The sequence below is a fragment of the Ewingella sp. AOP8-B2-18 genome, assembly GCF_052376015.1.
In the GTDB taxonomy this organism is placed as follows: domain Bacteria; phylum Pseudomonadota; class Gammaproteobacteria; order Enterobacterales; family Enterobacteriaceae; genus Ewingella; species Ewingella allii.
Genome location: NZ_JBQSVB010000008.1, coordinates 165,572 through 223,242 on the forward strand (window position 1 = coordinate 165,572; position 57,671 = coordinate 223,242).

Annotated in this window: 51 protein-coding genes and 1 pseudogene (2 of these 52 running past the window's edge); 28 read left to right on the forward strand and 24 right to left on the reverse strand. The window is 54.3% G+C overall.

Annotation, left to right across the window (positions count from 1 at the left end; translation table 11 throughout):
• The 5 genes from ACT3RR_RS16665 to lldD all read left to right on the forward strand — a co-directional run.
• Positions 1-135, forward strand: the final stretch of a protein-coding gene (locus ACT3RR_RS16665; protein ID WP_485903429.1) for an amidohydrolase family protein. Its footprint begins 717 nt before the window's first position; only the last 135 of its 852 coding nucleotides appear in the window; its start codon lies off the left edge, out of view; the stop codon is at positions 133-135.
• A gap of 2 nt (positions 136-137) precedes the next feature.
• Positions 138-914, forward strand: coding sequence for an L-fucose dehydrogenase (locus tag ACT3RR_RS16670; RefSeq protein ID WP_353504060.1), 777 nt, complete (start codon positions 138-140; stop codon positions 912-914).
• The gene (locus ACT3RR_RS16675) at positions 911-1,255 is read left to right on the forward strand and encodes an L-rhamnose mutarotase (RefSeq protein ID WP_486032312.1); all 345 of its coding nucleotides are present in this window, start codon (positions 911-913) and stop codon (positions 1,253-1,255) included. Before ACT3RR_RS16670 ends, ACT3RR_RS16675 begins: the two co-directional genes overlap by 4 nt.
• Positions 1,256-1,350: 95 nt before the next feature.
• A complete protein-coding gene (gene fucP, locus ACT3RR_RS16680) occupies positions 1,351-2,586 on the forward strand; it encodes an L-fucose:H+ symporter permease (protein WP_496200764.1) in 1,236 nt (411 codons plus the stop codon).
• A gap of 43 nt (positions 2,587-2,629) precedes the next feature.
• The gene (gene lldD, locus ACT3RR_RS16685) at positions 2,630-3,775 is read left to right on the forward strand and encodes an FMN-dependent L-lactate dehydrogenase LldD (protein ID WP_353504057.1); all 1,146 of its coding nucleotides are present in this window, start codon (positions 2,630-2,632) and stop codon (positions 3,773-3,775) included.
• Positions 3,776-3,793: 18 nt separating this feature from the next.
• Here lldD and ACT3RR_RS16690 read toward each other — a convergent pair whose 3' ends face one another.
• The 7 genes from ACT3RR_RS16690 to ACT3RR_RS16720 form a co-directional block, all read right to left on the reverse strand.
• Positions 3,794-4,015 (reverse strand): hypothetical protein, encoded by a 222-nt coding sequence (locus tag ACT3RR_RS16690; RefSeq protein WP_496200765.1) that lies wholly within the window; start codon positions 4,013-4,015, stop codon positions 3,794-3,796.
• Positions 4,016-4,147: 132 nt separating this feature from the next.
• Positions 4,148-4,369 (reverse strand): putative periplasmic lipoprotein, encoded by a 222-nt coding sequence (locus tag ACT3RR_RS16695; protein ID WP_034796191.1) that lies wholly within the window; start codon positions 4,367-4,369, stop codon positions 4,148-4,150.
• Between the two features lie 157 nt (positions 4,370-4,526).
• Positions 4,527-5,825 (reverse strand): NtaA/DmoA family FMN-dependent monooxygenase, encoded by a 1,299-nt coding sequence (locus tag ACT3RR_RS16700; RefSeq protein ID WP_496200766.1) that lies wholly within the window; start codon positions 5,823-5,825, stop codon positions 4,527-4,529.
• 108 nt (positions 5,826-5,933) lie between these two features.
• Entirely contained in the window at positions 5,934-6,887 is a 954-nt protein-coding gene (locus tag ACT3RR_RS16705; protein WP_496200767.1) for a hypothetical protein, read from the reverse strand.
• 87 nt (positions 6,888-6,974) lie between these two features.
• Entirely contained in the window at positions 6,975-7,805 is an 831-nt protein-coding gene (locus ACT3RR_RS16710) for a DUF2861 family protein (RefSeq protein WP_496200768.1), read from the reverse strand.
• A complete protein-coding gene (locus tag ACT3RR_RS16715; RefSeq protein WP_496200769.1) occupies positions 7,802-8,464 on the reverse strand; it encodes a response regulator transcription factor in 663 nt (220 codons plus the stop codon). Before ACT3RR_RS16715 ends, ACT3RR_RS16710 begins: the two co-directional genes overlap by 4 nt.
• The gene (locus ACT3RR_RS16720) at positions 8,454-9,854 is read right to left on the reverse strand and encodes a DUF3404 domain-containing protein (protein ID WP_496200770.1); all 1,401 of its coding nucleotides are present in this window, start codon (positions 9,852-9,854) and stop codon (positions 8,454-8,456) included. Before ACT3RR_RS16720 ends, ACT3RR_RS16715 begins: the two co-directional genes overlap by 11 nt.
• Before the next feature lie 365 nt (positions 9,855-10,219).
• Here ACT3RR_RS16720 and ACT3RR_RS16725 point away from each other — a divergent pair, with 365 nt between their 5' ends.
• A complete protein-coding gene (locus ACT3RR_RS16725; protein ID WP_353504267.1) occupies positions 10,220-11,245 on the forward strand; it encodes a hypothetical protein in 1,026 nt (341 codons plus the stop codon).
• Positions 11,246-11,308: 63 nt separating this feature from the next.
• On the opposite strand, the gene ACT3RR_RS16730 is transcribed toward ACT3RR_RS16725, so the two are convergent.
• The gene (locus ACT3RR_RS16730) at positions 11,309-12,127 is read right to left on the reverse strand and encodes a sulfite exporter TauE/SafE family protein (protein ID WP_496200771.1); all 819 of its coding nucleotides are present in this window, start codon (positions 12,125-12,127) and stop codon (positions 11,309-11,311) included.
• A 111-nt stretch (positions 12,128-12,238) separates the two neighbouring features.
• Between ACT3RR_RS16730 and ACT3RR_RS16735 the strand changes: the two genes are divergently transcribed.
• From ACT3RR_RS16735 to ACT3RR_RS16750, 4 genes are all read left to right on the forward strand, one after another.
• Positions 12,239-13,030 carry an AraC family transcriptional regulator gene (locus ACT3RR_RS16735; RefSeq protein ID WP_496200772.1) on the forward strand — a complete coding sequence of 264 codons (792 nt, stop codon included), beginning with the start codon at positions 12,239-12,241 and terminating at the stop codon, positions 13,028-13,030.
• Positions 13,031-13,102: 72 nt separating this feature from the next.
• Positions 13,103-13,327, forward strand: a complete 225-nt coding sequence (locus ACT3RR_RS16740; RefSeq protein WP_353504264.1) for a YgdI/YgdR family lipoprotein — start codon at positions 13,103-13,105, stop codon at positions 13,325-13,327.
• Between the two features lie 141 nt (positions 13,328-13,468).
• Entirely contained in the window at positions 13,469-13,750 is a 282-nt protein-coding gene (locus ACT3RR_RS16745) for a type II toxin-antitoxin system RelE/ParE family toxin (protein WP_485903421.1), read from the forward strand.
• Entirely contained in the window at positions 13,750-14,052 is a 303-nt protein-coding gene (locus ACT3RR_RS16750; protein WP_353504263.1) for a HigA family addiction module antitoxin, read from the forward strand. Before ACT3RR_RS16745 ends, ACT3RR_RS16750 begins: the two co-directional genes overlap by 1 nt.
• 40 nt (positions 14,053-14,092) lie before the next feature.
• On the opposite strand, the pseudogene ACT3RR_RS16755 reads toward ACT3RR_RS16750, so the two are convergent.
• The 6 genes and pseudogenes from ACT3RR_RS16755 to ACT3RR_RS16780 form a co-directional block, all read right to left on the reverse strand.
• Positions 14,093-14,182: pseudogene (locus ACT3RR_RS16755) on the reverse strand (NIPSNAP family protein); the annotation flags it as partial.
• Positions 14,183-14,224: 42 nt separating this feature from the next.
• On the reverse strand, positions 14,225-14,524 hold the full coding sequence (locus tag ACT3RR_RS16760) for a helix-turn-helix domain-containing protein (RefSeq protein WP_185690486.1): 300 nt from the start codon (positions 14,522-14,524) through the stop codon (positions 14,225-14,227).
• A 231-nt stretch (positions 14,525-14,755) separates the two neighbouring features.
• Positions 14,756-15,472, reverse strand: coding sequence for a dienelactone hydrolase family protein (locus ACT3RR_RS16765; protein WP_496200773.1), 717 nt, complete (start codon positions 15,470-15,472; stop codon positions 14,756-14,758).
• 87 nt (positions 15,473-15,559) lie between these two features.
• Complete coding sequence (locus tag ACT3RR_RS16770) at positions 15,560-17,185, reverse strand: ABC-F family ATP-binding cassette domain-containing protein (protein WP_496200774.1); 1,626 nt, start codon at positions 17,183-17,185, stop codon at positions 15,560-15,562.
• Between the two features lie 181 nt (positions 17,186-17,366).
• Positions 17,367-18,143 carry a DUF3750 domain-containing protein gene (locus tag ACT3RR_RS16775; protein ID WP_353504259.1) on the reverse strand — a complete coding sequence of 259 codons (777 nt, stop codon included), beginning with the start codon at positions 18,141-18,143 and terminating at the stop codon, positions 17,367-17,369.
• A 78-nt stretch (positions 18,144-18,221) separates the two neighbouring features.
• Positions 18,222-19,586, reverse strand: coding sequence for a cation:proton antiporter (locus tag ACT3RR_RS16780; RefSeq protein ID WP_496200775.1), 1,365 nt, complete (start codon positions 19,584-19,586; stop codon positions 18,222-18,224).
• Positions 19,587-19,915: 329 nt separating this feature from the next.
• On the opposite strand from ACT3RR_RS16780, the gene ACT3RR_RS16785 reads away from it, so the two are divergent.
• Positions 19,916-21,652 (forward strand): ABC-F family ATP-binding cassette domain-containing protein, encoded by a 1,737-nt coding sequence (locus ACT3RR_RS16785; protein ID WP_496200776.1) that lies wholly within the window; start codon positions 19,916-19,918, stop codon positions 21,650-21,652.
• Positions 21,653-21,757: 105 nt separating this feature from the next.
• On the opposite strand, the gene ACT3RR_RS16790 is transcribed toward ACT3RR_RS16785, so the two are convergent.
• Positions 21,758-21,931 carry a hypothetical protein gene (locus ACT3RR_RS16790; protein ID WP_353504256.1) on the reverse strand — a complete coding sequence of 58 codons (174 nt, stop codon included), beginning with the start codon at positions 21,929-21,931 and terminating at the stop codon, positions 21,758-21,760.
• A gap of 48 nt (positions 21,932-21,979) precedes the next feature.
• Complete coding sequence (locus tag ACT3RR_RS16795) at positions 21,980-22,570, reverse strand: TetR/AcrR family transcriptional regulator (protein ID WP_496200777.1); 591 nt, start codon at positions 22,568-22,570, stop codon at positions 21,980-21,982.
• Between the two features lie 105 nt (positions 22,571-22,675).
• Between ACT3RR_RS16795 and ACT3RR_RS16800 the strand changes: the two genes are divergently transcribed.
• The 6 genes from ACT3RR_RS16800 (at position 22,676) to ACT3RR_RS16825 (ending at position 32,296) form a co-directional block, all read left to right on the forward strand.
• The gene (locus ACT3RR_RS16800; RefSeq protein WP_496200778.1) at positions 22,676-23,293 is read left to right on the forward strand and encodes an NAD(P)H-dependent oxidoreductase; all 618 of its coding nucleotides are present in this window, start codon (positions 22,676-22,678) and stop codon (positions 23,291-23,293) included.
• Between the two features lie 153 nt (positions 23,294-23,446).
• A complete protein-coding gene (locus tag ACT3RR_RS16805) occupies positions 23,447-24,829 on the forward strand; it encodes an SrfA family protein (RefSeq protein WP_496200779.1) in 1,383 nt (460 codons plus the stop codon).
• A 3-nt stretch (positions 24,830-24,832) separates the two neighbouring features.
• Positions 24,833-27,835, forward strand: a complete 3,003-nt coding sequence (locus tag ACT3RR_RS16810; RefSeq protein ID WP_496200780.1) for a virulence factor SrfB — start codon at positions 24,833-24,835, stop codon at positions 27,833-27,835.
• On the forward strand, positions 27,832-30,228 hold the full coding sequence (locus ACT3RR_RS16815; protein ID WP_496200781.1) for a virulence factor SrfC family protein: 2,397 nt from the start codon (positions 27,832-27,834) through the stop codon (positions 30,226-30,228). The genes ACT3RR_RS16810 and ACT3RR_RS16815 overlap by 4 nt, the downstream gene beginning before the upstream one ends.
• Before the next feature lie 260 nt (positions 30,229-30,488).
• Positions 30,489-31,838 (forward strand): type II toxin-antitoxin system HipA family toxin, encoded by a 1,350-nt coding sequence (locus ACT3RR_RS16820; RefSeq protein ID WP_496200782.1) that lies wholly within the window; start codon positions 30,489-30,491, stop codon positions 31,836-31,838.
• Complete coding sequence (locus ACT3RR_RS16825; RefSeq protein ID WP_496200783.1) at positions 31,835-32,296, forward strand: helix-turn-helix transcriptional regulator; 462 nt, start codon at positions 31,835-31,837, stop codon at positions 32,294-32,296. Before ACT3RR_RS16820 ends, ACT3RR_RS16825 begins: the two co-directional genes overlap by 4 nt.
• 90 nt (positions 32,297-32,386) lie before the next feature.
• Here ACT3RR_RS16825 and ACT3RR_RS16830 read toward each other — a convergent pair whose 3' ends face one another.
• Positions 32,387-32,746: a helix-turn-helix domain-containing protein gene (locus tag ACT3RR_RS16830; protein WP_353504249.1), complete on the reverse strand. Its 360-nt coding sequence runs from the start codon at positions 32,744-32,746 to the stop codon at positions 32,387-32,389.
• A gap of 403 nt (positions 32,747-33,149) precedes the next feature.
• Here ACT3RR_RS16830 and ACT3RR_RS16835 point away from each other — a divergent pair, with 403 nt between their 5' ends.
• Positions 33,150-34,334 carry an efflux RND transporter periplasmic adaptor subunit gene (locus ACT3RR_RS16835; protein ID WP_496200791.1) on the forward strand — a complete coding sequence of 395 codons (1,185 nt, stop codon included), beginning with the start codon at positions 33,150-33,152 and terminating at the stop codon, positions 34,332-34,334.
• Between the two features lie 23 nt (positions 34,335-34,357).
• Positions 34,358-37,507, forward strand: a complete 3,150-nt coding sequence (locus ACT3RR_RS16840) for an efflux RND transporter permease subunit (RefSeq protein WP_486032356.1) — start codon at positions 34,358-34,360, stop codon at positions 37,505-37,507.
• Between the two features lie 105 nt (positions 37,508-37,612).
• Here ACT3RR_RS16840 and ACT3RR_RS16845 read toward each other — a convergent pair whose 3' ends face one another.
• The 3 genes from ACT3RR_RS16845 to ACT3RR_RS16855 all read right to left on the reverse strand — a co-directional run bounded on the left by ACT3RR_RS16845 (position 37,613) and on the right by ACT3RR_RS16855 (position 41,699).
• Positions 37,613-38,107, reverse strand: coding sequence for an RrF2 family transcriptional regulator (locus ACT3RR_RS16845; protein WP_485903404.1), 495 nt, complete (start codon positions 38,105-38,107; stop codon positions 37,613-37,615).
• Between the two features lie 651 nt (positions 38,108-38,758).
• Positions 38,759-40,072 carry an ABC transporter substrate-binding protein gene (locus ACT3RR_RS16850; RefSeq protein WP_496200784.1) on the reverse strand — a complete coding sequence of 438 codons (1,314 nt, stop codon included), beginning with the start codon at positions 40,070-40,072 and terminating at the stop codon, positions 38,759-38,761.
• Positions 40,065-41,699, reverse strand: a complete 1,635-nt coding sequence (locus ACT3RR_RS16855; protein WP_496200785.1) for a methyl-accepting chemotaxis protein — start codon at positions 41,697-41,699, stop codon at positions 40,065-40,067. The genes ACT3RR_RS16850 and ACT3RR_RS16855 overlap by 8 nt, the downstream gene beginning before the upstream one ends.
• 891 nt (positions 41,700-42,590) lie before the next feature.
• On the opposite strand from ACT3RR_RS16855, the gene parA reads away from it, so the two are divergent.
• The 3 genes from parA to ACT3RR_RS16870 all read left to right on the forward strand — a co-directional run bounded on the left by parA (position 42,591) and on the right by ACT3RR_RS16870 (position 45,663).
• On the forward strand, positions 42,591-43,217 hold the full coding sequence (gene parA, locus ACT3RR_RS16860; protein WP_034796139.1) for a ParA family partition ATPase: 627 nt from the start codon (positions 42,591-42,593) through the stop codon (positions 43,215-43,217).
• Complete coding sequence (locus tag ACT3RR_RS16865; RefSeq protein ID WP_154147395.1) at positions 43,214-43,423, forward strand: plasmid partition protein ParG; 210 nt, start codon at positions 43,214-43,216, stop codon at positions 43,421-43,423. Before parA ends, ACT3RR_RS16865 begins: the two co-directional genes overlap by 4 nt.
• Before the next feature lie 1,250 nt (positions 43,424-44,673).
• The gene (locus tag ACT3RR_RS16870) at positions 44,674-45,663 is read left to right on the forward strand and encodes a replication initiation protein (protein ID WP_353504244.1); all 990 of its coding nucleotides are present in this window, start codon (positions 44,674-44,676) and stop codon (positions 45,661-45,663) included.
• 153 nt (positions 45,664-45,816) lie between these two features.
• Here ACT3RR_RS16870 and ACT3RR_RS16875 read toward each other — a convergent pair whose 3' ends face one another.
• Complete coding sequence (locus ACT3RR_RS16875; RefSeq protein WP_353504243.1) at positions 45,817-46,035, reverse strand: DUF7661 family protein; 219 nt, start codon at positions 46,033-46,035, stop codon at positions 45,817-45,819.
• Between the two features lie 259 nt (positions 46,036-46,294).
• On the opposite strand from ACT3RR_RS16875, the gene ACT3RR_RS16880 reads away from it, so the two are divergent.
• Genes ACT3RR_RS16880 through ACT3RR_RS16900 form a run of 5 tightly spaced genes read left to right on the forward strand, consistent with a single transcriptional unit; the run spans position 46,295 to position 51,880 of the window.
• Positions 46,295-47,947: an ABC transporter substrate-binding protein gene (locus tag ACT3RR_RS16880; protein ID WP_496200792.1), complete on the forward strand. Its 1,653-nt coding sequence runs from the start codon at positions 46,295-46,297 to the stop codon at positions 47,945-47,947.
• Between the two features lie 52 nt (positions 47,948-47,999).
• Entirely contained in the window at positions 48,000-48,959 is a 960-nt protein-coding gene (locus ACT3RR_RS16885) for an ABC transporter permease (RefSeq protein ID WP_353504241.1), read from the forward strand.
• Positions 48,959-49,900 (forward strand): ABC transporter permease, encoded by a 942-nt coding sequence (locus tag ACT3RR_RS16890; protein ID WP_353504240.1) that lies wholly within the window; start codon positions 48,959-48,961, stop codon positions 49,898-49,900. The genes ACT3RR_RS16885 and ACT3RR_RS16890 overlap by 1 nt, the downstream gene beginning before the upstream one ends.
• 4 nt (positions 49,901-49,904) lie before the next feature.
• Entirely contained in the window at positions 49,905-50,915 is a 1,011-nt protein-coding gene (locus tag ACT3RR_RS16895) for an ABC transporter ATP-binding protein (RefSeq protein WP_485903399.1), read from the forward strand.
• Positions 50,912-51,880 carry an ABC transporter ATP-binding protein gene (locus ACT3RR_RS16900; protein ID WP_496200786.1) on the forward strand — a complete coding sequence of 323 codons (969 nt, stop codon included), beginning with the start codon at positions 50,912-50,914 and terminating at the stop codon, positions 51,878-51,880. The genes ACT3RR_RS16895 and ACT3RR_RS16900 overlap by 4 nt, the downstream gene beginning before the upstream one ends.
• Here the strand turns inward: ACT3RR_RS16900 and ACT3RR_RS16905 are convergent.
• Positions 51,872-53,287 carry a PTS transporter subunit EIIC gene (locus tag ACT3RR_RS16905; RefSeq protein ID WP_353504237.1) on the reverse strand — a complete coding sequence of 472 codons (1,416 nt, stop codon included), beginning with the start codon at positions 53,285-53,287 and terminating at the stop codon, positions 51,872-51,874. The two genes, ACT3RR_RS16900 and ACT3RR_RS16905, sit on opposite strands and share 9 nt — an antisense overlap.
• Positions 53,288-53,631: 344 nt before the next feature.
• Between ACT3RR_RS16905 and ACT3RR_RS16910 the strand changes: the two genes are divergently transcribed.
• Positions 53,632-54,831: an enolase C-terminal domain-like protein gene (locus ACT3RR_RS16910; RefSeq protein WP_485903396.1), complete on the forward strand. Its 1,200-nt coding sequence runs from the start codon at positions 53,632-53,634 to the stop codon at positions 54,829-54,831.
• Positions 54,832-54,860: 29 nt separating this feature from the next.
• Here the strand turns inward: ACT3RR_RS16910 and ACT3RR_RS16915 are convergent, their stop codons facing one another.
• On the reverse strand, positions 54,861-56,972 hold the full coding sequence (locus ACT3RR_RS16915) for a peptidase domain-containing ABC transporter (protein ID WP_496200787.1): 2,112 nt from the start codon (positions 56,970-56,972) through the stop codon (positions 54,861-54,863).
• Positions 56,965-57,671, reverse strand: the 3' portion of a protein-coding gene (locus ACT3RR_RS16920; protein WP_496200793.1) for an HlyD family secretion protein. 580 nt of this gene lie beyond the right edge of the window; 707 of the gene's 1,287 nt are visible here — the last part of the coding sequence; its start codon lies beyond the right edge, outside the window; it ends in the stop codon at positions 56,965-56,967. Before ACT3RR_RS16920 ends, ACT3RR_RS16915 begins: the two co-directional genes overlap by 8 nt.

Genomic DNA, 57,671 nt, shown 5'->3' on the forward strand with positions numbered 1-57,671 from the left:
CTCGCGGGGAGCTACGAAGACGCGCTAACCCTGTGCCAACGAGCCACCGCCGCGCTAAGTCGTGACCAGCAGGACGCCATTTTCGGTGGTAACGCTTACCGCCTGTACAACCTGCAAAACGCATTTTTGGAGTAACCATGAACCTGCATCTTGATAACAAAGTGGTGATCGTCACCGGCGGTGGCTCCGGCATTGGGGCCGCCATTTCGCTGACTCTGGCCGAAGAAGGGGCCATTCCGGTGATCATCAGCAATACCGAACCGGCCAACGAGCTGATGCACCAGCTGCAACAGTTTCAGCCACAGGCCAGTTTTGTGCTCACCGAGCTGCGCGACGAAGCTAGCTGCACGAAGGCGGTAAAAGAGGTGTTGACCCGCTATGGCAGCATCGACGGCCTGGTGAACAACGCCGGAGCCAATGACAGCGTGGGGCTAGAAGCCGGGCGCGAAGCCTTTGTGCGCTCGCTGGAGCAGAACCTGATCCACTACTACCTGATGGCCCACCTCAGCCTTGAGGCGCTGCGCGCCAGTCGCGGAGCCATCGTCAATATCAGCTCCAAAACGGCGCTGACCGGGCAAGGCAACACCAGCGGTTATGCCTCTGCCAAGGGCGGGGTGCTGGGGCTGACCCGCGAATGGGCGGCTGCGCTGCTCAAAGACGGCATTCGCGTCAACGCGGTGATCCCCGCGGAGGTGATGACTCCGCTGTATGAGCGCTGGATTAAAAGCTTTGATAAGCCTGAAGAAAAGCTCAGCCAAATTACGTCGCATATCCCCCTCGGCCAGCGCATGACCACGCCGCAAGAGATTGCCAACACCGTGGTGTTCCTGCTCTCGTCCCGCGCCTCGCACACTACCGGCCAGTGGCTGTCGGTCGACGGCGGCTACACCCACCTTGACCGGGCGCTGACATGAGCCGCCGCTTCTGTCAGGCGCTGGATTTGGTCGATGACTCCCAGCTGATCGCCGAGTATCAGCAGCACCATCAGCGCATCTGGCCGGAGGTCGCCGAACATCTGCGCCAGCACGGCATTGTGGAGATGGAGATTTACCAGCTGGGCAACCGGCTATTTATGGTGATGGACACCACGGATGACTTCGACGGCGAGCAGTTCGCCCTTCGCAGTCAGGAGAACCCAAAAATCTGCGAATGGGAACAGCTGATGTGGAAGTATCAGCGCCCCACGCCATGGACGCCCGCAGGTGAAAAGTGGGTCGAGCTGAAGCGAATTTTTGCGCTTGCAGACCAACCCTAGCTCGTAACCTAAGAGATTGTTTTTCAAGTTATCTGACATAAAAAACCAGCCCCGTGCTGAAACAAACCCTGCAACCAGATATCAAGGAATTAACCATGCTCGCCAATAAAACCGAAAACCCTGCTTATGCAGGGCAAAAAGCGGCCTCCGGATTCCGGCTGGCCTTTATGCTGGTCACCACGCTGTTCTTCCTCTGGGGCTTGTCCTACGGCCTGCTCGACGTGCTGAATAAGCATTTTCAGGAAGTGCTGCACGTCAATAAAGCCCAGTCCGGGCTGCTACAGGCGGCTTACTTCGGCGCTTACTTCGTCATCGCCCTGCCCGCCGGTTTCTTTATGGACAGATATGGCTACAAGGCGGGCATCTTAGTGGGTCTGTGCCTCTATGCCCTCGGCGCGCTGCTGTTTGTGCCTGCCGCCGGTGCCAGCAGTTTCACCATGTTCCTGCTGGCGCTGTTCGTGATTGCTTTAGGTCTGGGCTGTCTGGAAACCGCCGCCAACCCTTATGCCACCGTATTGGGTGAGCCTGCCGGTGCCGAGCGCCGCCTGAATTTAGCGCAATCCTTCAACGGCTTAGGTCAGTTCGTTGGGCCAATCATCGGCGGCTCGCTGTTCTTCAGCGCCACCCAAGGCCCGGCGTCAGAAAGCCTCGATTCGGTAAAAATAACCTATGTCGCCATCGCCGTGCTGGTGCTGCTGATTGCCCTGCTGTTTGGCCGCACCAAGCTGCCGGATATTCGCGAGAGTGGCTCTGCATCTGAGCAGGCCAGTGGCGTGGAGAAAGGCCTGTGGCAGCACGGTCACTTTACCGGCGGCGTGATTGCGCAGTTCTTCTACGTTGCGGCACAGGTTGGCGTCGGCGCGTTCTTCATCAACTACACCACCGAGCACTGGCACACCCTGTCGAACCAAAATGCCTCTTATCTGCTGTCGATTGGGCTGGTGAGCTTTATGATTGGCCGCTTCTTCAGCACGTGGCTGATGGGCTTTGTGCGCCCGGCCACCCTGCTGGTGACCTACGCCATCATTAACATTGTGCTGTGCGGCATCGTGGTGGCGGGGATTGATAATGTTTCGGTGATCGCGCTGGTGGCGGTGTTCTTCTTTATGTCGATCATGTTCCCCACCATTTTCGCCATGGGCGTCAAGGACATGGGCAAGCAGACCAAACGCGCCAGCTCGGTGATGATCATGGCGATTGTCGGCGGGGCAATCATGCCTTACCTGATGGGCGCGGTGGCTGACCATTACGACACGGCGGTCTCCTATCTCCTGCCGCTGGCTTGTTTTGCCGTGGTGCTGGTCTATGGTTTACGTCAGAGAGCGCGTTAAGCGCACAGACTTGCCGGGAAAACCAAAGGAATGCTGAACTATTATGATTATTTCTGCTTCAACTGACTATCGGGCGGCCGCGCAGCGCAGGCTGCCGCCCTTCCTGTTCCACTATATTGACGGTGGTGCCTACAACGAACATACGTTACGCCGTAACACCGCCGACTTAGCGGATATCGCGCTGCGCCAGCGCATTCTTAATAATATGTCCGAGCTGAGCACCGCCACCACGCTGTTCGGCGAACAGTTGGCGATGCCGGTGATCCTCGCCCCGGTGGGGTTAACCGGCATGTACGCCCGCCGTGGCGAAGTGCAGGCCGCGCGCGCCGCCGCCAAGAAAGGCATCCCTTTCACGCTGTCCACCGTGTCGGTTTGCCCAATTGAGGAAGTGGCGCCAGCCATTGACCGGCCGATGTGGTTCCAGCTGTATGTGTTGAAGGACCGTGGATTCATGCGCAATGCGCTGGAGCGCGCGCAGGCGGCGGGCGTCAAGACGCTGGTGTTCACGGTCGATATGCCAGTGCCGGGGGCGCGCTACCGTGACGCTCACTCCGGCATGAGTGGTCCCAATGCCGCCGCACGCCGCATCCTGCAAGCCGTGACGCACCCGCAGTGGGCGTGGGATGTCGGCCTGAACGGCAAGCCGCACGACTTGGGCAATGTCTCGGCTTATCGCGGAAAACCCACCACCCTTGAGGACTATATCGGCTGGTTAGGCGCCAACTTCGACCCGTCGATTTCATGGAAGGATTTGGAGTGGATCCGCGAATTCTGGAAAGGGCCGATGATCATCAAAGGCATTCTTGACCCGGAAGATGCCAAAGACGCGGTGAGATTTGGTGCGGACGGCATCATCGTTTCCAACCACGGCGGCCGTCAGTTGGACGGCGTGCTCTCCACCACTCGCGCCCTCCCCGCCATCGCTGACGCGGTGAAAGGGGATATCACGATTTTGGCCGACTCCGGCATCCGCACGGGGCTGGACGTGGTGCGCATGATTGCTCTGGGTGCCGACAGCGTGCTGCTGGGCCGCGCCTTCGTCTACGCCCTCGCCGCCGCAGGCGAAGCCGGGGTGATAAACTTGTTAGAATTGATCGAAAAAGAGATGCGCGTCGCCATGACCCTGACCGGCGCGAAGACCATCGCCGATATCAGTAGAGATTCTTTGGTGGCGGGGAGTTTTGGTTAACCTAATCAGACAAAGTGATTATCGCCACTCGTCACGACTCTGGTTTTCAAAGGCAGCGCCTTCGACCGACTGGTTTGCCCAGAGCCCAAAAGCTGAGTCATTCTGAATCAGGCCGCTGGTACGCGCCAATGCAGTGATGGCATTTCGAATAACCTTATCTCGGGGAACCTGTAACAAGGTTCCCAGCTCATCTAACCGTTGAAGTTCCTCTTCTGATAGATCAATCACTAAGCGAGCCATAGCAACTTCCTCCTAAGTCCTTTTGACAAGCTTAGCGCTTTTACTCTCATTATTGCCAGACCGAAAATGACTGTTTTAGCACCAACAAAAACGCCCGCAATAAGCGGGCGTGATGCAGAGTGGGACCTCGGGTTACTTGGTTAAGGCAACAATACCCAAGGTCACGGCGGCGACAGCGGCAACACCACCGGCGACGGCGCCTGCGGTATCCCAGTTGTCCTGCGTGGTGCCTTTCATACAGGTATTGGTGTGAACCAAGCGGCCTTCGGAGTCGTACATCGGCGGGCACGGAGAGTTGGTGGCGCAGCCCGCCAGTAAGGTTGCCAATAGCCCAGCGATAATGAATTTTTTCATGGTATTCCCTTCATGGTGTCACCCTCTGCAATGGCAGGCTGGGTGATTATCGCGCGACTGTACCACTAATCTGTCGCGCGCCATTATCGGGGAATATTTGCAAATTATTTGGAATGTAAAGTTTCAGCAATCAACCGCGAGAACTCTGCGCCAAGTGCTAAGAAAGCGTAAGCGGCGGCAGTTCGAGGTTCTCGCGGAAGGTATCGCCGAGGTAATCTTCGTCAAGCAGATGGCGTTTTCGCAACTCGGGCAGCAGGCCGTTGAGCAGCAAATCTTCCTGATCGGGCTGGCCCAAGCCGTGGAGGGAAATCACATCCAGCACGCCCGCGTGATAGCGTTTTTCAATGGCATCGGCCAGCTTTTCCGGCGTCCCGGCGTTGAACCAGTGGCCGGTTTCCTGCGCCTGAATAATCAACTCACGCACGGTTAACCCCTGCTGGGCGAAGCGTTTGAAAATCTCGGCGCGGCCGCGACGGCGATTGACCTGCGCCACGTCGGGCAACAGGCTGGCGGGCAGAGGCTGGTCGAGCGACACGTCGCTCAAATCAATCTCGCCTCCCAGCATATCGGCCAGCTTGAGCCGCCCCTGCTGGTAGTCGATGCGTTCATGCTTTTCGCGCAGTCGGCGCGCCACGTCGGCATCGCTTTCGCCAATAACCGAATGGAAAGAGTTCATCACAAACGGCAGATTTTCGTGTCGGCCATAGGCCCGCGCCCGCTGGTGCAACTGCTCGACGAAGGCCACGGCGTCCTCGAACGTTGGCTGCGAGGTATAAATCACTTCGGCATAGCGCGCGCCGACGGAAACCCCCTCTTCCGACTGCCCGGCCTGAAACTGCACTGGCCGCCGCTGGGGCGGAACCGGCACGTTTAACGGCCCTTGCACGCGGAAGAAATCGCCGTGGAAATTCACCGGATGCAGCTTTAACGGGTCAATTTTGGTGCCGCCGGACGCCGTGCGCTGCACCGCGCTGGTCTCGTTGGCGTCAAACAGCGCGTTCAGCACGGCAATAAACTCTGCCGCGCGGGCATAACGCTGGGATGGGTCTGGCAGGTTCGTCCCGCCGAAATTCTCTTCGCCCACCGAGGAGGTCACGGCGTTCCACGCGGCACGGCCGCCGCTCACGTGGTCCAGCGTCGCCACCAGCCGGGCCAGATTATAGGGGTGCTGATAGGTGGTCGATACCGTGGCAACCAGACCAATACGCTCAGTCACCTGACTGAGCGCCGCCAGCGTGATCAGCGGGTCCTGACTGCCCGTCGTGCCCGACAACCCGGCCGGATCGGCTTGCAATAGGTCGGCGGTAAACAGCCCGGTAATTTTCTGCGCTTCGGCCTTACGTGCCAACTCAACGGCGCGTTTTATGCCCGGTAATGGCCGAGTGTCGTTGGCGGCATAGAGGTAACTTCCAGCCCCCACCAGCGTTTTTAAGCGTCTTCTGTTGTTTCCAGCCACGGTATTCCCTTCTTTGGTAAGCCAAAGCTATAAAATAGGGCGCGGGGCTTTTTATTGGCTACCAAGAAAAAGGCATGAGCTTTCTACAATATAAGATAATCAGAGCGCTTACTGGCGCAGCCAAGGGGCGGCGGTGGTCCAGAATATAATATTCACCCCAAGGTAGTTCTCGGCGAACTGGATAAATTCCTGCTCGGTGAATTTCTTATGGGTTTTAGGATTGGTATAGGTCAGCGTGGGTTGTTGCACCGCCATCGCCACCAGATTCAGCTTGCCTTTATAGTGATGAAAAAACGGGTAAGCATTTTTCATCTGGCCCTTTTTATAAGGCACAATATCCGGGCCACCTAGCCCAATATTATTAGCCTGAGCCGTCTCAAATAGCCGCGACATATATCCATGGTCGTTATTCCATTCGCAGGGCCAAAAATTGACATACTGCACCACGTAGGATTTCTTAAACACCGACTTGGCAAACAGCATATTTTCCTGCGTAGCGGCGAAATAACGCTCACAGGTAAAACCGCGTTTTGCGGCCTGTTTCTCATCAATATCTATAGAGGTTTCCGGCAAGTTGATCCCGGCAATTCTGCCATCAAAGCTCTTGGCTAGCGCAGCCAAAAGCTGTTGATATTGCTGTCTTAGTGCAGGATTCCACTGCATCGCTACCCAGCCAGAACCCACCGGTTTGCCTTCTCCTGGGTTATCCGTCTGTTCTAATAAGCCGCCGAGATACTGCGGCTCCTGCTGGAGATAACTCGGGATGTTTTTATGTTGCGGCTCAAAGAAGCGATCTTGCAGCTGAATAAACAGTTTCTTATGCAGCTTATTGGTGAAAGCTAAATCCTTTTCGATGGCCGAAAAATCATACTGCCCCTTTGCTTTCTCTAACTGCTTCCAGGAATAGACAATCTGCACGCCCTGAATATCTTCTCGTTGCAACAGCGGGCGGATATTTTCCAACTGGTCAGAATCGGTAAAGAGGTAATTTTGTGGCGTGGCGGCCTGTACCGTGCTAGCAAATAACAGGGCGAACAGAATAAACATAATGATGAATCGCATACCTGAAACCTTATTTCCACTGAGATAGGAATAACAGTATGGCGATAGCCCCGAGGTGAATTGTCAGAGCAATGTCAGGATGTAAAACTAATTTTGCAGGCTCAGCAGCGGCCCGGCGAAGCGATGCTCCAGCCGCAGGGTCAAGCCACCCCGCGCCTCCACCCGAATGACTGACATATTAGCCCAGATGGCGTCGGCGTCCGCGCGCTGCGGCCACGTCTTGGGCTGAAGATTATCGCTGCGCTGCCACCAGATTTGTTGGAAGTCGCTGCGGCGCAGCAACGTTTGTTCCAGCCATACCGGCGGGCAGGCCGCTGGCACCGTCGGTGGCCTCAGGGTGATTTTTTGCCCCTGTCGCTGGACCCAGTTCAGCCCGCCGCTGCCCTGTAAGGCCAGCGTTTGCTGCCACACCTCACTACCCGAACGGACGGTTAACTTATAAATTCCGGCGGGCAATGGCTCGCCGCGCTCCTGACTGTCCAGCCGAAATTGCTGGTCTGGGTCATACTCGGCGTTGGCCCCATTCATTAACTCCTCACCGTTTGGCAAAGTCAGTGAGATTTGCAGGTCGTGTCGCAAACTTTTGCCACTGAACTGCACGCGGTAAATACGATTGAGAGGAATATCGCGCTGTATCAGCACCAGTGTCGGGTGATCCAACCACGCGGGCGCGGCTATCGGCAGGTCATTGCCGCATTGGCGGGACACCACGGCGTCCAGCGCCTGCCGCCACGCGTCGCGCTGCGCGGCGCTGCTCATCTGCGGCCAAAGGTTAATCAGTTGCTGCCACGCCTGATCATCTTGCTGGCTGAACAAGGCGTGATACACCGGCTCAAGAGGCGTCGCGGGTAGCGCGCTCTTTACGGGAGGAGTCATCGCCAATGTGAAAAACAGGGCAGTGAGAATTTTCGACGTCATGATGTTTTATCCAGACGATAACCCACGCCGCGCACGCTGCTGATAGCAATACCGGGCAGCTTTTGGCGCAGTTGTAAAATATGGGTGTCTACCGTGCGCGTCGAGGGGAAATGCTGGTAGCCCCACACCTGATTGAGCAGCTCATCGCGAGTAAATACCCGCCCGGCCATCTGCACCAGCATCGCCAGCAGGGCGAACTCGGTGGCGGTCAGCGCCACCTCTTTTTGCTGCCAACTGGCCGACTGGCGCGAAGGGAACAGCAGCAGTTCGCCGCTGCCCAGTTGCCCTTCCCCCAGTGGCCGTAGCTGTGCGCGAATTCGCGCCAACAGCTCGACGTGGGCAAAAGGCTTGCTGAGGTAATCTCGCGCCCCGGCTTCCAGACCGGCAACCCGGTCTTCCACATTGACGCGGGCGGTCAGCACAATCACCGGCAGCGCTTTTTTCGCCAGCCAGTTGGGTAAAAATCTCAGACTGTCGCCGTCGGGAAATTGCCGGTCGAGGACCACCAGATCGGCCAGATGCCAGTGACGCTCTACCTGACTTATCTCACTCAGCCACTGGCAGCTAAAGCCCTCCTGCTGCAAAAAGGCCTGCAACCCCTGCCCCAGCGCGGGATCGTCTTCGATAAGCAGCAGTTGGTCGTGGCGTTTACTGTTCACAAGGCAGCTCCAGGATGAAGGTAGTCGGCGGGCCGCTGAGGGTCAGTTTTCCGCGTAATCTGCGAGCCACGCGCTGAACAATGCTCAGACCCAGCCCCATTCCCGCGCGGGAAGAGAGCTGACGGCGCAGCTGCGGCAGACTATTAACGTTAAGATTTCCGGCGTCGCTTACCTCGAGAATCAACCGGCCGTGGCGACAACGGGCGCACAGCCGTACCGGCGTTTTGCCGTGGCGAAATGCGTTATCGAGCAAGTTATTCAGGCACAGGCTGGACCAATACAGCGGCAACTCAACCTCGAGGTCGCTATCAAGGCAAAATATCAGGTCAGGATGTGCCTGAGCGATATGCCACAGCCAGTCGCTTAAGGCTATTTTTGATGGCGCTTCCAGCAGGTCGCGCACGCCGTCCCCGGCAAGATAATGCCGGCTGGCTTCGGCCATCTGGCGCATGCGCTGTACGCTATCGGCCAGCTCGCCGAATCTGGCCTGCGCATCGGGTGACAGGGTGTCAAAGTCGCGGCGGAAGTGCTCCACCACATTGCCCAATTGGCTGATCGGGGTGCGTAATTCGTGGGTGAGCATTTGCACAATAAACCGCTGACGCTGCTGTAAACGCCGCCGCTGCCAGCCTGTCCAACCTAACGCCAACAGCGCCAGAAGCAGAGCGAAGGCCAGCAAAACACGCCAACTGCTGGCATAGCTGCTCACCGGATTGGCACAAAGCGTGCCCAGCGCCACATCGCATCGCCCTCCGGCTGCCACCAGCTCAACACCCGCGCGCTTGGCTAGCGGCTGCCAGACCTCAGGCGCATAGCGCACCCAGCGCTGGGGCTGCTGCCGCCATAAAATGCCATCCTGCATCAGCCAGGTTTGCCCATTCGCTAGCGCATCAAGGTTGTCATCCGATAGCTGGCCGACGCCGCCCAGCGCCTGCGGCCTTTCCCGCACATGCAAGTAAGCCTGCAATCGCCCCGCCTCGGCAGGATGGCGCTGGAGATAATGCCACGCCGTGCTGCCCCCCAGCGGATAGATCGGATGAGCCACAAACCACTGCTCCGGCAAATCGGTCTGCTGGCACTGCGCCTGATCAAACTGTTGAAAAGCTGGCGAAATCCCTGCGAGAGTGCCCGAACAGTGCTGGCTGTATTGGTAAAGCGTCGAGAGCGCTGGCACGGGCATCTCGCTGAATTGCGGATACAGGGAGGCAGGCCGCAATAGTAGAGGATCGAGCTGGCGCAGCGGGTTGAGCGAAACCTGCCCCAGAACAGGGGCATTGTCCAATAGGCGAGAGAAATCGCGCAGTGCCTGAGAAAAAGGCGGCGGCGTGCAGCCGCTGAATATCAGCGCGCTACAAAATATCAGGCTGAGTGTCCTGACTTTCTCCCTCATGTTTACCGCACTCCTTTGCTGAGAATGTCGCGATTATGCCTTGCAATAACAAAAATCCCAACTCAGCAAAACAGACTTTATTTATTGAATTTTATTGTCCTAATTAGCCAGCAGCAGGATTTCATTGATATCCACACTTTATCTGTTAGTTCTAATTGGGCGTGAATTCATAGAGTTATCGAAACATATTCTGCTAATTTTGCTTAAGTAAAGATTTGTTGGTGCAATTCTCAATCTCTGACTAACATTAAGTCAGCTAATACAACGTGATCGCTTGACGTGGAATTAGTGACGTGGCGCACGAACAGTGAATGCGCGCTCGAACATTCAAAGATGAAAAGTACGGCAATAAAGGGAGAGAGTCTATGAACGATCATTCTGCTCCTACATCGGCTCATTACAATGAAGCTTATGTAGAACCGGTAAATGGTGTGCCATTAAAACGTATTTCGTGGAGCGCTATTTTCGCCGGCGTCATTATTTCTATTGTGGTTTATTTACTGTTATCTATTTTAGGTACTGCAGTTGGGGCCAGCACCATTGACCCACTGAAAGAGCAAAATCCGTTGGACGGCATTGGTACCGGAGCCCTTATTTGGACCGGCCTCAGCATGCTGATTTCCATTGCTGCCGGGGGTTACGCCAGTGGCCGACTGGCGCAGCGCGAAGGGGCTTTGCACGGGGTATTAATGTTTGGGGTCAATACATTAATCAGCCTCTGGTTCCTGGTTGTTGTGGTTAATAGCGCAGTGAGCGGCGCAGCCAGCGTGGTAGGCAGTGGGCTGCAAACCTTGGGCAGTGGAATATCCGCCGCCGCCCCGCCGGTCACTCAGATGGTGAAAGACAAACTGGGAGAAAATAATATTAATCTCGACAGTTTGCAGAATGAACTGGAGACGACCCTGCGCCAAACCGGCAAGCCGGAATTACAACCTGAGAATTTGCAAAATAAAGCTGAGGGAGAAGTTAACAATGCCCAAAATCAAGCTGCAAATACGGCTAATCATCCACAAACCGCCGACACAGACGTCGTAAACTTTATTAAAGGTTTAGTTCAGCGCAACGAAAGTACATTCCAGGCCGCTGACCGTGAGGCGTTGAAAAATATCATTAAAGCGCGTACAGGGAAAAGCGATCAGGAAGTTGAACAGATTGTCGCTCAGACCGAGAAAAGCTATCAACAAGCCCGTGCGAAATATGAAGAGTTGAAACAGCAAGCCGAGCAAAAAGCCCGTGAAGCAGCCGATAAAGCCGCTGCTGCCACCGCCAAAGCCAGCTGGTTCGCCTTCTTCCTACTGATTGTTGAGGCCGTGCTTGCCGGTGCCATGGGTGCCCTGGGCCGCCGCACTCAGCCACGCGCCGTGTTTAGCGATCAACGTCCATTGAGATAATGGCTTTACATCGCTGGTAAACCAACCCAGAGAGAGGATAGCAATATCCTCTCTTTTTCATTGTTAAAATGCCATGGTGAGCACAACCAGCGTCAACAGCACCAGATAAATTCTGGCGTGCAGCTTGTCGGGAATGCGCCCCACCCACGGCGTCGCCGTCTGCATTCCCAGCCATGACCCCGCGAGTAGCACCACAAACGCCAGCATGTCGACATAACCCCAATACCAGTGTCCCGGCAGCGAAGCAGCGCCCGGCGCGGCCATCATGTAGGTCAAGGTGCCGACTATCGCCACCGGCATACTCAGAGGGTTCGCCATTGCCGTCGCGATATTCATACTTAGTCCTCGGCGACGCATCATTGGCACCGTCATCACGCTTCCCCCCACGCCAAGAAAAGTGGCGATCGCGCCAATGACCACGCCGATTAGCGCAGTTTTCCCCGCCGTTGGCTGATGGAGAGCTGTCCTAGCTTGTTGAGAAATAAACCCTTTTCGCAACAAACCGTCGGCAATAGTCAGCGCCAGATAGGCCACAAAGAGCCAGCGAATCACCCCGCCGTTGGTGGCATTGGCCAGTAAAGACCCGGCCACCGCGCCAAGGGCGATATAGCCCGCCAGCGGCCACGCCAGGCCGAGAATCAAATTGCCCCTGCGCCAGTGGCGGCGGGTTGCCATCGCCGAGGTGACAATCATCACGCAGGTCGAGGTCGCCACCGCAATGTGCATTGCCGCGTGGCCTATCGGGCTATCTGCGCCGTAGAGGGTAAGCAAGGTGCGATACAGCAGCGGCACGATGATGAAGCCACCGCCAAAACCAAATAATAGCGTGGTGATCCCGGCCAGAAAGCCGAACAGCGCCAGCGTGAAGTACAAGGTGAACATGAGGATAAGCCCGAAGTTGATAAACAGGCCTTACTTTAAGCAGTCGAGTCTTGTCCTGCTTTCGTTACTCAGTCAATAATGTTTGTGTTTCAGCCAATATGAGAACTCTGCGTGCACAACGTTTCGATTAATCAGCTGGATGCCACTCCGCGCCCGGTGGTTGCCATCCGCACAGACTACGCCTATGGCACTCAGCTGGCCTGGCACAGCCATAGGCGGGCTCAGCTGCTCTACGGCGCGCCGGGCGTGATGGAGGTCTCTACGCAGCACGGTAGCTGGGTGGTGCCCCAGCAAAGCGCGGTGTGGATACCCGCCGAAACGCCACACAAAGTGGTGATGCTCGGCGTTAGCACGCGCAGCCTGTATATCGAACCTTCCGCCGCCCCCAGAAACGGCGAGCAGTGCGAAGTGATCGCCATTCCCCCGCTTATGCGCCAGCTGCTATTGGATGCCGTGGATATGCCGTTGGAATACGCCACCTCTGGCCGGGACGGTGCGCTGGTCAACCTGATGATGCATGAGATCACTCGTGCGCCCACCCTGCCGCTGCATATCCCCTTTCCGCGCCAAACTGCGCTAGCGAAGCTGTGTCAGGGGTTTCTTCAGCAGCCGAATATCCACACCCTTCCCAGCTACTGGGCAGAGGTGCTGCACATCAGTGAGCGCACCTTTAACCGCCAATTTCGGGCCGAAACCGGTATGTCTTTCCTGCAATGGCGACAGAGGGTCTGCGTGGTGCTGGCACTTTCCAGGCTCGCCGCGGGAGTACCCATTACCACTATTGCGCTAGACATGGGTTATGACAGCCCGGCGGCTTTCTCAACTATGTTCCGCAAAATGCTCGGTCAGCCACCCTCGGCGTTTAGCCAGTTCTCTGGCGCGGTGTCGAAAACTTCAGGATAAATCACCCGATTATCTGGCTCATTTCTTAAGCTGTGCTAAACCTTATACAGACTTAACAACAAGGAGTGAGTTATGAAGAGACGTTATCTAGTTGCATCAGCGTTAGTTCTTACCGCCTTACTCGCAGGCTGTTCTAGCAATTACGCCATTCAAACCAACGATGGGCGAACGATAGTCAGCGAAGGCAAACCAAGAGTTGACCGGGATACCGGGCTAATCAAGTACAAGGATGCCTGGGGGAAAGAGCGCCAAATCGCCCAGACCGACGTGAAAGTCATGTCAGAAATTGGCAAGTAGGTTGTACTGAGTCTTAAAAAAAACCCGCTTCGGCGGGTTTTTTGTTGTGGATTTATGGAGAAGATAGCAATTTGGTAGAAAGTGTTTCTTTTTGGGAAACAGATGATATGATGTTTCTTTACGGGAAACAGGGAAGGTCACGTGATTAAAAGCTGGAAGCACAAGGGGCTGCAAAAGCTCTACCAGAAAGACGACGCTAGTGGTGTACAAGCCAAGGATGCAGAACGTATAAAACTTCGGTTACTGGTACTTGATGAAGCAGTAACGGTAGAAGAGTTCAAATTTTATCCTAGCTTTAAATTTCACTCACTGAAAGGCGACAAACAAAACCTTTACTCGATAACGGTTCGCGCTAACTGGCGAATAACATTCGAATTCAAAGACGGTGACGCCTACATATTAAATTTAGAGGATTATCACTAATGGCTATGCTCACCCCTCCGCATCCGGGCGGCTTGATCACTGAATATCTTGAGGATTACGGGATCTCGCTTCGCTCATTGGCGAAAGATTTGGGCGTATCTCCCTCAGCCTTGAGCAAGGCCGCGGCGGGTAAAACAGCAATTACTCCCGAAATGGCATTACGACTCGAAGTGGGGCTAGGTATCGCGGCCCGCCTTTGGCTGGCAATGCAGGCAACGTATGACCTCAGCAAAGCCCGGGAAAGAGTCGATCTTTCAAACGTTGTGCCGTCGTCCCACACTCAGGCGCAGACGGCACATTAGAAACAGCCCCCCAATGGGGCTGTTCTCATCACCAACCTTGAAGAGGGCTGCTCTGCTCAACCATGATCTTATGAAAACGATGGCCCGTCCCTGCTTTTAACGTGTACTGCAATATCTCTACAGTTTTCATAAATAACCTTATCCCTGATTAGATGGCTGAAAGGAGAATCTATCAGATATGAAATACCCGCCCCACGCCTTCAGGCAACTCAACGTTTAGGCTCAGCTTTCCGCCCATCGCCTCAATATATCGTTTGAGAGTAGCCAGTTTTACGTCATTACCTCTTTGCTCTATCTGGGTTATGGCGGGCTGACTGACGCCCATTAATTCCGCCAGTTTCTTCTGTGAGACCTGCATCTCTTCACGCAGCAACTGCAAACCGGTTTCCAGAATCATTTCATCCGCCATCTCTTTAATGCGAGCCTGGCTCTCTGGCGAACGGGCAGCGATAGCTTCACGTAATGTTTTCATTTTTTCACCTCAGCGAGAGCTATGTGGCGGTCAGCACAGGGCTAACGCTCACATTCAAAAGCAAAATATAAGCTACAACTTATAACATCAATCTTCCACTGCATAGTAAATAGACGAAACTTGAGATGCGATTTAGGCGGGAAAGCAGAATTACGAGGCAATAACTGGAGTTATACTGCTGATATTTAGCCCATTCCCAATAAGACTTGGAAATGGGTTAGGCATCAAACCTTACAGCGCATCAGCAAACAGTTGGTACATTTGAGCGAAGGCGCGGTGGGTGACTTTCTCATTGTACTGGCTCATGCCGGGAACGTTGGCGGTTGGATCGGTGAAGGAATGAACCGCGCCGCCGTAGTTAATTAACTGCCAATCAACGTTGTGACCTTTCATCTCTTCAACAAAACCAGAAATTTGCTCTGCTGGGATCAATGGATCTTCTGCGCCATTCAACACCAGCACGGACCCGCTGATGTTCTTCGCGCCGTCGGTGTCTTTGGTGTCTAACCCGCCGTGGAAGGTCACGAAGGCGTTGAGTTTTGCGCCGCTACGGGCCAGTTCGAGCACGCAGTGACCGCCGAAGCAGAACCCGATCGCGGCTACTTTCGCCACGTTCACTGGTGCATGTTGTTGCGCCAGCAGTGCGTCCAGCGCCCCTTGCATGCGTTGGCGCTCGGCGGGCTGGTCTTTTACTACCATCATCGCCGCGGCGGCTTCATCACCATTAGTCGGGCGAACTTTCGCGCCGTACAGGTCAGCGACAAACACCACATAGCCTTTTTCAGCCACGGATTTCGCGGCGTCGATAGCCACGTCGGCCACGCCCATCCAGTTTGGCGCGAGCAGAACGCCCGGCTGGTTTTTGGCCCCTTTTGGGAACACCACACAGCCCTGAAAATCCTGCCCTGCAACCTGATAATCGACATACTCAACGCTGATATTGCTCATTCACAACTCCAATAGATTTTGGTTTGGTTATCATTTAAAACTATCTCGCCATAAATGTATCAGTCAAATTGCGTATAAATATGAATGTCATACGGGATTTCGATGATGAATGAGCGCCCAGCCCTTCTCCCACGCCACCAGCCAATGGGTAAGCCCAAGCTGCGCCAGAAACGCCTCGTCGTGCGACACCACCAGCAGCGTTCCCTGATACTGATTGAGCAGCGCCTCAAGTGCAGCCAGAGAGGGAAGATCCAGATGGTTGCTTGGCTCGTCGAGCAGCAGGCAATCGGCGGATGGATCGGCATAAATCACCTTAGCCAGCGCGGCTTTGAGCTGCTCGCCGCCGCTGAGTTGCGCGCAGGGCAGTAGCACCCGGCTAGCGTCTAGCCCTAGCTGGGCGAGCTGCATACGCAGCTGAGATTCCCCGGCGATGCTATTCACCTCAAGTAACTGCTCGAGGATCGTTCGATGTGGATCAAGGCTGGAGAGCTGCTGGTCAAGATAAGCCATTTTCGCCCATGCCACGCGCAGGCCAGAGACCGGCGGCAGCAGGCCCGCCAGCACTTTCAGCAGGGTCGATTTACCACAGCCATTCGGGCCAACCACGCCAATTCGCTGGCCGCCGCTAATGGCCAAGGTGATCTGGTCGAATGGCGGTGTGACAAAGGGCAGCGTGACCTCGGTCAGTGCAGCCACCTTTTGAGCAGTAGTAGCCTTGAGCGAGTCGGAATGCATGGCAATATGCGCCGCCGCCTCGAGGTGTTTCGCCGCCTCTTGGACCTGCTGGCTGAGGTGCGCCCGCGCTTCAAGTTGCTGCTTGTGTAACTTCCCCGCCGAAGCCTCGCTGCGCCCTTTTTGCCTCCCCAGCAATATCTTGGCTTGATTGGCCTCTTTGCCACGGCGATCGCCGCGTGACTGGCGTTTCTCGAGCTTTTCACGCTGGTCGCGCAAGGCCAATTCCTCCCGTTTTCGCTCGACTTTGAGCCTCTCCAGCTTCTGCGCGGCGGCGGCAGCCTCCTGCGCTTTCGCCTGCTGGTAGAAGGCATAATTACCACCATAGCTGCGCAAACCCAGTGAGGACAATTCCACAATCCGCGCCATCTGTTGCAGCAGCGCGCGGTCGTGAATTATCACCACTAAGCCGCCAGACCAGTGTTGTAATTGCTGCATCAGCGCACGTCGGCTAGGGCCGTCGAGGTGGTTGGTCGGCTCATCAAGAATGAGGAAATCGGCGTCTGAGAGCGTCGCCCCAATCAGCGCTACGCGCATCGCTTCGCCGCCGCTAAGTTGGCTGACCGGCGACTCTGGCGAAAGATAGCCCAATCCGGCGGATTCCAGCTGGGTATGTAGCCGCTGGCGGATATCCCAGTCATCGCCGACCTGCTCGAAATCGGCCGGATCGACGCTTCCCGTCTCAATACGCAGTAACGCGGCAAGGGTGTTCTCAACGCCCGCCAGCGCCGCGACATTGGCATATTTTTCAGGGGTAAGGTGCTGCGCCAGATACCTGACTTTACCGGAACAGTGGCACTGGCCGGAGGAAGGCGCGAGCAGCCCGGCCAACAGCTGCGCCAGCAGGCTTTTACCCACGCCATTGCGCCCCACCAGCCCGGTGTGGCGGTGATCAAATTGCTCGGTGATGTCGGTGAAAAGCGGCGTGCCGTTGGGTAAAACCAAAGAGACGCGGTCCAGCGTTAGAATAGGATTCGTCATGCGATAACCTTAAAATTAATGCACCAAAACAACGCCACGGGGGAGTTGCAAGAGGGCCGCCGAGGGTGGCGGTGGGCATTAATTGCGCATTGGACGAATACCTCATTGAGATGTGAAAAGACCGGGTGACTATAAAACAGGCGGTTTTCCGCTGTCAAATCTCCCGGTCAGTTTTGTGATTTTATAACTCAGCCGCGCCGGGGTTATCAAAGCCTACACGCCCGACAAAAGGCAGGCGCAGCGCCGGAGATTTGATATCAACGCCAAGGTTCAGCCCTAGCAGATTGACTTCAACCCCCTCTTCTACCCCCAGCGTAAAGCCAAGAACGCCGAGCACTGAGACCTGCAAGCCACGCCCCGACGGCGGCAAGCCGATCGGATTAGTCAGCCCACGGTAGTCTTTGCCGATGGCATTCGACGGCATATCTAGCTTGAGCGCCGGGACTTCGCGGCCAATGTGTGCCATGAAGGTGTTGCTGTTTGGTCCCGGCCAGGCGTGATAAGTGTGCGGATAAGGGTAGCTTTTTATCGCCGCCTCAATCTGTGGGATCAGCGTTTCAGCCAGTTCGCCACGGCGATCGGCCAGCAGTTTAGGCTTAGAACCAAACCAGTAGCCGTCGGGGATCGCGTAATCGCGGCGAACCACGTTGCTGCTACCCCAGCTCACCACGTCATAACGGGTGAACTGGGTATCGCCCGCCCGTTTATAGATGATCCACGGATGCACCGCCACCAGCCCGCGCCAGCCATAGGTCGGCGCGGCGTAAATCTGGATAATCGCGGTGCTTTTCAGCTGTACCGGGTTGGGGGCAATACCCGCAGAATCGCGGCGCGCGGTAGACCAATCGCCGCCCACCGCCTGCTGCTCTTTGCCCTGCGAGCTTTTAACGTAACTGCACCCCAACGACAGAAAGAGGATGCAGACAATACACAGGGGAACCCATTTAATCACCATCATGCCTTATGTACCTGTGGAAGCTAGCCCGCGCCCTGCGGGAAATTCAGCCTGATAAATTATCACATGTACTCGCCGACGCTATTGCTCATCCTGCTGTTTAGCACGTTCGGCTCGGGCGAGCTGTCGCCCCTGACGCCAGTTCAGCAGCGGGGTGACGGTCAACCCGTGTACCAGCACGCTGGCGACAATCAGGGTGAAGGCGATATCACCCATGCGCTCCGCCTCCAGGCCACCAATGCCGTGGGTGTAGGCATAGGCGATGTAGTTGATACTGCCAATACCGCGGATCCCCAGCCAGCCAATCATCAGCCGTCGGGCGCGCGGCGCGCCGCTGCCGATGGTCGCCAGATAGACCGACAGTGGGCGGATGACCACAAACAGGATCGCCGCCATCAGCAGGCCCGCCGGGTCCCAATGCTGGGAAAGGGTAATGCCCAGCACCACGATAATCGCGGCGGCGAACAACCGCTCAATGGTATCGCCGAAGGAGAGCGCGTCGCCCACCATCAGCCCCACTGACTTGGCCGGGCCACTGTCAGAGAAGGCGTGGCGGATGTGCGGGTTCACCAACTCTTCGGCCGGGCGATAACGCTGGTCTCCATCCATATTTTCCGGCGGATGCAGGTTCACAATGCGCAGTTCGGCGGCGCGCAGCCCGACCCCGGCGGCGAAGGCGGCGAGGAAGCCCGAGGCGTCCACGCTTTGCGCCGCGGCATAGCTCAGGGCAATTAAAGACAGCGCGATAAAGTCACTCGGCGCGATATCACCCTGCACGCTTCTCAGCCGGGTGGCGAGCAGGCCAATCAAGCGGCCCAGCAGATAGCCAATCCCCAAGCCGCCGAGCAGCGCCCACAGCACGTCCACCAAGGCCCAGTGGCCGATTTGCAACCAGCTCAGCGGCTCGGGGGAATTCATAATGAGTAGCGCCAGCATCAAAATCGGCAGGGCTGAACCGTCATTCATGCCCGCCTCGCTGGACAACGAAACGCGCAGATTGTCGTCATCGCTGGCGTTATTGACTGAAATCAGGCTCGCCAGCACCGGGTCAGTAGGCGCGACGATGGCCCCGAGCGCCAGAGCTATCGGCCAAGACAGGCCAAACAGGTAGTGCGCCACCAGCATCACGCCCGCAACGGTTATCAGCATACCGGGGAACGCCAGCCTGACGCCCATTCGCCAACCGTGATTGCGAAACGGCATCCGCAGCTTCAAGCCGGTGATAAACAGAGAGGCCGCCATGGCGATTTCGGTCAATCGGCCGGTGAGTTCTGAATGCGCCACCATATCAATGTGCAGCAAATCCAGCACCCACGGGCCGCAGGCCACGCCAGCGGCAAGGTACAAACCAAAGGTGGTCACCGGGCTGCGATGGATCCAGCCCGATGCCAATGACATTAGCAACAGCAGTCCACCCACGGCCGCTGTCCATCCTAGAAAACTCATGGACTCCTCCAGTAAAAGCGGGGTTGAGTGAAAGTTTAGAAAATTGAAGGGGATATAAAAGGTTAGACTAATTCGAAGATTCTTCAATATAATCAGATTATTCATTCACCAACGAAATATAAGGAGGATTGCCATGCTGACCCGTGAAATGTTTTTCATTTCGCTCGTCCTTAGCGATCGTCACTGCTCAAGCGTTACCGGTATCGTGCTGCGATAACCTGCTTGAGCGAAGCTAACTAACAACCTGAGAACTTCCCTCCGGCTTACCGGTTATCGTCAGCGATTTTTGACGATAGGCATTTCTATGCCTAAAAATCTGAGTAAGCATCATGAGCACACTACTTTCCGCACAATCTGTCGGCTACGACAATTCCTTCGGCCCATTGCTGGCTGAGATCACCTTTAGCCTAAAAAAAGGCGACCGCATCGGCCTGATTGGTCACAACGGCTGCGGCAAAAGCACCCTGCTGAAGATCCTCAGCGGCGCGTTATCCGCCAGCTCCGGCAGCATCACCCTTGCCAATCACTGTTTGATGGCCACCGTCGAGCAGCACTTGCCCGCCACCTTGCAGCACTCCACACTGCTTGAGGCGGTACTTAACCATTTGCCGGACAGCCTGCATCAGCCCGAGCGCTGGCAGGCCGAAGTGCTGCTCGCCACCTTAGGTTTTGATGAATCGGCGTGGGAACTGACGGCGGGAACCCTCAGCGGCGGGCAGCATACTCGCCTGCTGCTGGCCCGCGCGCTGATCCGCCAGCCGGATTTACTGCTGCTGGATGAACCGAGCAACCACTTGGACCTGCCCACGCTGCTGTGGCTCGAGCAGTTTCTGCAAAACTGGGGGGGCAGCTTTGTGCTGGTTTCCCATGACCGCAGCCTGCTGGATAGCGTCACCAACTGTACATGGATCCTGCGCGACAAAACGCTGCAATTCATACGCTTACCCTGCACTCAGGCACGTCAGGCTCTTGAAGAGAAGGACGCCGCCGATGCGCATCGCCATCAGGCTGAACAGAAGGAAATTGACCGGGTGGCGAAAAGCGCCAAACGGTTAGCCATCTGGGGCAGCGTGTATGACAACGAGAAGCTGGCGCGCAAGGCCAAGCAAATGGAGAAGCAAGTGGACCGGATGAAGGATGAGCAGACTCAGCTCACCGCGGGCAACCAGTGGCAGTTGAAGTTGACGGGTGAAGCCCTGCCCGCCGACCGGGTTTTGGCGCTAACCGACCTGAAAGTTCGCCCGGACCACGATGCGCCGGTGCTGTTCGAACTGGACGAAATCCGCGTAAAAAGTGGCGATCGCGTGGCGCTGGTGGGCCGCAACGGCTGTGGCAAATCTTCATTGCTGCACAGCTTATGGCGCGCTTTCGAGCAGCCCGAAAGTCCGCAGCCGGGGATGGTCTTCCACCCCAAGGTGCAGATGGGTTATTACGACCAGAGTCTGCATCAGCTGCGTGACGACGACTCGCTGAGCGACGCTCTGGCTCCTTTCGCCCCATTGACCGAGGATCAGCGAAAAATGGCGCTGATTGGCGCGGGTTTCCCCTATCTGCGTCACCAGCAAAAGGTCAGTACCCTCAGCGGCGGCGAGCGTTCGCGCCTGCTGTTTATCGGCCTGACGCTGGCAAATTACTCGCTGTTATTACTGGATGAGCCGACCAACCATCTGGATATGGAAGGCAAAGAGGAGCTGGCCGAAACCCTGAAAACCTTCGCGGGCGCGGTGTTACTGGTTTCCCACGATCGCACCTTGATTGAGCAGAGCTGCAACCGATTCTGGCTTATCCACCAGCAGCGTTTAGAGGAGTGGCACGATCTGGCCCCCGTCTACGCCATCTTGGCAGACAAACAGGTGCCAGTGACAAGTGCGAGCTGTGATGAAAAACCAGAGGCGACACCTCTCAAAGCAGACAGCGAGGAAGAGCGCCTGCTCGCCACCCTAGTCGAACTCGAAACCAAGCTGGCCGAGGACTTGGCCCGCAAACCTAAGCATCAAAAACCCGCCCTACAGCGGGAATGGCAACAGCAAATCGAGCAGTTGAATCAGTTGTTAGATTTGGCGTAAACGGAGGGCCGCAGGGATGCGGCCTGACTTCAAGATGGGAATAAAGAGGAGTTATCTCTATAGGGAGGACTTAAAAATGCGTCCTTATTGTAGACTTAATGCCAGTCACTTAATCACATCTTGGCGCTCAATTATAAAATCCTTTTCTGCCTTTTCATGTTTTGAAAGTGAGGTCCAGCTTGGCTTAGCAGGTTGTGGGATCAGGACCTCATCATTTGGTTCATTTTTCAACTCAGTCTCGAGGTTATTACCTTTTTTGGAAACCAATAAAGTGCGCATTATATTTCTCCTTGTTTTCACTCATATGCGATATGCACCACTTTCTCCTTACCCAGCCCGACCCACCAGCCCCATAATCGTCTCCACTAACTCATTCTTAGCTTCTTCGGCGCTGATTTGTTGGCGCACTGCGGCGTTGGACAGGGCTTCGGCGGCGCCGAGCATTGCCCAGAGTCCGGCGATGGAGATCGCGCCTTGCGTAACGTAGGGGCTTAAAATCCCCCGGCACTTCTCGATAAAGCCGCACTCGTATTCACATTTGATCTTTTCCAGCTCGGGCGTGCCGCTCAGGGCAGAAACGATGCCTGAAATTTCCCGTCCTTGATTCAACACGCACTCCACATAAGAGTTGGCAATCACCGCCGCTTTATCTGCCAGCTGCTCGCCGCTTTCCTCCAATGCCTTGTCCATCACCAGCGTTTGGCGGTTGTCGTAATCCTGATACAGCACCGCCAGCAGGCCGGAGCGGGTGCCAAAATGGTCATAAACTACCGGTTTGGTCACGCCCGCTCGCTCTGCCAGATAGCCGAGAGTCAGTGCCTCGGTACCCTCTTCACGAATAATTGCCCATGCCACGCTGACCAATTGCAGATAGCGGTCCTCTCTGGACAGCCGAATGCGTGGGCGTGATGAGGCCACTTCTTTCCTGTTTTCGTCGCTTGACATGCTTATATACCAAAGGTAACTTACCAATAGTATATTATTTTACAACTCACCCTCACCATCCACAAGAAGGAATTTGCCATGCATACGCTGATTGTTGTTTCACACCCGATTGCCGACTCTCTGACCCACGCTATCGCCAAGCAGATTGCCGAGGGGATCACTGGCTCAAAGGGAGACCATAGCGTCGAAATCGCCGACCTTGCCGCCGAAGGTTTTGATCCGCGTTTCACCGCGACTGATATGAATGCTTTCAATGGCAAATCCGCCTTGCCCCAGGACGTGCTGGATGAACAAGCCCGCGTTGACCGGGCAGATGCGCTCATCTTGGTTTATCCGATTTACTGGTGGTCAATGCCGGGCCAGCTGAAAGGTTGGATCGATCGGGTCTTTGCCAACGGCTGGGCCTACGAAGACGATGGCTCGGGCAAAGTGGTGAAAAAGTTGCTTCACATGAAGGTGCATTTGGTGGCGTTGGGCGGCGCGGATATGCGCACTTTCGCGCGGCACGGCTACTTTGGCGCGATGAAAACCCAGATTGACCACGGGATTTTTGACTATTGCGGCGCGCCGGTTCTGACCTCTGAACTGATTCACACGGCCAACCCTGCGGATTTCGAGGCAAACTTAGCCTTAGCCAAAAAGCTTGGTCAGAAAGTGGTCGCCGCGCCTCAGCGCGCCGAATCACTTTGCGCATAATGGCTCATTTGCCTTAAACAAAACCCGCTTTACCCCCTTATTCCTGCGTTTGATTGCCAGCGGCTGACGGTAAAATCACCACAATCGCCGATAGAGCATTATTTTCTGCCGCTGGCACCTCTTCAAGCACCTCCAATACGGGGCAATTTTTGCGTGGCAAAATCATTTTTACGCAGTGGAAGTTTGGACGATATTCAGGCACTTGGTGAAAACGGCCAGCCGGTTTATGCCTCTGCACTCCAGATCCGCGAAACATTACGTCTTCGCAAGCAGCAGTCGATTGCCGACGTGCTGGCCATTCCCCAACCCAACGAAGCGGGCGACCGCATTGACTGGTATTCCCCTATCGCGGGCAAAGTCACTTCGTGGTTATCCGCCAGCGACAGCGAGCGCGCCTCGGCCATTACTCAGCTCGAACAGTGCCGCGTCGTGGTGCAAACCCTGTGTCAGGCGGCGCTGAAATCTAGCAAGCCGGGCCAGCAGCTGTTTGGCACCTTGTTGGCGAAAGCCATCCAGTTTCCTGACCAAAACCACGTTTATCTGGTGAATGGCAGGCCCGTTCTGACCTTCTGGGGCTTTGTCCATCTGGATAAAAAATCCCGCATTGATGCCCTTGATTGCCTGCGCCCGCCGGTGTTTAAACCGGAAAGCTCGCTGGTTGATCTGCCGTTACCGACCATCAAACGCACTGAGGCACTGCCGCCGTTGGTGGAGCCTAAACCTCAGGTTGAAGTCAAACCGCAGCCAGAAACCGTGCCTGCCGCCGCCGTTAAAAGCCCGGCCAATCGCGGCTGGCTGCGTTTTTGGTGGCTGATCCCCGGCGCGGCGCTGGCCGCCACGCTGGTGATGCAATTTACCGGCGCATTTTCCCCAGCCAGGCACCCGGCCCCGGTAGCACCGGCAGTTGCCGAGAAGCGCGCCCTGCCTGCCAGCGATGCCCCGGTGGTCACGGCCAAGGCCATCGAGCCAAAACCTGTCGTTGAAGATAAAGTGGAAGATAAACCGGCTGCCGTGGCCGCAACACCAGCGCCGCAAGTTATTCCAGCAAAAACCACTGAGCTGCCGTTAGCCCCCGCCATGGCCACGCCGCCAGTGGCGGAACCCGCTCCTGCTCCGGCCCCTGTGGCAGCCACACCGGTAGTGCCGGAAGATAAAAACGCGCTGACCATGCCGTCAGACGCCGTTAAAGTCGGCTCCACCAAGTTCCTTAATGGCAACTGGCGCGTGGTGCTGGACATTAAAACTCCGGTCACCGGCAAGCCGCCGAGCCTGAAATACCAAATCAAAAACGGTAAAGGTACGGCCAAAATCCAATATGGCGACGGCATGAGCTGCAAAGCTGACGTCAGCGCCGGTCTGATGAGTTCAGGAAATCTGGTGATCAATAGTCGATTTAAAGCCAAATGTAGCGATGGTTCGAGGTATCAAATGCCAGAGATCGTCTGTACACAACCTCTGAACGGCACCGCCGATTGTAAAGGCCGCTACGACGCCAACACCGTCATCCCGATGACCATGAAGCGCGAGAGTAAATAACCGATGCTGGCATCTATTCCTGATTATAAACAGCGAATTACGCTGATTAAGAACAGCGGCATCCAGTTTCTGGACTTCGCCCTGACGCCGCAGATTGATGAAGATCTGCCGTCCAAATTCGTCCGCAAAAGCGCCAACGGCCCGCTGCTGCGCCTCGACCACGATCCGCTGACCGGCAAATACTCCCTGCCGGTGCCGGGTGCGCAGGTTGAAGTGGTGCGCCCTGAATCCAGTATTTCGCTGGCCCAGTCCCTCGCGCTGCTGGAGAAAATCTGGCTGCCGTTGCCGTTCCTGCGTTTTACGCCGCCGCGCAACTTCTCCGGCGGGCCGGATAACTGGGCGCGGATGCAGGTGATTGCGCTGGATAAGCCGGATAACGAAGGCTACACCCATCGCATTATTTTGGCATTTGATACCAAGGTTTATGCTGACACCGCTGAATTGGAAGAGGGCCAACAGCCCGAGCAGCTGACGCCAAATGACAATGACATCAAGACCGGCGCCAGTTTCGCCTTGGCTTTTTACAATGATGAGCTGAGTGACTTCCTCGACCTGACCTGGGTGGACGGCTGGTTGCGCGAAGCATTCAGCCAGCAGGCGATTCAGCGCGAAAACCGCAATCCGCGTGATATCAAAACCGCCCTGCGCGAATTTGAATATCAGGCGCACTACCTGAATTTGTTGGAAATGCTGGGTACCCAGCTGTCGATCCCTGAAATCAAAATCAGCACCAGCACGCTGCAAGAGCCGGCGATCAACGTGGATCTGATTCTGGACGTCGGCAACTCGCACACCTGTGGGATTTTGGTGGAGGAAAGCCCGGATGAAAGCAACGGGCTGAAGCAGACTTATGAGCTGCAAATCCGTGACTTGAGCCAACCCCACCAGCTCTACAACGAATTGTTCGAAAGCCGCATTGAGTTCGCCGAAGCCCATTTTGGCAAGCAGAACTTCTCGGTGGAAAGTGGCCGCGACGACGCCTTTGCGTGGCCTTCCATCGTGCGCGTCGGGCGTGAAGCCAGCCGCATGGCGCTGACGCGTCAAGGCACCGAAGGTTCTACCGGACTTTCCAGCCCGCGCCGCTACCTGTGGGATGAAGAGAGCTACGCGCCGGGCTGGAGATTCAGCCAGAACAGCGGGCGTTCCGCGCAGGAGCCAGCGGCCACCGCGCTGCCGCAAACTTATCTGTTCAATGATGAAGGCCAGCCACTGTTTACCGTGCCGGTGGACGAACGCCTGCCGGTGTTCTCGCCGCACTACAGCCGCAGCTCAATCATGACCTTTATGCTCTCCGAGCTGCTGGCGCAGGCGTTAATGCAAATCAACAGCGCCGCGCAGCGGATGAAGATGATCCACTCGGGCGCACCGCGCCAGCTGCGCAATATCATCCTGACGCTGCCTTCGGCGATGCCAAAACCGGAGCGCGAGATCTTCCGCCGCCGCATGCTCGAAGCCATCGGCGTAGTGTGGAAAGCCATGGGTTGGCACCCGGCCGATGAAGAGTTCGCCACGGCGAGCCAGCGTGCGCTAAGTCAGGTTCCTGTGCCAGAGGTGCAGATGGAGTGGGACGAAGCCACCTGCGGCCAAATGGTCTACTTATATAATGAATCGCAGGTGAATTTTGCCGGGCGCACCGAGGCCTTCTTCGCCAGCATGGCGCGCCCGGACAAAGAGCTAGCCGAAGGGGAAACCGTCGGCAAAACCCTGCGCATCGCCTCAATTGATATTGGCGGCGGTACAACCGATTTGGCTATCACTCAGTATTGGCTGGACGACGGCGTGGGCAATAACGTGAAAATCCTTCCACGTTTACTGTTCCGCGAAGGCTTTAAAGTGGCGGGAGATGACATCCTGCTCGACGTGATCCAGCTTTACGTGCTGCCTGCGTTGCAAGGCGCGCTGAAGAAAGCCGGTATCGCCAACCCCGAGCCGCTAATGGATAAACTGTTCGGTCACGAAGGCCGGATGGACGGCTTGTCGATTCTGCGCCAGCAGGTGACTTTACAGATCTTCATGCCAGTTGGCCGCGCGATCCTCGAAGCCTATGAAAGCTTCGACCCGTTAGACACCAGCGCCGAAATCGAAACGCGCTTTAGCGATCTGCTCGAGCAGCTGCCGACGCAAAAAGTTCGCGATCACATTAACAGCGAAGTGCAGCGCGAACTGCGCAACGACGCCGCGCCATTCGACATTCTACAAGTGCCGTTAATCCTCAATCTGAGCAAGCTGCACGCCGAGTTTTTGTCGCCGCGCATGCACATCACCCAGCAGCTGCGCTCGCTGTGCGAAGTAGTGGCGCTCTACTCTTGCGACGTGCTGCTGCTGACCGGCCGCCCTTCCCGCTTCCCGGGCATTCAGGCGCTGTTCCGCCTGCTCCAGCCTTTACCGGCCAACCGCATTTTGTCCCTTGATGGTTATCACACCAGCGATTGGTATCCGTTTAACAAGTTAGGCCGAATCGATAACCCGAAATCCACCGCCGCCGTCGGCGCGATGCTCTGCCTGCTATCGCTGGACCTGCGCCTGAACAGCTTCTATTTCAAGGCGGGCGACTTCCAGCCGTACTCGACTATTCGCTATCTCGGTATGCTCGACAGCAATAACGCGCTGACCGGGGAGAACGTCTATTACAGCGATATCGACCTCGACCAGCCGGATTTCCAACTCAGCCAAGAGGTGAGTTTCCAGATGCGCGGCCCGCTGTGCCTGGGTTTCCGCCAGTTGGACAATGACCGCTGGCCCGCGTCGCCGCTCTATACCTTGTCGATAAACGACCACAAGCTGGCGCGACGCATCGCCGGAGATAACGTGCTAACCCTGAAGCTAAAAGTGAGCAAGCAAGGCGATGGCGACAGCCCCGAGCAGGTGGAAATCGCCCAAGCGGCACTTCAGGACGGCACGCCGGTGCCGACCGACCATCTGCGACTGAAATTGAATACCCTGGCGGCCAGTGGCTCAGGTGCCACTCACTACTGGATCGACAGCGGGAGCGTATTTAAGAAATGACTTCAACCCACACCGAACTTCTCAACAGCCAGCTGACCCAGATCGCCAGCGGCGTCACTCAGGCCATACAGTGGATTGAGAGTAACCGCCAGCAGTCGCCGCGCCTGAATATGGAAGCCGACCGCCTGAAGCTGAAGCTGCGCCGCCAGCGCCACAAGGTCGAGAATCTTGCCATCTCAGCATCACAGAATCCTGGGATTGGGCTTTATGGCTACTCCCAGGCGGGTAAATCTTATCTGCTGAATGCCCTCACTGCCGGGGAAAACGGCAGGCTGGAAACGCTGCTGGGCGATCGCGTTCTCGACTATTTCAGCCATATCAACCCCAGCAGTCAGGCCACCACGTTGGTCACTCGCTTTACGCGTCTGTCAGAGAGCGCGGACTCGCAGTGGCCGGTGCAACTAACGCTGCTTAGCGAAGCCGAGCTGATAAAAATCGCCGCGCTGGATGCCGCGACCCAAGGCCCGCACGCCGAGTGGGATCAGCAACAGATCCTGACTCACCTGCACAGCCTCTCTTTGCATCGCCAGCCCGACGCCATTGACGGCCTGACCGGCGATGACGTGGTGGCTATCTGGGACATGTTGGCGCGCACGGATGCTAAAGCAGACCGGCTGCGCGCCCTGCACTTCTGGCCTGCGGCGGTGGAACTGGCGCCTTATCTGGGCATTGACGATCGCGCCCGCCTGTTTTCCATTTTGTGGAATGAAGCCAGCCACGCCACGGCGTTTTACCGCCATTTCGCCCACGTTTTGCAACAGCTGGAGGGTGCGACGCAGGTTCTGGCGCCTCTCAGCGTGCTGGTGGATGACCACCTGCTGCCCGCCGATGGGATAATGAGTCCGATCACCCTAACCGCCGACTTTGAGACGGAATCGCGAGGTCAGAGCCTGTCGGTTCGCCCGGTGCACCAGGGCGTGGCCGGGCAGCAGGTTGAGATTTCTCTGGTGGAATTGACGGTGTTGACCGCCGAACTGCTGCTGCCGTTACTGTCCGCGCCGCAGGAAGCGCTGTTTGAACAGGTTGACCTGCTGCTGTTCCCCACTCAGGCCGATGCCCGCGAGTTGGGAACCACCCACAGTCTGCTGTCGCCGGGCCTGTTGCACGCCAAAAACGCCGGAATGCTGGAGCGATATACGGAAAATCAGCAGGTCAATTCGCTATTAGTCTGCACCGCCGCCGGGAACCGTGGCGCAGTGAAAAGCGTCAGCAAAGCGCTGGATAACTGGGTGAAACAGACCCAAGGCGAAAACGCGCAGATCCGCAGCCAGCGCAAGCCGGGCCTGATTTGGGCGCTGACGCCATTCGACCAGCGCATCACTCACAGCGAGCATTTCGATGAAACCGTGCAGCGCCACGTTGGCACCCCCGGCGATGCCTGGGGCACCATGCTGGCGATGGACAAACGCGGCATTGAGCGCATGGCGAGCTGGCTCACCGCCGAGGTGACTCCGGCCAACAAACTGGCGCGCCTAGGCGAGCAGCGCGACGAACTGCGCCGCGTGCTGACCGACAACCTGCTGGGAAGCTGGCTGCCCTCTTCCAATGAGCAAGAGTTAGCGCAGAAGCAGAAAATTGCCGAAAGCTTACTCAAAGCGCTGCAAACCCGCGCGGGCGTTCATGGCGAACTGCTCGAGCGCCTGCTGCCCGCCCGCGAAGATCTGCGCCGCCTCTACTTGCAGCAGTTCGACATTCAGCCCGCCGCCAGCATTACCGGCGGCGGCGCGACTGCCCCTGTTCTGACGGAAACCTTTGGTATTGGGATCAGCATAGACCTGTTCAGCGACGAACCGCTGGATGCGCCGGTCGAGGATCAGCACGCCGCCCAGCCGCCTGTGGCCGAAACCGACTTTGCGCGCCAAACCCAGCATTACTGGATTAACCACCTGCGCGGCCTGCCGGACAATGCGCCGCTGGTGGATTTGCTCGGCATTGGCAAGCCGGGGGTCGAAATGCTGGTGGAAGAGGTGATCACCGCCGGGGTGCGGATGGACGTCGCGGGCATGCTGTCTGGCGTGCTGGAAGAGACTCAGCAATCCGCCACCGCCAGCGAAAGTCAGGCCGATCGTCAGGTGTCACGCGTGCTGACGGTGATGGGTGACTTTGTGGCCTGGCTGGGCTTCTTGCAGATTGAGGAGTCGCAGCGCCCGGACAGCCGCATTAACCGTGGCCACAAGATCTTCGCCAAGCCAGCGAAAAACTGGAGCACCTCCCAACGTCTAACCAAGCTGACGCTGACCCCGGCCAATAACACCGCGTTCTATATCTATGACTGGTTAGTGGCGCTGAATGACGTGATTATCCAAAACGCCGGATATTCCGCCGGGCGCGAGATCCCACTGGCGCAGCGCGAAAAGCTGGGAGAGATTTTGCAGCAAATCCGCAGCGAGTAGCCTGCCCCCAGATAGACAAGAGGCCTGCTTTCTCCAGCAGGCCTTTTTCATTATTAACGCGAGTGACATGATCACCTGCTGGCTCTGACGTTGATAACCGAGCTTACATACGTATTGGCCGATCCTTGAAGAAAGACAATGAGTGGTATAGGTAACAATATAACCCTACATTACAATTAATGAGTCTTATAAGTGACAAAAAATGAATTTTTCTCAATTAAAGAGCACTATACTACTCATAAGACTTTCTGGAGATCCGTATGGAATATTTAACACTACAAGCTTTCCTGCAAAATCAATGGGTGGATATGGCGCACATCACCTTCCCAGAAAGTGAAAACAACGCTTTTCGAATCACTGAACTCCATTATGATTCAGACTATGCCATTGAAAATCTCGGCCGCGATGATAATCACGCGGTGTCACTGAATCACCCTGTTTCTCTATTTTTTGAGAACGAAGGCCCACGCGGCTGGCTGAAATTCCTTGATGATATTATTCCAAGCGGGGCCAGCAGGCGCTATTGGGCAAACTATCTGGATCTTGAGGGTATGGCGGCCGACCAGCAGGATTTTGTATTACTGCGCCACGGCACCATGTCGCCGGTCGGCAATTTAAGGATTAAAGAGTCACTCCCCGAATATCACCCTCTGGCTGAACAGCTATTTTTTACCCTCGACGATGTGAAAAATAGAGCTTCGGATTTTCTGGATTATGCCCAGCAGCGCGGAGCTGCCGCCGGAGGCGCTACTGGCGCGGGCGGCGAAGCACCAAAACTCTTACTAAGATGCAGTCAGGAAGGGCGAATTTGGATTGATACCTACCAGAACGATTCACTGAATCGAGATACCCACTATCTGGTGAAGTTCCCGCGCGGAGGCCGCAGTGAGATTGACTGCAATATTCTGCGGGCTGAGTTCCATTTCTATCACGAACTCGCGGCAATGGGTTTTGATACCATCCCAACTCAGCATATGCGTCTTGAGGAAGGTCTAACCTACCCTTCTTTATGGCTACCGAGATTTGATATTTGTTTCGTGGATGATAACCAGATCAAACGCTTTGGCATGGAATCAGTCTATTCAGCATTAAGAAAAGCACCCGGCACGACGCTGTATCATGAGGAAGCCATCAGGGCGCTTATCAATAAAATCACCCACAGCGACACCGTGATTGAACAGGGTTTTGACTTTGATATTCCCGCCTTTGTGATTGAATGGGTGCGCCGCGATTTGCTCAATATTATCTTTGGCAATAGTGATAACCATGGGCGTAACACGTCGCTGCTTAAGGATGAACACAGCATTGGTCTGGCGCCGATATACGATTTCGCCCCGATGAAAGCTGACCCCGAAGGAATAGCCCGAACCATTAAATGGACCGCCCCATTAGAAATCGGTGGTGAGTATGATTTTGCGGGTATAGCAGCCGCGCTTGATGACCTTGTTCCGGCAGAAACGCTGTTAGAGGCTTTGAGGGAAACGGCTCAACAGCTCCTCGGCCTTAAAGCAAGATTGGTGGACAGAGGCGTGCCTGAACAGATTATTAAGATGCCGGGGATCGGCTTTGACTTTATCGCTGAAAAACTGCGTCGCTGGGGGCTGCTATGAAAGGTCATGAATCAGCCCCGATCTCAGCGAAAGAGACCATTCGCAAAATTCGGGAAAGGCAGAAGCTGTTGCAAAATGCCTCAGATTCTCCAGTCGAAAAGCCAGCAACGATGGCAGAGAGTTCCTCGCGTACGCCTTCTCGGCAAAGAGTATCTAAAAGCTCTACAGCTGTAAGCACTCAAGACAGGCAAGCCGTGATGCATGGCATCATCAAACAGCTGCTACTGGGCGAGTTAACACAGGGCGGTGCATTGAAAAAGTTGCGGATCGAGGTGTTGAACCTAAAGCAGGATGCTTATGCAAAATTGGTTGCTGTCTCAAGGAAAACCTTGTCAGACGTCGAGAACGATAAAGGGAATTATACCTCTGACATCATCAACAAATTGTTCAAGCCGTATGGCCTGCAAGTTGGGTTGGTGCCTATTTCCAAACAGCTATTAACTACACTGCTGAAATGATCCCCTGCCATAAATTTGCTCCTAAAACTAACACGCCCGGTCATGGAAGGCCGGGCGTCGTTACGCGGAGTCTTAATCTGGAGTAAAAAGTTAGCTACACATGCAGCCGCTGCGTTCTGGCTGGTTGTGGAGTGTTTTGCGCCAGTCGCCCGGAGTTTGGCCGAATTGGCGTTTGAAACTGCGGTTGAAAGACTGCTGGGAATCGAAGCCCAGGGAGATCGCAACATTGACGATTGGCTCGCCGCTGTTTGCCAGTCGCTCGGCAGAAATATTTAATTTTTTCGCACGAATATATTCGCCCAACGCCGAGCCGGTATGCTCTTTAAACATCCGTTGCAGATACCATTTTGAGTACCCTGCTCGCTCGGCGACGGTGTTGATATCCAGTCGCTCTTCCAGATTCTTGTCGATCCAGTCAGTTAAATCGTGAATAAAATCAGCCGTTTTCATGTTATTTCTCCCGTCTCTCTGACGAAATATAGTTTCTGGTCTGTTTTTAGACTGACCGGATTTGCGGATAAATGCAAGTATTATTGTTGCATTAAATCTTAGGTTTTACTCCGTGACCTACTTCACAGTTATGCGGTTTTGAAAACAGCACATAAAGTGCAACAGTAATTCTTGCTCTTTGTTATGGACGTCCCTACAATCCCCTCGAATTAATGTATCTTTCATTGATACTTTAAATTTAGCAACACCTCTTTTCTCGCTACAAAATTGTGTCATTGAACGACGCAAATCGGACAAAAGCCCGCTCAGGCAAAGGACGTTACCCGGATGACAGGATCCGGTTGTATTGCCTGACTGAGCTTACTCACTGGAAATAAAAATAATGGCAAGTCTGCAAAACCCAATGGTTAAACGGGGCCGCTCACTTCGCGCGCCTCTACTCGCTTTGCAACTCTCTTTGGTTGCGATCTTGGTCACCGTGCTCAGTGCTTGCGACAACAGCGCAGCAAAAAATGGCCCGCCACCGCCTCCGGGCGTCAGCGTAGCGGATGTCGTCGTCAAACAGATTAACCAATGGGATGATTTTAACGGCCGCATTGAAGCCGTGCAGAGCGTGCAACTGCGCCCGCGCGTTTCCGGTTATATCGATAAAGTGAACTACACCGAAGGTCAGGAAGTTAAAAAAGGCCAGGTTCTGTTCACCATCGATGACCGCACCTATCGCGCCGCCCGCGAGCAGGCTCAGGCCGAGCTGGTTCATGCACGCAATCAGGCGAATCTGACCCGCAGCGAGTCAGGCCGTACTGAGAAATTGATTGGCACTCAGGCCGTCTCAACCGAGATCTGGGAACAGCGTAAAGCCGCCGCGTCGCAAGCGCAGTCCGACGTTCTTGCCGCGCAGGCTCAGCTGGATGTGGCTCAGTTAAACCTCGACTTCACTCAGGTCACGGCGCCCATCGACGGTCGCGCCAGCCGCGCCATGATAACCGTGGGTAATCTGGTGACAGCCGGTGACAGCGCGAGCGTTCTCACCACGCTGGTGTCTCTCGACAAAGTCTACGTTTACTTTGATGTAGATGAAGCCACTTTCCTGCGTTATCAGTCACTTGCTCGCGATGGCCAGCACATTGCCGCGCCTGGCACCAAGTTGCAGGTCAACGTCGGTTTGGCGGGTGAGCAGGGTTATCCGCACACCGGCTATGTCGATTTCACCGACAACCAGCTGAATGCCGGTACCGGGACTATTCGTATGCGGGCCGTTCTCGATAACAGCGAACGCCGCTTCACGCCGGGCCTGTTTGCTCGCGTGCAAATGCCGGGCAGCCCGCAGTTTGACGCGGTGCTGATCAACGATAAAGCCGTGCTGACCGACCAAGACCGCAAGTTTGTCTATGTGCTTGATAAAGAAGGCAAGGCGCAGCGTCGCGATGTCGAATTAGGCCGTCAATATTCAGGTCTGCGTATTGTGCAAAAAGGTTTAGTCAGCGGTGACAAAGTCATCGTCGATGGTGTGCAGAAGGTATTTATGCCGGGCATGCCGGTGAATGCCAAGACGATTGATATGGCTTCAACTGTCGCTTCTAACTAAGCCCTGAAAGAGAATCCTGAATTATGGACTTTTCCCGCTTTTTCATCGACAGACCGATTTTTGCCGCGGTGCTGTCGATCCTGATTTTTGTTGGTGGCTTAATCTCCATCCCGCTTCTGCCGATCAGCGAATACCCGGACGTGGTACCGCCGAGCGTGCAGGTGCGCGCCGTTTATCCGGGTGCCAACCCGAAGGTGATCGCTGACACCGTGGCTACGCCACTGGAAGAGTCGATCAACGGCGTTGAAAACATGATGTACATGAAATCTGTTGCTGGGTCTGACGGCGTGCTGGTCACCACCGTGACTTTCCGCCCGGGTACTGACCCGGATCAGGCGCAGGTTCAGGTGCAAAACCGCGTGTCTCAGGCGCAAGCCAGATTGCCGCAGGACGTAATTCGCCAAGGGATCACCACCCAGAAACAGTCTCCAACGCTGACGCTGGTGGTGCATCTGTTCTCCCCTTCCGGCAAGTACGACTCGCTGTATCTGAGTAACTACGCCACGCTGAAAGTGAAAGACGAGCTGGCGCGTTTGCCGGGCGTCGGTCAGGTGCAAATTTTCGGTGCCGGTGAGTACGCGATGCGCGTCTGGCTTGACCCGAACAAAGTGGCGTCGCGCGGCTTAACGGCGTCTGACGTGGTCAACGCAATGCGCGAGCAGAACGTTCAGGTCTCTGCCGGTCAGCTTGGCGCAGAGCCGATGCCGACCAAAAGCGACTATCTGCTGTCGATTAACGCCCAAGGGCGTCTGCAAAACGAAGAAGAGTTTGGCAATATCATCCTGAAAACCAGCGATGACGGCACCGTGGTGCGCCTGCGCGACGTGGCCCGTATCGAGATGGGGTCAGGTAACTACGCGCTGCGTTCCCAGTTGAACAACAAAGACGCGGTAGGTATTGGTATCTTCCAGGCGCCGGGCGCCAATGCGATCAACCTGTCTGACGCCGTTCGCGACAAAATGGCCGAGCTGGCGACCCGTTTCCCGGAAGGTATGACCTGGAAAGCGCCTTACGACCCAACCGTGTTCGTGCGTGACTCCATCAGCGCCGTCGTCCATACGCTGCTGGAAGCCGTTCTGCTGGTCGTGCTGGTGGTTATTCTGTTCCTGCAAACCTGGCGTGCGTCGATCATCCCACTGTTGGCGGTGCCGATTTCAGTGGTTGGTACTTTCAGCGTGCTCTATCTACTCGGTTTTTCGCTCAACACCTTGAGTCTATTCGGACTGGTGTTGGCGATAGGGATCGTGGTGGATGATGCCATTGTGGTGGTGGAAAACGTCGAGAGGAATATCGAGGAGGGCCTCACCCCGCTGGCGGCTGCCCATCAGGCGATGCGCGAAGTGTCTGGGCCGATTATCGCCATTGCTCTGGTGCTCTGCGCGGTGTTCGTGCCGATGGCCTTCTTGTCCGGCGTAACCGGCCAGTTCTACAAGCAGTTTGCGGTCACCATTGCCATTTCAACCGTGATTTCAGCTATCAACTCCCTGACGCTCTCCCCGGCGTTGGCGGCGCTGTTGCTCAAACCGCACGGCGCGAAGAAAGATATTCCGACGCGAATCATCGATCGACTGTTCGGCTGGCTGTTCCGCCCGTTTAACCGTTTCTTCCACAAAAGTTCTGAACGCTATCAGGGCGCAGTTTCACGCACGCTCCACCGCCGTGGGTCAGTGTTCGTGGTCTATCTGCTGCTGCTTTGTGGCGCAGCCTTTATGTTCAAACTGGTGCCGGGTGGTTTTATTCCGACCCAAGACAAGATGTACCTGATTGGCGGCGTGAAGATGCCAGAAGGTGCCTCCCTTGAACGTACGGATGCGATGATCCGCAAGATGAGTGAGATTGGGTTGAGCGTGGACGGCGTAAGTGATTCCGTTGCCTTTCCCGGCCTGAACGCGCTGCAATTCACCAATACGCCAAATACCGGCACGGTGTTCTTTGCCCTAAAACCGCTGAATGAGCGTACCCGCACCGCGGCGGCGATCAATGCGGAAATCAACGCCAAGATTTCACAGCTGCAGGAAGGTTTTGCCTTCTCAATCATGCCACCGCCAATCCTTGGTTTAGGTCAGGGTTCCGGCTATTCGCTGTATATTCAGGACCGCGCGGGTCTGGGTTACGGCGCATTGCAAACCGCGATCAACACCATGTCCGGCGGCATCATGCAGACACCAGGCATGGGCTTCCCAATTTCATCTTATCAGGCCAACGTGCCACAGCTTGATGCTAAGATTGATCGCGATAAAGCCAAGGCCCAGGGCGTGTCGCTGGATGATTTATTCAGCACGCTGCAGACCTATCTCGGTTCGACCTACGTTAACGATTTCAACCGTTACGGCCGTACTTATAAAGTCATGGCGCAGGCCGATGGTCCCTATCGTCAAACCATTGAAGATATCTCCAACCTGCGCACCCGCAACGATAAAGGCGAGATGGTGCCGATTGGCAGTATGGTGAACATCACCACCACCTACGGTCCAGACCCGGTAATTCGTTATAACGGCTTCCCGGCGGCGGACATCATTGGTGATGCCGATCCGCGCGTATTGTCTTCGACCGAGGCTATGACCAAGGTGAGCGAGCTGGCGGATAAAGTCTTGCCGAACGGCATGAATATCCAATGGACTGACCTGAGCTATCAGCAATCAACGCAGGGCCACGCGGCGCTGATCGTCTTCCCGGTGGCTATTCTGTTGGCATTCCTGGTGCTGGCAGCGCTGTATGAAAGCTGGACATTGCCACTGGCGGTCATTCTTATCGTGCCGATGACCATGCTCTCCGCGCTGTTCGGGGTGTGGCTCACTGGCGGGGACAACAACGTCTTCGTGCAGGTCGGGCTGGTGGTGCTGATGGGGCTGGCTTGTAAGAACGCCATTCTTATCGTCGAGTTCGCTCGTGAACTGGAAATGCAAGGCAGAGGGATTGTTGAAGCCGCGCTCGAGGCATGTCGCCTGCGTCTGCGCCCTATCGTTATGACGTCGATTGCCTTTATCGCCGGGACTATCCCGCTGATTTTAGGCCACGGCGCGGGTGCCGAAGTACGCGGCGTCACCGGTATTACCGTGTTCTCCGGCATGCTGGGGGTAACGCTGTTCGGCCTGTTCCTCACGCCGGTGTTCTACGTGGCGTTGCGCCGACTGGTGACGCGTAAAGAGCGTCAGGAAACCGTGGCGGTCTAACCGTAAGAGCGGAAAGCAAAAAGGCCGGGTGAATAACCCGGCCTTTTTTATGGCTCAGTTTCAATCAACACTGAGCACTGGTGCTAAATGAAAGCTGTCTTGTGCTTATTTCTCGGCGGAAGCTTCTTCATCCTGTTCCGTGCAGGCGTTTTTCTTATCGCTGCACCAGGTGCGGGTGTCATTACATTCAAACTCACTCAACGCATCAGCCACGGTGTGGCGAGCGAGCACGGCCAGCGAGGCTTCTTCAGCTTCGCTAACGACCGATTTGAAATACCAGCAGGCGTTGGCGCTGACCAGACACTTGGCTTCCACCTCGGGGCGCGACGCCCAAATGCGTTTGTCATCAATCACCGCGGTGTAAATGTCACGCAGCGTGATTTGATCTGTCGGGCGGCCGAGCGTAATGCAGCCTGTTCGGCCAAGCGTAGACACAATAATGCCGTTACGCGTCAGCGGAACCATCAACTTGCGAATAAAACTTGGGTTAGCTTCCAGAACCTTAGCCAAAACCGCACTGGTTGCACGTACGCCGGTTTTTTCGGCCACGGCGACGCTGAGTACCATTTGCATTGCAGTCGGAAAGCGAAAATCTAACATGTCATTGTCCTGAGCGACGAAGTTCTAAAAGTATATTGGCTTTAGTGAAATACGCCAAAATCCTGAACGTCAATTGGACAATAATATAACAAACACTGCTGCAATATTGAAGTTCAGCACCCTCGGAGCGCACAGATAGACTATGTTTCAGACGTTTTTACCCCAAAGGCACGCATAACTTCTATACAGTAGTCATTGTTAATTCAGGCTAAAGGATGACAAGTTGGCGCTTTCGTGGCATCGAGCGATAAACGCACAAATGGCTTACTACGGCTAAGGTTGTTGCAGGGGTGGGGATTCGCTGAGTTTGCATTTTCCTGTGCCGAACAAGTTGGCACTGGCGACAGGCTGGGAAGCAATAAATGCGCTTTTAACCAAAGCAGGATAAAAATCAGAAAATGCTTGTTCTAAATTTTTAGCTGACTGATAAAATGAGACATCCATCACACTTATGAAACACCAATGTACAAAACCATCATCTTCGTTTGCTCCGCCTGCTTGTTGTTAAAATTAGCTCTGGACTGGCAGGTTATTCTGCAAGTCGCTGATAGCTAAAAACATATCCTTTAATCCCATAATCCAAGAATTATATAATCACAGGATTATGGGGTTTCAAAATCATGAAATCACTGAATCATAAAACCTCAAGATTCAATGATTCCCCGACTGATACAGGGTCGTCACGGCCTGCTGGTTAGCACTCAGCACCTCCTCCAGCGTCATCTTACCGTCCAGAAGTGCAGAGATATTTTTACCCACGGCGTCACCCATCTGGTCAAAGCCCGGAATACTGACATACTGCACGCCCTGATAAGGCACAGGGAACAGCGTCGGTTGCTCGGGCGTGGCGGTTTCTAAAGCCTGTTTCACCCGCGCCGCGTAAGGCGCCAGCTTCTGATAATGAGGTTCAGCATAAGAGGAATAGCGGCTGCCGGGAGGAATTGCGCCCCAGCTCACTGTCTGCGCAACTTGCTGGATATAGGCCGGCGACGTCGCCCAGGTGATAAAAGCCTGTGCCTGAGCCTTTTGACTGCTGCTTTGCGGCACGGCCAGCGACCAGGCCCAAAGCCAGTGCGATCCGTTAGAGGAAATGGCCACCGGTGCTGGCGCAAAGTCAACCTTGTCCGCCACCATCGAGATTTGCGGATTAGTCACCATCCCAGCCGCCACCGTGCTATCGACCCACATTGCACATTTACCTTGGGAGAAGAGTTTGAGGTTTTGCCCAAAACTGTTCGATTTTGCATCCGGCGGACCATAGTTTTGCAGCATAAACACATAATCTTTTAAGACGTTACGCCATTCGTCGCTGTCCAAATGAGGCTTCCAGTCGGCGTCGAACCATTCGGCCCCATAGGCATTGGCCATGGTGGTGACTAACGCGACGTTGTCACCCCAGCCAGCTAACCCACGCAGGCAGAGACCGTAAATCCCCTGCGACTTATCAGTCAGTTCAGCGGCAAGATTTTTGATTTCATCCCAGCTTGGGTTTTCTGGCATTGTCAGGTGCTTAGCCGCGAACAGGTCTTTGCGATAATAAGTCATGCTGCTTTCACCATAGAAAGGTAAAGCATAGAGCTTGTTCTGCCAGGAAAGAGCACTACGAATGGGTTTCAGCAAGTCATCAACCTGATAGTTAGCCGGCAGATTATCCAGCTGCGTGAGCCAGCCTTTTTGGCCCCACAGCGGGACTTCATAAGTGCCTACGGTTATCACGTCGAAGTTGGCCTTGCCGCTGCTCATGTCGCTCAGCACCTGCTTGCGCAGTTCGTCGTCATCCATCACGTGCCACTCAAGCTTGATATCAGGATGAGCCTGCTCATAACTGCTTGAAAGCTGCTGCATGATGGTCATGTCACCGTTGGCGATGGTGGCGATTTTCAAAGTTGTCAGCGCATGAGCATTTAGGCTAAACGTTGCTAACGCCGGAGATAACACCCATTTTAACCATCTGAAATCAAGCATTAACCGGCTCCAGCGTTGAAGCCGTCGCGGGCTGATAGGCGTCTGCCACGGGTTGCTTAGTGACTTTGTCAGGAGCGGCAGGCGGTATTTTTTTCAAATGGAAGAAAGCCATTTTCTCCACCAATTTACCGGCGTGGGCATTTACCGTCTGGCTGGCAGCGGTGGCTTCTTCAACCAACCCCTCGTTTTGCTGAATCGCGCTCTCCATCTGCACGATTGCAGCATTAACCTGAGTAATACCGCTCGACTGTTGGTTACTGGCAACGGCTATCTCAGCCACAAAATCCACCACTTTCACCAAACCCTCGTTGATTACATTGAGGGTTTCACCGGAACGCAGAACCAGTTTGCTGCCCACATCTACCTTGCTGACGCTAGCCTGAATTAGGGTCTTGATCTCCTGCGCCGCTTTAGCTGAGCGCTGCGCCAACTGTCGAACTTCAGCAGCGACCACGGCAAACCCCCTGCCCTGCTCGCCTGCGCGAGCCGCTTCGACCGCCGCATTGAGCGCTAGTAGGTTTGTCTGGAAGGCAATCTCATCAATGACGCGGTTGATATCGCCAATCTTCTTACTCGACTGTTCAATATCTTGCATTGCCGTGACAGCGTCACTTAGCACTGAACTTCCCTTTTGCGCATGCTGTCGCACGGTTTGCACCAGTTGGCTGGCCTGCGAAGCGTTGTCCGCATTGAATTTCACGGTGGCCGTCATCTGTTCCATGCTGGCGGCGGTCTGTTCGAGGGAGCTTGCCTGAGAGTGAGTGCGCGCAGCTAAATCATTATTGCCCTCTGCCATTTGCTCCGCCGCCTGGCTTAAAGCCTTGGCGCTTTCGCCAACATCGCGAACGATGGATGACAGCCGCGCGTCCATTTGGGCCAGCGCCTGCATCAGTCCCCCCATCTCATCCCTTGGAATATCGCCGATGTGATGATTCAAGCCACCCGCTGATATGGATTCGGCCAGACGTTTTGCCCGACTGATAGCCGCAGTTAAAGAGCGAATAAGCAGGCCCCCGGCAATCAGCGCGATGAAAATGCCGGCGGCGAGAATGCCTAACATGCTGTTACGCATAGTATTAAAGGCATTAGAACTGGCACTGTAGTTGGCTTCAGCCTGCTGACGCATCAGGTTATCCAAGGCGTCGATATCTTTTTGTAGAGCAAGACTGCCGGAACGAAGGCGAGTTTCAATAATGACTAAGGCTCCTGAAGGGTTACCTGATGCCAGTAAAGAACCGGCGTCACGCAGCGCGACCTGATATTTTGCTAAATCATTGAGGAAATTCTGGCGCAAAGCAGCACTGCCTGAAACTATGGACGTCGCCTGATAGGCTTGTTGTTCAGCGACGATTTGTTTGCGGTAAGTGTCGATTTGCTGCATCCGCTGGCTCACTTCGTCGCTGTCAGTCCAATAGCGCAGTGTTTCAAAAAGCGTGGCGGACTGAAGCTGGGTCAGTCGATAAAGTTTGGCGGAGTGCTGTAGAGGAAGCAGTTCAGTACGGTAAGTGGATATGGCTCTCTGGTCGGCTGCGCGTAATCCGATGATCCCCCAACCTGTGGTGATTGCTAGCAAAATGCACAACAAACCGACGATGCCTATCAGTCGCGCGCGAATGGTGAATCGCATAACTCACTCCATAACCAAAGATAAAAGCAATGAATCCGCAGGCTATCGACATCGTAAACCCACATGATGTCACCGCCCAGAGAACAACTTATCGGCAGTTAATGGATAATCTTTATGCAGAGAAATAAATAAGCTGCGTCAGTGGAAATCCTGAGATTTTGAAATCCCACAATCACAGGATTGCAGAATTCCATGACTTTATTCTTCTAACTACGCGTTCTAGGATCCTCTAATTTAAAGATTATGGGATTATAAGATTATAGAATCCCGAGACATCAGGTGCACAAAATCATAGGATTCTAGGATTAGAATCCCCTTTAGATAAAACCTGGCTATCCCCTCCCCCGTCGTTAAGTGGTCGTATCATAATGTGTAACTCATTGACTAAAATGATATAATTATGGGATTATGGAATCTCAGGATTTTTAAATCCTAGGGTTATGAATATAACGCCGCAGCAACAGTGCCACGCCTCTTGGCTTTCCTCAAATGGAAAACTCCATTCACTATCCAAGTAATAGTGGAATCATGAGATTTTGAGATTATAGAATCCTAGCACTGCGGGGTGAACATGATGATGCAATCCTCAAATCCTAACCACCCAAGATTCAAAGATTCAGTCATCTCGAGATTCCACAATCCTAAGATAATGGGAACATCAGAAGCGATAATCTCAGAATCCTAGGATTAGGGAATTATATGATTTACAAATCCTGAGATATTGAAATCCTAGGTGTTGGACATTATAGTATCCCATACTCATGAGATTCGTGGATTTTACAATCACAGAATCCTGAGATTATACGATGCCAGACTTGGATAATCTTATAATCCTAGGATTCAAAGATGGTGAAATCTTATGATTCCATAATCCATCACTAAGAGGTTGCAATGGCAGCGAAAATAATTTCCTTCCTGAACGGGAAGGGCGGGGTAGGGAAGACCACAACGTCCATTAACATCGCAACCTGTCTCGCCAGACAAGGACACAAAGTTGTGATGGTCGATACAGACCCTCAGGGCAGCATCAGCAACTGGTATGACGAAAGCAAGTGCCAGTTCGACCTTGCAGAAGCGGCGTCGGAGAAAGAAGTCTACACCGTCAGAAAACAGCTGAAGGAATATGACTACGTAGTGATCGACGGAGCTGCCGCCATATCGGCTATTTCCTCCGCAGCGGTCATGGTAAGCGATTTGGTGTTAATTCCGGTTACTCCCTCACCTTTGGACTTTGCGGCCTGTGGCGCTATCCTGGCGGTCGTAGAAGCGCGTGAAAACCTGCAACCCGTGATTGCGCGTTTTCTGATCACCAAGAAGGTCGCTTCCGCTAAAATGTTAGAAGTGTTGAAAGAGTCGATTGCAGATACTGGCGTTCCAGCACTCAGAACAGGCACCTCTCAGCGTCAAGTTTATGTCCGCACCATGATGGATGGCGGCACGGTATTTGATACCACCGACGGGAATGCGAAAGGGGAGATTGAAATTATGACCAAAGAGATCATGGAGTTGCTGAAATGAAAATGAAATTAGGCCAGCATCGACAACTCAATACGGCTCTGGAAGCTGTATCTAAACCGCCATCAAGCGTCAAAAAACTGCAAACCAATATCGACGAAGATCTGCATAAGCGCTTTAAGACCAGCTGCTTTTTGCAGGATCGTGAAATGAAAGATGTTCTAACCGAGCTTATCGAAGGCTGGTTGATCCACAACGAACGCGTTTAATCTTCGGTCTGCATGCTGATCAGCGATGGTCAGCATGATCTTCCCGCTTTTTGCCAAACCCCCGCCAGGCGCCTGTTTTAAGGGAAGGATCCAAAGATCTAATAACTCTTTTGTTTCTTTTTAACTTTAAACCTTTCTCTTTAGAGCGCCTTTTTCACTTTTAGTATCAACCAGTTACGCGCCTATATGTGGAGTAATTTCATGCTTCATGTGGAGATCATTCCTGTTGAATGTGGATCCTTTTCCTGTTCCATGTGGAGTAATTTCCTGTGGATAACTTTAGGGATATCATGATCTTACTTATGTGGAGCAATTTCCTGTTGATAACTCTGGACTGTTAGAGACTTTTAGTATTTTAGCAGGATCACCGGCACTAAGCGTTATGTGTAAAGGGTTTAACTACTGCGTTAGCAGGGCAGAACATCAAAGGTGGAGGAATTTCCTGCTGGTGTTGACGCCTCATATGTGGAGATTTTTCCTGTTACCGCGTCACACATGAATCCCTTACTTGAACGACTAAATGTGGAAAGATTTCCTGTAGACGTTGTCGTAACTTCATGTGGAGACTTTTCCTGTCCCAGATCTGAAATTTTCTTAAAACGTCTGCCTTATACTTTTCACTAAATCATCCACTTATGTCCTTTGTGACAGCGTCACATTGTTATATGTGGAAAGATTATCTGATCATTTAACATCTCTGCATACGTGGAAAGATTTCCTGTTCGATTGTCTGGATCCCTTGTTGGTAGCCGTTTCTCTAACAAGGGGAGGGCGATATGTGGAGAAATTTCCTGTTGCATCGCATCAGTCCATATGTGGAAACTTTTCATGCTGTTTGGTGGAGGCTAATGTGGAAAGATTTCCTGTAATGGGCATCGGCACAGCTAAAAACCGGTAAATTGCGAGATGAGAGCTTGATCACACAACCCAATAACCCTGTCGAAAGTTTATATGTGGAGAGATTTCCTGATCCAAACCGAAAGAAATCTCACATTGGGTTGCGCGGCGAAGTGCGATCCTTATCGCTTAATGTGGAAGAATTTCCTGTTCGCTCTGCGTCACGAATCGCCAAGGATCTTATCTTGCGAGACATCTCGAAAAATCTTATGTGGAGAAATTTCCTGATCGCACTTTTTTGGAAGCCACATAACACAATGATATAAAAGAATTAATTAGTTAGTATTTTTGCTTTACGGCAGCAATTTATATGTGGAATAATTTGTCTACATTCCACCTATGGATCCTGCGACATGGAACTCAATAAACTAACCGTTGTTCAGGGAAATGATCTTCTCGAGGGGGCGTATAGCGTAACCCTTGATGAGATGCGGTTACTCAATTTGGCTTTAGCCCAAATCGATAGCAGGAAACCACAGCCAGACACTCTTTACCGGCTTTTCCCTCAGGATTATCAGCGGATCTATGGCGTGAACCCCACCAGCAGCCACAGGCAGCTGCGCGAAGCCGCTGAAAGCCTGATGAAAAAGCCGGTCACTATCTACAAACCTGATGCTAAAACCGGCAAGATCCGCACGGTTCAGCTCTCCTGGTTCTCACGACTTGAGTATGTTAGCAGCGACGATCATAGCGCCGTCGTGCTGCGTTTCGGCCAAGACGTTGCACCCTATCTCTATGAATTAAAAGAGTCTTTTACTAAACTTAATTTCGCCAACATCGCCAAGCTAGATACGCCATTCTCAGTACGGCTGTATGGCTGGTTGATCAAAGCTAAAAACCTTTACGGCCGCCGTCCCGGTAAAGCCATTGAGGTGACGCTGGATCTTAACTGGATGCGTGAGAAGGCCGGGCTGGCCGGTAAATACGAGGATTACCGCGATTTCCGCCAGAAGCTGCTGGAACCGACCATCAATCGGATCAACGCCAATACCGATATCTCAGTGGTATGGGAGCCGGTAAAAAGCGGCAGAACCGTGGTTTCAATCAAATTTGCCTACATGGACGAGTCCACGCCAGAGGCCACCAAGCCTATGCGACCACGCTTACCGCGCCGTCCTCGCGCCGTGGCAGGTTCACAGTTAGAGGGGGAGTGGGCGCGTCGCTGCATCGCTATTTTCGAAGATTATCGAATTAAATTAGCCGCTTATGATGCTGACGAGAAATCAGCAGTGCCGGATCTTCGCAAGCTGGCTGGCTGGTACAAGATCATTGGCGATAAAAACAAACAGAAAGAAGTGATGGCCGAAGTGGGTTCGCGCAGTAAAAAAGCCGCCGCTAAGTGATATCGCAGCGAATACACAACGTCTTCTAATATCAATGTAATTACGCGTAATTAACTTCTGAATAACACCTTATTTTGGCGCTCTCCCTCAGGGGAGGGCGCTTGTAATATGGCCTTGTAAGTTAGTAAGCGCTTACTGGGTGAGAGCAGGAAATCATTCCACCTTTAGCACATCCGGGTGCTTTTCTGTGGCCGCCTCGTGGAAGATGTCACCAAGGTAAGTGGCTATCTCATGCTCTTCTATAAAGTCAGGAATAGCGACCTGATGATTAAGTGAGTACTTCCTCTCTGGCAGCGTCACGTTGAAAACCTGCCAGCGACCGTCGATTTTCTTGACGCCCAGCAGGCGGCCGAACACGTTGTAAATCATCATCGGGACACTCCTCCGTTACATTCTTTATTAATAGTCGTTTTAGGCGTAAGTATAAGCTGCTGTCTGGTTCACCCTTACTAGCAGAGTGCCAGTACAAAATTGCTATAAGCCATACTTTTTCGTTGTTAGACAAGCCGAAAACCCGACCTTACTCTTTGACGCGTTTTGTAAAATTTAATGCAAATACCTTGATGAGGAACGTCTTTTGGCAAAGTCTCTGCACGATTCTAAGACCCGCGGCCTGCCGCGCTTTACGCCACTGAAGCTGGCAGTGCTCTGTGGCTCTCTTTTATTCTCCTCTCTGTCTGTTGCTGACGAGCAGCTAAAAGAAGGCATTACTCCTGCCACCGATGCCAGCCAGATCCCCGCTGCGGCTAAGTTACGCAAAGATACCGTGATCGCGGGTATCTCTGAACCTCAGGGTATTTTTAACCCTTACTTCTTCGTCAACGGTTGGGACGAAAACGTCACTAACGTGATTTTTGCCCGACTGATCGATTTAAACAGTCACGGCGAATCTGTCCCAGGTTTAGCTGAAAGCTGGACCGTATCCCCCGATGGAAAAACCTACACCATCAAGCTTCATCCTAACCTGACTTTCAGCGACGGATCGCCGTTAACCGCTGAAGACGTGGCGTTCACGCTGACCGTACTTTATGACCCGAAATATGATGGCGACACCGACATTTCATTAGCCCATATCGTCGGCGGTGATGACTACAAAGCCGGTAAAGTAGATAGCGTATCTGGCCTGAAGGTGATCGACCCGCAGACCCTGCAAGTGACCACCACAGAGGCGGGCGCCACGACGCTGCAAAAAATCGGCGGCCCGGTTCTGTCAAAAGCCTATTACGGCAAAGGCTATTCCCGCGGCAATCTCGATGAATTGAGAACCTTGCACGGCAAGCCGCTGGGCAATGGCCCGTATGTTTACGAAAAATACATTCCTGGGCAGGAGATCCGTTTCCACGCCAACACCCATTACTATAAAGGCGTGCCGCCAACGCCGCGCTTTATCTATCGCGTGACCAACCCATCGACTAACTTCCAGCTGTTCCAGACCGGTGACACCGACTACGACGCCTTTACCTCGCGCCCAGACGATATCGAGCAGCTCAAGCTACTGGGCTTCGCCAACATCAACCTTTATGGTTCCAGCGATTACAGCAAGATTGAGTTCAACTTCCACCGCCCGGCCCTGCAAGATGTCAAAGTCCGTCAGGCGCTGATCTACGGTCTTGATCGCCAAAAATTGGTCGACGTGGTCTATCAGGGCTACGGTACCGTAGCCAATGAGCCGATCTCGCCAATCTCTTGGGCTTACAACGCCGAGGGCGTGAATCAATACAAATACGACGCGGCTCAGGCCAAGAAACTGCTGGACGAAGCGGGTTGGAAAGTTGGCTCTGACGGCATCCGTGAGAAAGACGGCAAGCGCCTTGAACTGACGCTGCTGGTCAGCAAGAAAGTGCTGAACGACGCGCTGATCCCGATTGCCAAAGAGAACTACCGCCAGATTGGCGTGCTGCTCAAACCTCAGGTGTTGGACTTCAACGCGCTGATGTCCCAACGCAAGGCGGGCAACTACGATCTGGCCTCCTTTAGCACCAGTACGTTGAACGATCCGCACGACGGTGTGTGGGATTTCTATAGCAAAGAAGCCGCCACTCAGGGTGGGTACAATAACCCGCAGGTAGATGAACTGATCCATCAGGCCAATGCTGAACTGGACATTGAAAAACGTAAGCCGATTTACCATAAGTTGTATCAGGTATTGGCGAACGATCCGCCGGTGATTCTGTTGGCAAACCATAAAATTCTCTCGGCCAGTAGCGCACGGGTCACAGGCTTCAAACCGGATATCTACAACGGTCTGACGGGAAGCCTGCCAGATGTGAAAGTGGTTAAATAATCAGAAATAACGCCACTGCCGGTCATTGATCGGCAGTGGCAATGAGAACGTCATGAGAAATTTCATTCTGCGGCGATTGCTGCAAACCATCCCGATGCTGTTCCTCGCCTCGCTGTTGATCTTCATGCTGTTTGCGTTAACTCCCGGCGATTTCATTGATGGCAACGTGACGCTGACGGCGCAACGTGCCGCCGAACTCAAAGCGCTTTACGGCCTCGATCAGCCGGTGTTTACCCGCTATTTCCGCTGGCTGGGCCAGCTGCTGCAGGGCAACCTCGGCTTTTCGCTGCAATATCAAATTCCCGTCAGCCAGCTGCTCAATCAATATATCTGGAACTCCTTCCTGCTAGCCGGGATCTCCATGGTGCTCTATTGGGGCATCGCGCTGGCGGTGGGCATTGTCTCAGCGTTGAAACCTTATTCGCTGTTTGATCACGTGGTCAGCGTGGTGATTTTCGCCGCCATGTCTTTCCCCACCTTCTTCCTCTGTTTGCTGCTCATCAAATGGTTTGCCGTGGACTTACATTGGTTGCCGGTTGGCGGCATGACCAATACCGGCAGCGATGCGACAGGGTGGCCCTGGGTGATGCAGGTTGCGGCACACCTGATCCTGCCGGTGCTCGCGTTGGTCATGTTGCAAGCAGGAAGCCTGACACGCTATTTCCGCGCCAGCATGCTGGATGTCATTCGGATGGACTTCATCCGTACCGCCCGCGCCAAAGGGCTGCGCGAAAGAACGGTTATCTTCAAGCATGCCCTACGCAACGCGCTGTTGCCGCTCATTACCTTGATGGGCTTTGAGCTGCCGGGGCTCTTTTCTGGCGCGATCATCACCGAGAAGGTCTTTAACTGGCCGGGAGCCGGGCATATCAATATCGACTCACTGGCCGCCCGCGATTACCCGGTATTAATGGGATTCACGCTGTTTTTGGCGGTGCTCACCATCCTTGGCAACCTGATCGCTGACGTGCTTTATGCCTGGGCTGATCCACGTATTCGGGTGAAGTCATAATGTTAATTTCTCTGTTCTCCAGCCAGCGTCGGCTGCGTAAGGCGCAAATCCCCGCGCTGGCGCAGGCCACGCCTTCACCACTGCATCAGGCGTGGAAGGCATTACGCAGCAATCCGCTGGCAATGTTTAGCCTCATTCTGCTGACGGTTATGGCGCTGTGGTGCGTGTTTGGCCCGATGTTTTCCCCGTGGCGCGATGAAGCCACTGACGCCCTGATGATCAACAAAGCCCCTAATGCCCAGCACTGGCTAGGGACCGACTTTTTGGGCCGCGATATCTATACCCGCCTGCTACTGGCCGGGCGCATCTCGCTGGTTATCGGCCTGCTGACCATGCTGCTCTCGGTGACGCTGGGCTATCTGCTCGGGGCGCTTTCCGGCTATGTCGGCGGGTTGACCGACAAAATCGTCATGCGCCTTGCCGACCTAATGATGACCATTCCCACTTTGCCTTTGCTGTTGGTAATGGGCGCGATGCTGTCCGAGCTGGATTTCTCGCCGGACTCGCGCATCTATATGGTGATCGTGATGCTGAGCCTGATCGAATGCCCGAAGCTGGCGCGCCTGGTGCGCGGGCAGATCCTCTCATTGCGCGAGCGCGAGTTTATGCTGGCGACGCAGGTGCTGGGGCTCTCTTCCCGCCGTCGCGTGTTCCGTCACTTACTGCCGAACACGGTACCGATTCTGGTAGTAATGGCCACCATGGCCGTTGCCAACGCCATTTTGATGGAGTCCGCGCTGAGCTACCTCGGTTTGGGCGTGGTGCCGCCGATGGCCTCCTGGGGCAACATGATGGATGCCGCCAACAGTCTGATCGACTTCCAGCGCCGTCCGTGGCTGTGGATGCCGCCGGGCATTGCCATCTTCCTCACCGTGATTGCGATTAACGTGCTGGGCGACGGGCTGCGTGACGCCTTAGACCCAAAAATGAAGCGGGGTTAACGCCATGACGCAACCTTTAGTCAGTTTTAACAACCTGTCGCTGTCGTTTTCCAGCGAGCAGGGCAGAGTGCGTGCGGTGCAAGGCGTGAGTTTCGACGTGATGCCCGGCCAGACGGTCGGCGTGGTCGGTGAGTCCGGCTGCGGCAAAAGCGTCACCGCCATGTCGTTGATGGGGCTACTGCCGCCGCAGTCGGCACGCATCGACTCCGGCGAGATCTGGTTCGAGGGCACCAATCTGCTGACCCTGCGGCCTTCCCGCATGGCGGATCTGCGCGGCAACGAGCTGGCGATGATTTTCCAGGAGCCAATGAGCGCGCTGAACCCGGTGCTGACCATCGGCGAGCAGCTGGTCGAACCCTTGATTCGCCATCTCGGGGATAAACCCAAAGCCGCATGGGCTAAGGCCACGGCTTTGCTGACGGAAGTCGGCTTAGCCCGCGCCGCAAGCCTGATGGAAAGCTACCCGCACCAACTTTCCGGCGGCATGTTGCAACGCGTGATGATAGCCATGGCGCTGAGCTGCAAACCTAAATTGCTGATTGCCGACGAGCCGACCACCGCGCTGGATGTCACCGTGCAGGCGCAGATCCTCACCTTGCTACGCGAACAGGCCCAGCGCCAGCACATGGCGCTGATGCTCATCACCCACGACCTCGGCGTTATCGCCCAAATGGCTGACCACGTGGTGGTGATGTACGCCGGGAAAATCGTCGAGCAGGGGCCGACCGCCGACGTGCTGCGCAACCCGCGGCACCCTTATACGCAGGGGCTGATTGCCTCAAGGCCAGTGCCCGGCGAACGCCGCCGCCGCTTATATTCCATCCCCGGTCAGGTGCCGAGCCTTACCGCGCTGCCGCCATATTGCGCATTTACCGAGCGCTGCGCCAAAGCCACCGAACGTTGCCGTCAGGGCATTCCGGCTTTGGTGGGGGAGACCCGTCAGGCCGCCTGTTTCTACAGTGGTTTGCCCGCCAGCGGGCTTGCCACCGCGTCGCCATTAGAGGTACAGCCGTGAAGACAGAATATTTGGTCGAAGTGAAAGACCTGAAAAAGCATTTTCCAATCCAAAATGGCGTGTTCGGGCAGGTGACCGGCCAGCTTCGCGCGGTGGATGGTGTGAGTTTCAACATCCGCAAAGGCTCTATCTTTGGGCTGGTGGGGGAGTCGGGGAGTGGCAAAACCACGGTCGGCAGAACCCTGCTCGGCTTATATGACAAGACGGCGGGCAGCGTGAAGTTTCGCGGCGAAGACCTCTCGGCACTGAAGCCCAAACAGCTGAAAGCCCTGCGGCCAAAAATCCAGCTGGTATTTCAGGATCCCTATAGCTCGCTGAACCCGCGAATTCGCGTGGGTGATGCCATCGGCGAAGCGATGCTTGAGCACAAGCTGTGCGCGCCGGGCGAGCTGCGCAGCAAAGTGCTGGAGGTGATGAAGATTTGCGGCTTATCCGAGCTGCACTACAACCGTTTCCCACACGAGTTTTCCGGCGGGCAGCGTCAGCGCATTGGTATCGCCCGGGCGCTTATCCTGCAACCAGACTTTATCATTGCCGATGAACCTATCTCGGCGCTGGACGTGTCGATTCAGGCGCAAATCATCAATCTTTTTTCAGATTTGCGCGATGACCACGGCGTCACTTTCCTGTTTATCTCCCACGACCTTGGGGTGGTGGAGCACCTGTGTGATGACGTGGCGGTGATGTATCTCGGGCAGATTGTCGAAACGGCCGATCGCGACACCCTGTTCCGCCAGCCGCTGCATCCTTACACTCAGGCTCTGCTGGCTGCGGTGCCGAGTTTAGAGCCCGGCAGCGTGCCGGTGGCGATGGCCAAAGGTGAGATCCCTGACCCGTCGCAGCCGCCGTCAGGCTGTCGCTTCAACACGCGCTGCCCGCTAGCCACCGAGCGTTGTCGCCAGGAAGTGCCCCTGCTGCGCGCCATTGGCGAAGCGGGGCATCGAGTGGCCTGTCACTTAGTGTGAATCCTGGGATGCTATAATCTCAGGATTTTGTGATTCTGAGATTTTATCGCCTCTTACCACCAGCATATAAGTCAGGGTAAATGACAGCACTAGCGCGATAGTCACCCCCATCAGGATGTAGATAAAGTAAGGGCCGATGTAGGCCGGCAGGCTGAAAATGCTCGACAGGATATAGCCATACAGCCGCACGCCGAAGAAAGCGATGAAGGCCGAGGCAATCGAACTGCTGATGGTGGTAGCGATAAAGGCTTTCTTATAGCGGGTCAACACGCCAAACAGCGCTGGCTCGGTAATTCCCAGTAAGCCAGAGACGGCGGCGGAAATTACCAGCGTCTTCTCCTCGCGAGTTTTCACGTGGAAGTAGATGGCGAAGGTGGAACCGGCAATCGCCATGTTGGCCATGAACATCATTGGCATCAACATATCCCAGCCCTGATCGGTGAAGTTCTGCAAGGCAATCGGCGTCATGGCATGGTGCATGCCGGTCAAAATTGCCACTGGCCGGATGGCACCGACAATAAAGCCCGCGAACACCGACGAGACGTCAAACAGCCCCTGAATGAAGAAAGCCAGCAGCTTGCCGAGGTAAATGCCCGCCGGTCCAATCACGGACAGCGACACCAGCGCGGCGATAAACAGCGTCAGCGTTGGGGTGAACACGGTCTTCAGCACGTCCGGCATAAACCTGTCTACCCAGCGGTGAATGTAGCTGAGCGCCAGAACCGAGAAAATCACCGGGATCACGCTTGCCGAGTAGTTAAACACCGAGACCGGAATGACATCCATAAAGTAAATCGCGCTGGCCGCGCCCGGCGTGTGGCTGGCCAGTGCCTTGGCGGCGTCGATAAGCGTTGGGTACATCAGGCAGGCTGCTACCGCCGCGGCTAAATATTCATTGGTTTTAAAGATTTTCGCCGCAGACACCGCGAGGAAGAAGGGCAGGAAGTAAAACACCCCGCTGGCGATCAGGTCGATAACCATCACCGTGTCGCTCTTGGCTGAAATCACTTTCAGCGCGATCAGCCCGGCCAGCAGACCTTTGATCATACCCGCGCCCGCGATGGCCGGAACGATTGGGCCAAAAACGCCGGAGACGGTATCCATAAACAGCGACACCAGCCCTTTACGCGCTTTCGGTTTATCGGCTTTTTCCAGCGTCACTGGCTTAAGATGGCTGACTATCTCCTCATACCACTCATTCACCTTCGGGCCGATGATGATTTGCACCTGCTCACTTTGGCTTTGCGCACCTAATACGCCGGGCAGGGCTTTAATTTCCTGCCACGCCACTTTATTTTCATCAATCAGATCAAAACGCAGCCGAGTCATGCAGTGCCAGACTTTATTAATATTTTCTGGCCCACCCACAAGCTGGATAATTTTCTGCATTGCTTCTGTTTTTGCCATAAAAACCCCACTGCGAACAGTTATTATTATGAAGTCGAAAATAATGACGTGAATAGCATGGAATACTAATGTTCCATGCCGACAAAAACAAACCAATAAAACATGATACAACTCACAAAACCACCCTGAACGGCGGTGATTTGTGGAGGTTATAGCAAATTGGTATGGTTTTTACTGATCTTCGATGCTGAATGCCAAACCATTTAAAATGAATTAAATTTAAGGTTTACAACAGGGTTTAAAATAGGGTGAAATTGATGAAATCAGATTATTTCCATCCATCATGGTTACTCGATAAATAGCTTTTTAAGAGCAGTTTTATGTGAGCCACCGAGGAATAAATTATGCAGCCCACCCTTATTACAAATATTGAATGCCAGATAACTCGCCCCGATCGCCATAATCTGGTGGTGGTGACGATTGAGACAGATAAAGGCATTCGCGGACTGGGTTGCGCGACCTTCCAGCAGCGCCCGCTGGCGGTAAAACTGATGGTGGATGAGTACCTTAAGCCGCTGCTGATAGGCCGCGACGCCAACCATATTGAAGACCTATGGCAGATGATGATGGTCAACGCTTACTGGCGCAATGGCCCGGTGATGAACAACGCTGTGGCGGGAATAGATATGGCGCTGTGGGACATTAAAGGCCAACTGGCGGATATGCCGCTCTACCAACTGTTTGGCGGGAAATCTAAAGACGCGATCACCGCTTACAGCCACGCGGCCAGTGACACGCTGGAAGGATTGTATGCTGAAGTAGATCGCCTGCTGGCGGAAGGCTATCGCCATATTCGCTGCCAGCTGGGGTTTTACGGCGGCAACGCGCAGGACTTCCACGGTACCAAAAATCCGACCGAGGGCGCGTACTACGACCAAGATCAGTACATGGACAACACGCTGGCGATGTTCAAAGCGCTGCGCGAGAAATACGGCAATCGCTTCCATATCTTGCACGACGTCCATGAGCGCTTATTCCCGCAGCAGGCTTTGCAGTTCGCCAAACAGGTGGAAGCCTACCGCCCGTACTTCATCGAAGATATCCTACCGCCGCACCAAAACGAATGGCTGGAGCAGATCCGCAATCAAACCGCCGTGCCGCTGGCGACCGGTGAGTTGTTCAACAACCCGGCCGAGTGGAAAGATTTGGTGATCAATCGCCGCATTGATTTTATCCGCTGCCACGTTTCACAGATTGGCGGTATCACCCCGGCCCTCAAGCTGGGGAGCTTCTGCCAAAGCTTCGGCGTGCGCCTTGCCTGGCATTGCCCGCCGGACATGACGCCGATCGGCGCGGCGGTGAATACCCATCTGAACATTCATCTGCACAACGCGGCGATTCAGGAGTTCGTGGCCTATCCCGCTAACACCCAGCGCGTGTTCCCGGACGCAGTGAAACCCGAAGGTGGCTACTTCTATCCAATTGAAAAGGCAGGGATCGGCGTCGGCTTCGATGCTAAAGCCGCAGAGGAATTCCCGGTGGTCTATCGCCCACATGAATGGACCCAAAGCCGTTTGCCGAATGGCGCGATCCATACACCGTAAAGCAGGGCGGTTAAAGGCGAAAGTGAGGGTCAAAAGGCGGGAGGTTCAAGCCTGATGACTCTTCCTGCTGAAGCTATGGTTGATGGGCGATGGGCAATAATGATTCGGGTAATGTGCAGCGCTGAGATCGCCGCGTTAATACAGGCTTCGTTATCAAGATCGAGATGGCTGGTGGCTTCGTCCATAAAGAGGATGCTCGGGCGGCGATGCAAGGCTCGGGCAATCAGCAATCTCTGTTTCTGGCCTCCGGACAAACTTCCGCCCAGCTCGCCAATTAAGGTTTCATAACCCATCGGCATGGTAATGATCTCTTCGTGAATATTGGCGCGCTGCGCGCACTCTTCAATCCACTGATTATCAGCAGACGAGGTAAATCCGGCGATATTTTCCGCAATTGAACCGGCCAAAAGTTTATCGTCTTGCAACACACAGGCGATGCATTTGCGATAATTATTAATACCTATGGCATGTATATCTACACCATCAACCCGCAGCGTTCCTGATGTCGGTACTAATAATCCGCACATCAATTTCATTAATGTTGTCTTGCCAATGCCCGACGGACCGATTATTGCCACGCTTTCGCCGGAATGAATATGAAAACTCATATCCCTAATTAATGGCTTTGAAATGTCGTCATATTGGTAAGACAACTGGTGGACATCGAAAGAGAGTGCTTTTCCAACATGAAATACAGCCTGGCTGGGCATCTGTTTTTCTTTATCAGAAAGCACGATGTCTGAGACTCTTTCGTTATGCAGGCTGAGCATTCGCAGGGCCAGCAGCATATCGATGAGGCTTGAGGCGCGCTCAGAAAACTGACCACGGTAGGCGTTGAAGGCCACAAACATGCCTAATGTCATCTGATTTTCAATCACCAGAGAGGCTCCTAGCCACAGAATAACCACCTGATCGAGGGTGGCAATCAGTGAGTTTATGCCGCCAAACAGCATATTCATTTTGGTGAGTTTAATATCGGCATTCACCGTATCGGCGTTTAGATTCATCCAAAATTGTGAGCGCGAACCCGCCAGATCCAGAGATTTAATGGTGCTGATGCTATATAGGGTTTCCATAAAATGAGAGTCAGTCTTGGCTCCTTTGACTAACTGCTCTTCAGAGAGTTGGCGATAATAGTTGTAGGTTGATAAACGTAAAATGATATAGAGGGTCGTGAAACCCAGTACCACCCACACTAACCAGCCGCCATAAAACAGCATCATGATAAATACGCCAACGGTCATGATGGTATCGATAATGCTATTTACTATGCTGGTGGTGAAAGTGGTTCTAATAATTTCTAAAGAGCCAAACCGAGAATGAATATCCCCAAGTTTGCGTTTCTCGAAATAGGAGAGGGGAAGCTTGATCAAATGGTCAAAAACACCGGCTACCCATTGGATGTCAATAACCGCATCCATCACTATTGATGTCCACGACCTCAGCATTGAGATAGCCGTTCGGAACAAAATAAAAAATAGCAGCCCGATGCAAATCAGAGACAGCAGGTTGTGGTCACTCGCCAGAATCACGTGATCCATAATGAGCTGGGTGCCCACCGGCATGAGCAGATTAATACTTTCAATCACTACCGACAGCGCGAAAATCTTGATCAATGCGCCTTTCAAGCCGCCAATATTGGATAACAGAAGGCGAAAACTCAGTTTGCTACGCTTGGTGACGGGAGTGAATTCGCTATCTGGCCACAGCTCTAACGCCATGCCGGTGAAGTGTTTCGACACCTCCTGAATACCCAAGACTCTGCGACCAAACGCCGGGTCATGAATGACCACCCGCCCGCGACGCACGGCGATAAGCACCACAAAATGGTTCATATCCCAATGTAAAATGCAGGGGGTTTTCAAGGCATTAATCTCTTCAAGATCAAGAGATAAAGCCCGGCTTTTCATTTTTAAGCTGCTGGCTGCGTCTATCAGCATCGACATCGTGGCACCGTGAGAGGAGAGCCCAAACTGCTGGCGAAGATTGAAGAGGTCGATACGCGCGCCGTAGTAGTGGCACACCATTGCCAGACTCGCTAATCCGCACTCCGCGGCCTCGGTCTGCAATATCTGTGGCACTTTGCGCCGCCAGGATAGATTCAGTTTTGCACTGAGATCGTTAAAAAAGCTTTTATCCATTTACCGGCCCAGCGACGCTTTTTCGGATGCCGTAAAAGGGCGAAAACAACCATTGATAGAGCGGCCTTTTCTCCAAAAACAGGGTGGATTCGGCCTTCATGCCGCTCGAAAGCGCCAAGGTTTTATTCTGATGGCGAAAGTGAGTTTCCGTTAAAGCCACCATCACTTTGTAGTAAGCCTCGCCCTGTCGATTGGGCTGGCCGATAGGGGAGTTGCTATAGGTTGCCATCTCTTGGGCTGAAGCCGGCACGTAGGCAATGCTCTCAATTTGGCCATGAAACTGACCAAATTTCTCGAACGGGAAGGCTTCATAGCGAATATTTACGCTCTCTCCCTGCGAAATATAAGGCACGCTAGAGTTTGGCAGCCACAGCACTAAGTAGTAGGTCGAGTAGGTGCTGGGTATAAGCTGCGCCAGACTGTCGCCTTGATTGACCATCTGCCCGCGGGTTACGCTCAGTGACTCAATGCGGCCATCCGCCGGGGCCTCAATGATCCGCGTGCTGTTGGCATCAGATTCTGCTAGCTGCCGTTGCAGGCTATTGTGTTCAAGCTGGGACTGAGATATTTGGTTGTCGAAATCTGCCGCCCGAGTGACTATTTCCGTAGCAAGGTTGGTTATCTGTAGTGACTCTTGAATTCGCTGATTAGACAGTATCTGAACGCTGTTCTGCTGCTGATAATAACTATAGGTTTGCG

What these genes read in the sequence shown, in the direction of transcription:
- ACT3RR_RS16670 (WP_353504060.1), top strand. Translation starts at nt 138, where the DNA reads ATGAACCTGCATCTTGATAACAAAGTGGTGATCGTCACCGGCGGTGGC.
- ACT3RR_RS16675 (WP_486032312.1), top strand. Translation starts at nt 911, where the DNA reads ATGAGCCGCCGCTTCTGTCAGGCGCTGGATTTGGTCGATGACTCCCAG.
- fucP (WP_496200764.1), top strand. Translation starts at nt 1,351, where the DNA reads ATGCTCGCCAATAAAACCGAAAACCCTGCTTATGCAGGGCAAAAAGCG.
- lldD (WP_353504057.1), top strand. Translation starts at nt 2,630, where the DNA reads ATGATTATTTCTGCTTCAACTGACTATCGGGCGGCCGCGCAGCGCAGG.
- ACT3RR_RS16690 (WP_496200765.1), bottom strand. Translation starts at nt 4,015, where the DNA reads ATGGCTCGCTTAGTGATTGATCTATCAGAAGAGGAACTTCAACGGTTA.
- ACT3RR_RS16695 (WP_034796191.1), bottom strand. Translation starts at nt 4,369, where the DNA reads ATGAAAAAATTCATTATCGCTGGGCTATTGGCAACCTTACTGGCGGGC.
- ACT3RR_RS16705 (WP_496200767.1), bottom strand. Translation starts at nt 6,887, where the DNA reads ATGCGATTCATCATTATGTTTATTCTGTTCGCCCTGTTATTTGCTAGC.
- ACT3RR_RS16710 (WP_496200768.1), bottom strand. Translation starts at nt 7,805, where the DNA reads ATGACGTCGAAAATTCTCACTGCCCTGTTTTTCACATTGGCGATGACT.
- ACT3RR_RS16720 (WP_496200770.1), bottom strand. Translation starts at nt 9,854, where the DNA reads ATGAGGGAGAAAGTCAGGACACTCAGCCTGATATTTTGTAGCGCGCTG.
- ACT3RR_RS16725 (WP_353504267.1), top strand. Translation starts at nt 10,220, where the DNA reads ATGAACGATCATTCTGCTCCTACATCGGCTCATTACAATGAAGCTTAT.
- ACT3RR_RS16730 (WP_496200771.1), bottom strand. Translation starts at nt 12,127, where the DNA reads ATGTTCACCTTGTACTTCACGCTGGCGCTGTTCGGCTTTCTGGCCGGG.
- ACT3RR_RS16740 (WP_353504264.1), top strand. Translation starts at nt 13,103, where the DNA reads ATGAAGAGACGTTATCTAGTTGCATCAGCGTTAGTTCTTACCGCCTTA.
- ACT3RR_RS16750 (WP_353504263.1), top strand. Translation starts at nt 13,750, where the DNA reads ATGGCTATGCTCACCCCTCCGCATCCGGGCGGCTTGATCACTGAATAT.
- ACT3RR_RS16760 (WP_185690486.1), bottom strand. Translation starts at nt 14,524, where the DNA reads ATGAAAACATTACGTGAAGCTATCGCTGCCCGTTCGCCAGAGAGCCAG.
- ACT3RR_RS16765 (WP_496200773.1), bottom strand. Translation starts at nt 15,472, where the DNA reads ATGAGCAATATCAGCGTTGAGTATGTCGATTATCAGGTTGCAGGGCAG.
- ACT3RR_RS16770 (WP_496200774.1), bottom strand. Translation starts at nt 17,185, where the DNA reads ATGACGAATCCTATTCTAACGCTGGACCGCGTCTCTTTGGTTTTACCC.
- ACT3RR_RS16775 (WP_353504259.1), bottom strand. Translation starts at nt 18,143, where the DNA reads ATGATGGTGATTAAATGGGTTCCCCTGTGTATTGTCTGCATCCTCTTT.
- ACT3RR_RS16780 (WP_496200775.1), bottom strand. Translation starts at nt 19,586, where the DNA reads ATGAGTTTTCTAGGATGGACAGCGGCCGTGGGTGGACTGCTGTTGCTA.
- ACT3RR_RS16785 (WP_496200776.1), top strand. Translation starts at nt 19,916, where the DNA reads ATGAGCACACTACTTTCCGCACAATCTGTCGGCTACGACAATTCCTTC.
- ACT3RR_RS16790 (WP_353504256.1), bottom strand. Translation starts at nt 21,931, where the DNA reads ATGCGCACTTTATTGGTTTCCAAAAAAGGTAATAACCTCGAGACTGAG.
- ACT3RR_RS16800 (WP_496200778.1), top strand. Translation starts at nt 22,676, where the DNA reads ATGCATACGCTGATTGTTGTTTCACACCCGATTGCCGACTCTCTGACC.
- ACT3RR_RS16810 (WP_496200780.1), top strand. Translation starts at nt 24,833, where the DNA reads ATGCTGGCATCTATTCCTGATTATAAACAGCGAATTACGCTGATTAAG.
- ACT3RR_RS16815 (WP_496200781.1), top strand. Translation starts at nt 27,832, where the DNA reads ATGACTTCAACCCACACCGAACTTCTCAACAGCCAGCTGACCCAGATC.
- ACT3RR_RS16820 (WP_496200782.1), top strand. Translation starts at nt 30,489, where the DNA reads ATGGAATATTTAACACTACAAGCTTTCCTGCAAAATCAATGGGTGGAT.
- ACT3RR_RS16825 (WP_496200783.1), top strand. Translation starts at nt 31,835, where the DNA reads ATGAAAGGTCATGAATCAGCCCCGATCTCAGCGAAAGAGACCATTCGC.
- ACT3RR_RS16830 (WP_353504249.1), bottom strand. Translation starts at nt 32,746, where the DNA reads ATGAAAACGGCTGATTTTATTCACGATTTAACTGACTGGATCGACAAG.
- ACT3RR_RS16835 (WP_496200791.1), top strand. Translation starts at nt 33,150, where the DNA reads ATGGTTAAACGGGGCCGCTCACTTCGCGCGCCTCTACTCGCTTTGCAA.
- ACT3RR_RS16840 (WP_486032356.1), top strand. Translation starts at nt 34,358, where the DNA reads ATGGACTTTTCCCGCTTTTTCATCGACAGACCGATTTTTGCCGCGGTG.
- ACT3RR_RS16845 (WP_485903404.1), bottom strand. Translation starts at nt 38,107, where the DNA reads ATGTTAGATTTTCGCTTTCCGACTGCAATGCAAATGGTACTCAGCGTC.
- ACT3RR_RS16850 (WP_496200784.1), bottom strand. Translation starts at nt 40,072, where the DNA reads ATGCTTGATTTCAGATGGTTAAAATGGGTGTTATCTCCGGCGTTAGCA.
- ACT3RR_RS16855 (WP_496200785.1), bottom strand. Translation starts at nt 41,699, where the DNA reads ATGCGATTCACCATTCGCGCGCGACTGATAGGCATCGTCGGTTTGTTG.
- parA (WP_034796139.1), top strand. Translation starts at nt 42,591, where the DNA reads ATGGCAGCGAAAATAATTTCCTTCCTGAACGGGAAGGGCGGGGTAGGG.
- ACT3RR_RS16865 (WP_154147395.1), top strand. Translation starts at nt 43,214, where the DNA reads ATGAAAATGAAATTAGGCCAGCATCGACAACTCAATACGGCTCTGGAA.
- ACT3RR_RS16870 (WP_353504244.1), top strand. Translation starts at nt 44,674, where the DNA reads ATGGAACTCAATAAACTAACCGTTGTTCAGGGAAATGATCTTCTCGAG.
- ACT3RR_RS16875 (WP_353504243.1), bottom strand. Translation starts at nt 46,035, where the DNA reads ATGATGATTTACAACGTGTTCGGCCGCCTGCTGGGCGTCAAGAAAATC.
- ACT3RR_RS16885 (WP_353504241.1), top strand. Translation starts at nt 48,000, where the DNA reads ATGAGAAATTTCATTCTGCGGCGATTGCTGCAAACCATCCCGATGCTG.
- ACT3RR_RS16890 (WP_353504240.1), top strand. Translation starts at nt 48,959, where the DNA reads ATGTTAATTTCTCTGTTCTCCAGCCAGCGTCGGCTGCGTAAGGCGCAA.
- ACT3RR_RS16895 (WP_485903399.1), top strand. Translation starts at nt 49,905, where the DNA reads ATGACGCAACCTTTAGTCAGTTTTAACAACCTGTCGCTGTCGTTTTCC.
- ACT3RR_RS16905 (WP_353504237.1), bottom strand. Translation starts at nt 53,287, where the DNA reads ATGGCAAAAACAGAAGCAATGCAGAAAATTATCCAGCTTGTGGGTGGG.
- ACT3RR_RS16910 (WP_485903396.1), top strand. Translation starts at nt 53,632, where the DNA reads ATGCAGCCCACCCTTATTACAAATATTGAATGCCAGATAACTCGCCCC.
- ACT3RR_RS16915 (WP_496200787.1), bottom strand. Translation starts at nt 56,972, where the DNA reads ATGGATAAAAGCTTTTTTAACGATCTCAGTGCAAAACTGAATCTATCC.